The sequence below is a fragment of the Streptomyces sp. NPDC006602 genome (assembly GCF_042870385.1).
In the GTDB taxonomy this organism is placed as follows: Bacteria; Actinomycetota; Actinomycetes; order Streptomycetales; family Streptomycetaceae; genus Streptomyces.
Map to the genome: position 1 here is coordinate 226757 of NZ_JBIAHG010000006.1, position 56837 is coordinate 283593.

The following is a 56837-nucleotide window of genomic DNA, read 5'->3' on the forward strand; positions in this document are numbered from 1 at the left end:
TGGTCGCCGACCCGACCGTCCTGCGCGGCAAACGCTTCGGCAACGCGGTCCTCGTCGCCTCCGACCACCCGCTTGCGATCGCCGAACTCACCCGCCGCGCGGCCTCCGACCCGCACCCGGGCCGCGTCGAACACGGCAGGCAGCTCACCGACTTCACGGGCGGCGCCGGACCGGTGAGCGACGCGGCCGCGGTGGCCTCTCCGGCGCCGCCGGCATCCGTGTTCCGGTGACGCGGTAGATCGCTAGTAGTTCCCGATCTCCACCCGCGGCGGCCCGTCGTGCCAGGTGCAGAACACCGACACCCGGTCCGCGCCCGAGGAGAACTCCACCCGGATCCACGACTCCGTCTTCCACACCTGCATCGACCAGCCGGTGCCGGGCGTCGCCGAGACCAGTGTCGCGGAGGTCCTGCCGAGGTCGAAGACCGCACGGCCGCCGTCGGTGTCGTAGCTCTTGACCTGGCCGGACGCGGTGGGGGAGGGACCGGCGCCCGTCGTCGCCGGGCTCGACGGGGTCCGCGTGGGGGTCGGGGACGGTTTGCGCGACGGGCTCTTGGACCGGGACGGCGTCGGCCGGTTCGTCGAGGACGCCAGTGGTTTCGACTCCTGCGTGGTCGCGTCGGCCGCCGTGACGGGCAGGGCGCGCGGCGGGTCGTACGCCGTGCCCGCCATCACCGTGTGGACGCCCCACCACGACAGCGTGGCCGCCGCGCCCGTGGCGAGCGTCCAAGCCAGGAGGTGTACGAGTCCTCTGCGCATCGCGGGCCAATACTGCCTCACAGGTCCCACCGGTGTCGCCCGCTCCCCGCCCTGTTTTCCACAGCCGGGAAGTTGTCCACAGGCGCCGGATGGGCCTGTGCGGCATGGCGTACGGTGCGGCGCATGGCAAGTGTGCTCGTGGTCGAGGACGACCAGTTCGTACGCTCGGCGCTCATCCGGCATCTGACCGACGCCGCCCACACGGTGCGCAGCGTCGGTACGGCTCTGGAGGCGCTGCGCGAGGTCGCCCATTTCCGTTTCGACGTGGTGATCCTGGACCTCGGTCTGCCCGATCTGGACGGCTCGGAGGCCCTGAAGATGCTGCGCGGCATCACCGACGTCCCCGTGATCATCGCCACCGCCCGGGACGACGAGACGGAGGTCGTCCGGCTGCTGAACGCGGGGGCGGACGACTACCTGACCAAGCCCTTCTCGGTCGAGCACCTGTCGGCACGGATGGCGGCCGTCCTACGGCGGTCCCGCACCGCCGCCGGGGATGCGCCGCCGGAGAGCGTGCTGCGCGTCGGCGGCCTGACCGTCGACCCGCTGCGCCGACAGGCCGAGCTGGACGGCGTACGACTGGACCTCACCCGGCGCGAGTTCGACCTGCTCGCCTTCCTGGCCGGCCGGCCCGGTGTCGTCGTACCCCGCAAGGAGCTGCTCGCCGAGGTCTGGCAGCAGTCGTACGGCGACGACCAGACCATCGACGTCCATCTGTCGTGGCTGCGGCGCAAGCTGGGCGAGACGGCGGCGAGCCCGCGCTATCTGCACACCCTGCGGGGCGTCGGCGTGAAGCTGGAGCCACCGGGATCGGGGCCGGCGCGATGAGATGGGCACTGGTCAAGGTCTCGCTGGCGGTCACCACCATGGTCGTGGTCGCCTTCGCGATCCCGCTCGGACTCGTCATCAAGGAGATGGCCCGGGACCGCGCCTTCTCCAACGCCGAACGGCAGGCAGCGGCCGTCGCCCCCGCCCTGTCCATCACCACCGACCGCGACCAGCTGGAGCGGGTCGTCGCCTCGGCCGGGTCGGACGCGGGCCTGGCCGTGCACATACCGGCGTCCGACGGCGCACCGGCCGTCGACCTCGGGCGGCGGCGCGCCGCCGACGGGGACATCGCGGCCGTGCGGAAGCTGGGCCGCGCCTCCACCAGCGATGTGTCCGGCGGCTCCACGCTGCTCCAGCCGGTCGCGCTGAGCTCCGGCGAGATCGCGGTCGTCGAGGTGTACGTCCCGGAGTCCGAGGTCAGCAACGGCGTCGCCACCGCCTGGGCGGTGCTCGCCGGGGTCGGTGCCGCGCTCGTCGTCGGCTCGGTCGCGGTCGCCGACCGGCTGGGTGTGCGGATGGTGCGGCCCGCGCAGCGCCTGGTCGAGGGCGCGCACGAACTGGGGGAGGGAAAGCTGGGGTCGAGGGTGCCGGAGGAGGGGCCGACCGAACTGCGACTGGCGGCGGTCGCGTTCAACTCCATGGCCGACCAGGTCGTACAGCTCCTCGCAAATGAGCGGGAGTTGGCGGCCGATCTGTCCCACCGGCTGCGCACGCCGCTGACCGTGCTGCGGTTGAACGCGGCCTCGCTCGGGGACGGGCCGGCCGCGGAGCAGACGCGGGCCGCGGTCGCCCAACTGGAGCGCGAGGTCGACACCATCATCCGTACCGCCCGGGACGCGAAACCGCAGACCGCGTCGGCCGGACCCGGCGCCGGGTGCGACGCGGCGGAGGTGGTGCGGGAGCGGATGGCGTTCTGGTCGGCGCTCGCGGAGGACGAGGGCCGCAAGTGGCGGGTGGCCGGGGCCGACCGGCCGGTGCGGATACCCGTGGCCCGCACGGACCTGGCCGCCGCCCTGGACGCCCTGCTCGGCAACGTCTTCCGGCACACCGCGGAGGGCACCGCCTTCGCGGTCGACCTGCACAACGGTGAGGACGCGGTGATCGTGCTGGTGTCCGACGCGGGGCCAGGCATACCCGACCCCGAGGCGGCGATGGCACGCGGCCGGGGTTCGGGAAGCGCCGGGTCGACCGGGCTCGGACTCGACATCGTGCGACGCCTCGCGGAGGAGACGGGCGGGGACGTGCGGATCGGGTCGTCGGTGCTCGGCGGGACCGAGGTGCGGATCTGGATCCAGCTGGACGGGCGCGAGCGGGCGCCGCTGAGGCGGGGGCACCGAGGCTCCGTACGACGCCGTCGGCCCGGCCGGCTGGTCTCTGCCCTCAACCGGTCCCGATCCCTTCCCTGAGTGCGCCCCCAAGATCACCGAAGAACGAAGGCAGACACGTGATGAGCAAGCACCGGCGCGAGGTGAGCGGTAGGAACAAGGCGGTCGGCGGGGCTGTCGCCGCGGTGGTCGGCTGCTCCACTCCGAAGGCGGGAGGGATCGTGTCGATTACGTTTCGACAAATGGGGCCGAAAGCTATTGACGTATGACCTGACATACGGCTGTCATTGCGCCATCGTGTTCGGTCAAGTTGATTTCTGGTTGATTCCGACTGGATCTCAAGCCAAGCGTGGCCGAACCCCGCCCGTGTGGCCGAACCCCGCCCGTCAGGAGCCGTTCATGCCCGACCTCTCTCCCTCCGGTCTCTCCTTCCCTTCCCCGAGTCGCCGCACCATGCTGCGCGGCCTGGGCGGCGCGGCCCTGCTCGGCGCCGGGATTCCCTTGCTCAGCGCCTGCGGCAGCAGCGGCTCGTCCGCCGACCCGAAGACGGTCACGCTCGGGTCCAACTCGTCGGACGCAGTGCCGAAGAAGGCGTTCGCGGAGATCTACGCGGCCTTCACGAAGCAGTCCGGGATCAAGGTCGACGTCAACACCAAGGACCACAACACGTTCCAGGAGCAGATCAACTCGTATCTGCAGGGCACGCCGGACGACGTGTTCACCTGGTTCGCGGGCTACCGGATGCAGTTCTTCGCGTCGAAGAAGCTGGCCACGCCGATCGACGACGTGTGGGCGAAGATAGCGGGCAACTTCCCCGAGGCGATGCAGAAGCTCAGCAAGGGCGAGGACGGCAAGTACTACTTCGTGCCGCTGTACACGTACCCGTGGGCGCTCTTCTACCGCAAGAGTGTCTTCAAGCAGCACGGCTACGAGGTTCCGACCACCTGGGACCAGCTGGTCGCCCTGTGCAAGCAGATGAAGAAGGACGGCCTGGTCCCGATAGCCTTCGGCGACAAGGACGCCTGGCCCGCGATGGGCACCTTCGACCAGATCAACTTCCGCACCAACGGCTACGACTTCCACGTCGATCTGATGGGCGGCAAGGCCTCCTGGACCGACGCCAAGGTGAAGGCCGTCTTCGACCACTGGTCCGAGATCCTGCCTTACCACCAGGAGGGCGCGGTCGGCCGCACCTGGCAGGACGCCGCGCAGACCCTGGTGTCGAAGAAGGCCGGCATGTATCTGCTGGGCACGTTCGTCGGCCAGCAGTTCACCAACCCGGCCGACCTGGAGGACCTCGACTTCTTCGCCTTCCCGGAGATCGACCCGGCCTACGGCCAGGACACCGTGGAGGCGCCGACCGACGGCTTCATGCTCTCCAAGTCCCCCAAGAACGAATCGGGCGCGGCCAAGCTGCTGGAGTACCTGGGCAGCCCTGAGGCCGAGGAGATCTACCTCAAGGCCGACTCCAGCGTGGTGGCCGCCTCCAGCAAGGCCGACACCTCGTCGTACACGCCGCTGCAGAAGAAGGCGTACGAGATGATCTCCGGCGCGAAGAGCCTGACGCAGTTCATGGACCGCGACAGCCGCCCGGACTTCACCTCCACGGTGATGCAGCCCGCGCTGCAGAACTTCGTCCGCAACCCCAAGAACGTCGACAGCATCCTGTCGTCGATCGAACGCCAGAAGAAGACGATCTTCGCGTCCGCGTGAGCGGGGCGAGTGAGAGCGACATGACGACGACGCCCACCAAGGACCAGGAGGCGGCCCCGCCGCCTCCCGGCCCCGCTTCCGTCAAGAGCCCCAAGAGGGCACCCGCGGGGCACAACCGCCTGCTCACCCGCCGTGACCGCGTCACGCTCGGCCTGATGGCGGGTGTGCCGACGATCCTGCACGTCGCCCTGGTGTGGGTGACCGCGCTCGCTTCGATCGCGCTCGCCTTCACCACCTGGGACGGCATCGGGTTCGACTCGATCAAGTGGGTCGGGCTGGACAACTTCAAGCAGTTGTTCACCGACAACCCGCAGTTCTGGCCCGCCGTCCAGCACAACGTGATCTGGTTCGTCGTGCTCATCCTGATCCCGACCCCGCTCGGGCTCTTCCTGGCGGTCCAGCTGGACAAGAAGATCCGCTTCAGCCGGGTCTACCAGACCGCGTTCTTCCTGCCGGTCGTGATGTCCCTGGCCGTCATCGGCTTCGTCTGGCAGCTGATCTACAACCCGGACACGGGCCTGATCAACAGCGTCATCGGGGCCAACAAGCCCGGCCACTACATCGACTGGATCGGCGACCCGAACCTCAACCTGTGGGCCATCCTGGTCGCCGCCTCCTGGCGGCACGCCGGCTACATGATGATCCTCTACCTGGCCGGCCTCAAGGGCGTGGACCCGTCCCTGCGGGAGGCCTCCGCGCTGGACGGCGCGAACGAGTGGCAGACGTTCAAGAACGTCATCTTCCCCACCCTGCGTCCCACGAACACCGTGGTCCTGGTCGTGACGATCATCGAGGCGCTGCGTGCCTTCGACCTGGTCTTCGTCTTCAACAAGGGCGCCCAGGGCACCGAGTTGCTGTCGATCCTGGTCACCAACAACATCATCGGCGAGTCCAGCCGTATCGGGTACGGGTCGGCGATCGCCGTCGTCCTGCTGGTGATCTCCCTCGCGGTGATCATCCCGTATCTGATCGCGACCTTCCGGAAGGAGCGGCGCGCATGAGCACCGTCACCGGCGCTCTCAAGCAGCGCACCCCCCTGCGCCCCGCCCGGATCCTGCTGCACACCTTCCTCGTGGTCACGTCACTGGCGTGGCTGGCCCCGCTGCTGTGGGCGCTGTACGCGGCCCTGCGCCCCTACGGCGAGACCAGCGACAAGGGCTATGTCTCCTGGCCGGACAAGCTGAGCTTCGCCAACTTCACCAACGCGTTTCAGCAGTCGGACATGCTGCACTACTTCGGCAACACGCTGATCATCGCGGTTCCGGCCGTGCTGGTGACGCTGCTGCTGTCGTCGATGGTCGCCTTCTACGTCAGCCGCTTCGACTTCCGCGTCAACCTGTTCCTGCTGCTGGTCTTCACCGCCGGCAACCTGCTCCCGCAGCAGGTCATCATCACCCCGCTGTACCGCATGTACCTGCTCATCGACCTGCCCGGCATCACGATGAGCGGCAAGCTGTACGACTCCGCGCTCGGCCTGGTCCTGATCCACGTGGCGTTCCAGTCCGGCTTCTGCACCTTCGTGCTGAGCAACTACATGCGCTCGCTGCCGCACGAGCTGACCGAGGCCGCGCTGGTGGACGGCGCCTCGGTGTGGCGCCTGTACTGGCAGATCGTGCTGCCGCTGTGCAAGCCCGCGATGGCCGCCCTGGCCACGCTGCTGTCCATCTGGATCTACAACGACTTCTTCTGGGCGCTCGTGCTCATCTCCACCGGCGAGAACATGCCGATCACCTCGGCGCTGAACAACCTCTCCGGCCAGTACTTCACCGACCCCAACCTGGTCGCCGCCGGCGCCCTCCTCACCGCGATCCCCACCCTGATCGTCTACTTCGCACTCCAACGCCAGTTCGTCAGCGGCCTCACCCTCGGCGCCAACAAGGGCTGACAGCCCGCCTCCGAAAGAGAACCCCTGTGCACAACCCCTTCACCCCGGTCGGCTCCGTCCTCGTGGACCCGCGCACCGCCCGCGTCCACGAGGAGGGCTGGCAGTCCTGGAGCCCCAGCGGCGCCTACGCCCTCGACGCGACGCCGTACCGCCCGACGAACGACAACTGGGCGACGGTCTGCTACCGACCGGGCGTCACCGTCCCCGAGGGCACCTTCCAGGGCGAGGGCCTGCTGGCGCTCGACCCGGGCGACGGATCGCCGGTCCGGCTGTGGGCGGCGGCGGATCCGCTGAACGAGGTCCCGTCGATCCGCCTGCGCGTCGAGGGCGACACGGCGGAGATCAGCGCCGACGGCCCGGTGAAGGAGTTCACGGGTACGGACATCCAGTCGACGCTGGCGGACTGGGCCGCCGGTCTCGGGGGCGCGGCCCCGCGCCCGGCCCCCACGGTGTGGTGCTCCTGGTACGAGTACTTCACCGCCGTCACCGAGGACGACATCCACGAGAACCTGCGTGCGATGGACACCCTCGACCTGCCCGTCGACGTCGTCCAGATCGACGACGGCTACCAGAAGGCCCTCGGCGACTGGCTCACGCTCTCCGGCCGCTTCCGCTCCCGCGCGGGGATCGCCGACGCGATCCGCGCCCGGGGCCGCCGGGCCGGCATCTGGACGGCACCCTTCCTCGTCGACCCGGCAAGCGACCTGGCCGCCGAGCACCCCGACTGGCTGGTCCGGGACGCGGACGGCGGTTTCGCGCACGCGGGCCGCAACTGGGGCCACGACCTGAGCGTCCTCGACACCACCCACCCGGCCGCGGCGGAGTACCTGACCTCGGTCTTCACGACGCTGCGCGCCGAGGGCCACGACTACTTCAAGGTCGACTTCCTGTACGCGGGCGCCCTGGACGGCGTACGGCACGGATCGCAGGACGCCCTCCAGGCGTACCGCGAGGGCATCCGGCTCATCCGCGACGCGATCGGCGAGGACGCCTACCTGCTGGGCTGCGGCGCCCCCATCCTGCCCTCCATCGGCCTGTTCGACGCGATGCGGGTCAGCCCCGACACGGCCCCGCACCGCCGCCCCGAGGCCGACGACTACTCCCAGCCCGGCCAGGACCCCGCCGAGTTCACCGGCGCCGGCCGCCAGTGGCAGCACGGCCGCCTGTGGATCAACGACCCCGACTGCCTGATGGCCCGCCCCGCGGTGGAGACCCGAGAGCGGTGGGCGGCGCACGTCGAGGCGACGGGCGGCCTGATGGCCTCCAGCGACCGGCTGCTGTCGCTGGACCAGTGGGGCGTGGAGACAACCCGTCGGCTCCTCAAGAGAGTTGTCCTGTGAGCACCTTGAACGTCCCGGGTATCGCCTACGGCGGCGACTACAACCCCGAGCAGTGGCCCGAGGAGGTCTGGGCCGAGGACGTACGCCTCATGCGCGAGGCCGGCGTCACCATGGTCAGCGTCAACATCTTCTCCTGGGCGCTCCTCGAGCCGGCCGAGGGCGTGTACGACTTCTCGCGCCTCGACAAGATCCTCGCCCTGCTCCACGAGAACGGCATCGCCGCCGACCTGGCGACACCGACGGCGGCCCCGCCGGCGTGGTTCTTCCGCGCGCACCCCGAGGCGCTGCCGGTGGACCGGGACGGCCGCGGACTGTCGTACGGCAGCCGTCAGACGTTCTGCCCGAGCAGCCCCGCCTACCGCGAGGCCGCCCTGCGGATCGCGGGTGAACTGGCCGCGCGGTACGCCGATCACCCGGCCGTGGTGATGTGGCACATCCACAACGAGTACGGCTGCCACAACGCGGAGTGCTACTGCGAGGCGAGCGCGGAGGCGTTCCGGGGCTGGCTGCGGGCCAAGTACGAGAACCTTGCGGCACTGAACGACGCCTGGGGCACCACCTTCTGGAGCCAGTGGTACTACGACTGGGACGAGATCATCCCGCCCCGCGCCACCGGCGCCGTACCCAACCCGGCCCACCAGCTGGACTGGCGGCGCTTCTGCAGCGACGAGCTGCTGTCGCTGTACAAGGCGGAGCGGGAGGTGCTGCGCGAAGCGGCCCCGGAGGTGCCCGCCACCACCAACTTCATGGTGATGTTCGCCTTCGACGCGCTGGACTACTGGCGTTGGGCCCCCGAGCTGGACATCGTCTCGAACGACCACTACCTCCAGTCCGCCGACCCGGAGTCGGAGATCGACATCGCGTTGAGCGGCGACCTGGTGCGCTCACTGGCGGGCGGGCGCCCCTGGCTGCTGATGGAGCACTCGACGGGCGCGGTCAACTGGCAGCCGGTCAACCGGGCCAAAACGGCGGGGGAGTTGCGCCGCAACGCCCTCGCCCACGTGGCGCACGGCGCCGACGGCATCGCCTACTTCCAGTGGCGGGCCGCCAAGGCGGGTGCCGAGCAGTGGCACTCGGCGATGCTGCCGCACGCCGGCACGGACAGTCAGATCTGGCGGGACGTCGTCGCACTCGGCGCCGACCTGAAGGCACTGGCGGAGGTGCGCGGCAGCGCGGGCACGGCATCCGTGGCCGTCGTCTGGGACTGGAACGCCCGCTGGGCCCTGGAACTCCCCTCCCAGCCGAGCGAGAAGGTCCGCTATCCGGACCTGGTCCGCGCCTGGTACGAGCCGCTGTGGCGGGCGGGCGTCGCCGTGGACTTCGTACGTCCGGACGCCGACCTGTCGGCGTACCGCCTGGTCCTGGCCCCGAGCCTCTACCTCGTCGACGACGAGGCCGCGGCCAACCTGACGCGCTTCGCCCAGAGCGGGGGCACCCTGGCGGTCGGCTTCCACAGCGGGGCGGTGGACGAGAACTGCCATGTGCGGCTGGGGGGTTACCCGGGCGCCTTCCGCGAGGCGCTGGGAGTGCGGACGGACGAACTCTTCCCGTTGCTGCCGGGCGAGTCGGTGGGCCTCAGCGGGGGCGGCGAAGGCGTGCTCTGGTCGGAGCGGGTGCGCCTGGAGGGCGCGGAGGCGGTCACGTCGTACACGTCGGGTCCGCTGACCGGTGTCCCGGCGGTGACCCGACGCACGTACGGCACGGGCACGACCTGGTACGTGGCGACCCTGCCGGATGCGTCGACGCTGGCGGCCCTGCTGGACCGTATCCGCGCGGAGGCGGGAGTGGCGCCGGTCCGGGTGACGCCCGAGGGGGTGGAGGCGGTGCTGCGGCGCGGCTCGGAGGCCGACTACCTCTTCCTGATCAACCACGGTGACCAGGGCGCCGAGGTCGAAGTGGCCGCACAGGCAACGGAGTTGCTGGCGGGCAAGCGCCTCGACGGCGGCCGGGTGACGGTGGCGCCGGGCGACGTGGCGGTCGTACGGGAACCGCGCCCCGCCACCCCGTAGTCACGTGGGAACAGCCCGGTTGGCTTCTTGCTGGCCAACCGGGCGGCTCCTACCCTGATCGTCGGGCGTCGACCAGGGGGAGCGGCTGTGGCCAGAGGACCGTCCGACGAAGAGATACTCGAGGCGGTCGAGGCGTACGCCGCCCGGCGCGGCATCACCACACGTCTGAGCTCGCCCGGTACCGCGGACCTCAGCCGGCAGTCCCTGCTCGACTTCCGCGTCGTCCGCTGCATCGAGACGCGCGACGAGCACCCCATGCGGGAGCCGGGCAGCCGCGGCGAGATCGCCGACCGGCCGACGTACACCGACATCCGCACGTACCCCGTCGACCCGCCGACCGACCCGGAGCGGGCCCAACGGTGGGTGCTGGTGCGCCGGGGCTCGCTCGACGAGGTCCTGTGCGCCGACTGCCACGGCGGCACGAACAAGTGCGCGGCGTGCGGCGGGCGCGGTCGGCACGACTGCCCTCGCTTCGTCGACTGCGCCGAATGCCAGGGCGGCCCCGACGCCTGCTGGGAGTGCGAGGGCACCGGCCGCTCGCGCACCCGCCGGGCCACGGCGTCCCGGCACCCCTACGCCACCGCCCAGGACCGGGCCGCGCGGGCCACCTGCGCGCGCTGCCGGATCCCGGACGTGGCCTGCCCGGAGTGCCGCGGCCGGCGCCAACTGGACTGCCCCGCCTGCAAGAAGACGGGCTACGTGCAGTGCGAGGTCTGCGAGGGCACGAAACGGGTCACCCACCAGGAGTGCCAGGGCACCGGCCGCTTCACGGTCTGGACGGAGGGGATCGTGGACCGCACCCCTCACCACGACAAGGAGAGACAGCTCGGCAGACTGGACCTGAGGCGCTCGACCGGCAACCTGGGCGAGTGGCGCAAGGTCGTCCTGACGAAGGCCACCGACAAACTCCCGGACGACCTCGATGACGCCCACCGGGTGCTGATCACCCCCCATCTGGCCGTGCACAAAGGGGAGTGGCGCGCCGCGCGACACTCCGCGACCTTCCCCTGGTCCGCGTCAAGGTGCACGCCGACCCGAACCGCGACTACTACGCCTTCCCCACCCACACCGGCATCGAGGTCACCACCCGGCCCACCAGGGAACGCGTCCGCCACTTCGCCGCGATCACCGTGGCCACGGCGGTCGTCGTGACCCTCGTCGTGCTGCTCGTGGTGGCGGTACTGGACTGAACGCGTGGTACTGGACTGAACGAGCGGTACCGGACTGAGACACAGCGGGGCGCGACACCCCCCTCGAGTGCCGCGCCCCGTCCCCCGGATCCCCCCGCAGGTGTTAGTCCGTCGCCGCCAGTGGCGGCAGGTCCTCCGATGTCACCGGCGGGAGCGTCCCCGTCCGCGCCGCCTTGCCGTACCACAGCGCGCTCGACTTCGGCGTCCGCTCCAGCGTCGCGTAGTCGACGTAGACCGCGCCGAAGCGCTTGCCGTAGCCGTACGCCCACTCGAAGTTGTCCATCAGGGACCACAGGTAGTAGCCCCGCACGTCCGCGCCGTCCGCGATGGCGCGGCGGACCGCGCGCAGGTGGCCGTGGAGATACGCGACCCGCTCGGGGTCGTGGACACGGCCGTCGGGGTCGGGCTTGTCGTCGTAGGCCGCGCCGTTCTCGGTGATGTAGATCGGCAGACCCGGCGCCTCACGCGTGTAGCGCATGATCAGGTCCTGCAGGCCCGTCGGGTCGATCGTCCAGCCCATCTCCGTGCGCTCGCCCGGCGTCTGGTGGAAGGCGACGTCGTCCGCCCCCGGCCAGGGGGAGAAGGAGCTGGCGCCGTGTCCGTCGGCGCGCGGGGCTTCCGCGTGCGGGTCCGTCGCCGCGACCAGCGCCGGCGTGTAGTAGTTGAGGCCCAGCGCGTCCAGCGGCTGGTTGATGGCCGCCAGGTCGCCGTCCTGGACGTACGACCAGTCCGTGATCAGCTCCGTCGCGGCGTACAGCGACTCCGGGTACGCGCCGTGCAGCATCGGGCCGTGGAAGACGCCGTTGGCCAGGTCGTCGATCTTCTGCGCGGCCGCCAGGTCCGCGGGGTCCTGCGAGAGCGGCCTGACCACCGCGGAGTTGAGGCTCACCGCCACCGAGTTGCGGGCCGGCATCGCGGCGCGCAGCGCGGAAGCCCCCAGACCGTGCGCCAGGTTCAGGTGGTGCGCGGCCTTCAACGAAGCCGCCGCGTCCGTGCGGCCGGGGGCGTGCACGCCGGAGGCGTAGCCCAAAAAGGCGCTGCACCACGGCTCGTTGAGCGTGATCCACTGCTCCACCCGGTCGCCGAGCGCCTCGCCGACGATCTGCGCGTAGTCGGCGAAGCGGTACGCCGTGTCCCGCTCGGGCCAGCCGCCCGCGTCCTCCAACTCCTGCGGCAGGTCCCAGTGGTAGAGCGTCACGGCGGGCTTGATCCCGACGGAGAGCAGCTCGTCCACCAGCCGGCGGTAGAAGTCCAGGCCCACCTGGACCGCCGGGCCCCGGCCCGTCGGCTGCACCCGCGACCAGGAGACCGAGAAGCGGTACGCCGTCAGGCCGAGCTCCGCCATCATCGCCACGTCGTCGCGGTAGCGGTGGTAGTGGTCGACAGCGATGTCACCGGTCTCACCGCCGGCCGTCTTGCCCGGCGTATGGCTGAAGGTGTCCCAGATGGAGGGCGTACGGCCGTCCTCCCGCACCGCCCCCTCGATCTGGTAGGCGGAGGTCGCGGCGCCCCAGAGGAAGGCGGGGGGAAAGGTCACCGGGTTCGCCGGCGTTTCGGACTCAGGCATGGAAGCGCTCCCATAGGAGGTCGGATGAACCGACAGTCAGGGGGATTGGGGGGAGGGAGGGGAGAGGGGCAGCGGAGAGAGGGGGGCCGAGGCGTCGATGACCCGGCCCCCGTGCGACTGGGCTCAGCCCTTGACCGCGCCCTGCATGATGCCGCCCACGATCTGCTTGCCGAAGATGGCGAAGACCAGCAGCAGCGGCAGCGTGCCCAGCAGCGCGCCCGCCATGATCAGGGACTGGTCGGGCGTGAAGCCGCGGCCGAGTCCCGCGACCGCGACCTGGACGGTCGGGCTGCCGGTCTGGGTCAGGACCAGGAACGGCCACAGGAAGTCGTTCCACGTCTGGACGAACATCAGCATGCCCAGGACGGCCATCGCGGGCCGCGCGGCCGGGAACACCACGTGCCACACCACGCGCCAGCTGCTCGCGCCGTCCACCCGGGCCGCCTCGATGATCTCGTCGGGCAGCGCCTGGATCAGGTACTGCCGCATGAAGAACACACCGAAGGCGCTCACCAGCGACGGGAAGATGACCGCCTTCAGCTGGTCGGTCCAGCCGAGCTCGGCGACCATCATGTACAGCGGGATCACACTGAGCTGCGGCGGCACCATCATGGTGCCGATCACGATCAGCATCATCGCGCCGCGGCCCTTGAAGCGCAGCTTGGCGAAGGCGAACCCGGCGATCGTCGACAGGAAGACGATGGTCAGCGCCGACACCCCCGCCACGAACGTGGTGTTGATGAACGCCTCGCCCAGATTGGCGTCCTGCCAGGCGATCTCGAGGTTGTCGAAGAGGTTCGAGCCGAACCAGAACGGCGGCGGCGTCTGCGCCAGGCGCTGGGTGTCGCGCGAGGCGGCGATCGCCGTCCACACCAGTGGGAACAGCGAGCCGATGGTGAACAGGGCGAGGATGATGTACGCGATCGGGCCGGCGTGCATCTGCCCGCCCGCGCGCGCCGACTTGGGCCGTCGTATGCGCTTGGGCTTCTGGTCGGTCGTATCCACCGGAGTCAGTGTCGTCGTCACGGCCGGTTCTCCTAACTACTGGCGCGCAGCCGGCGCGAGATGACGTAGTTGATGATCCCGACCACGATGAGGATGAGGAACATCGTCCAGGCGATCGCCGAGGCGCGGCCCAGGTGCTGGTTGACCCAGCCCTGCTCGTACAGGTACAGGCCGAGCGTCTGGAACTGGTGCTGGGAGCCGCCGGAGGTGCCCTTGTTGGCGTCGAACAGCAGCGGCTCACCGAAGAGCTGGGAGGCGCCGATGGTCGACACGACACAGGTGAACAGGATCGTCGGGCGCAGCGACGGCAGGGTGACGTGCAGGAACTGCTGCCAGCGGTTGGCCCCGTCCAGGGCCGCAGACTCGTACAGGTCCTGCGGTATCGCCTGCATCGCGGCCAGGTAGATCAGTGCGTTGTAGCCGGTCCAGCGCCAGATCACGATCGACGAGACGGCGATCTGGGAGGCCCACTTGTCGTTCTGCCAGTCGATGTTGTCGATGCCGACGGCGTTCAGTGCCCAGTTGATCATGCCGTAGTCACGGCCGAAGAGCAGCACGAACACCAGGGACGCGGCCGCGATCGACGTCGCGTACGGCGCGAGCATCATGACCCGGTAGAAGGTCGAGCCGCGCAGCTTGTAGTTGAGGATGTGGGCGATGCCCATGGCCATCAGCAGCTGCGGAACCGTGGAGATGATGCCGATGGTCAGGGTGTTCTTCGCCGCGTTCCAGAAGAAGTCGTCCTCGAAGATCCGCGTGTAGTTGCGCAGGCCCGCCCATTCCATGTCGGTGGGCGCGGTCATCTCCACCGTGTGCAGCGAGGCCCAGCCGGTGTAGATCAGCGGGAACAGGCCGAACGCGAGGAACAGCAGGAAGAACGGCGAGACGAACGCGTACGGGCTCCAGCGCATGTCCCGCTGCCAGCGGCGGGACAGCCGGGCCCGGCGGCGCTTGTCCGCCTCGGGCACGGCGTCGGCGGGCGGGCGGCCCGGGGCCGCGCCCCCCTCCTTGAGGGGGAGCGCGGCGGTGTCGTGCCGGGTGGCCATACCGGTCACTTCTCCAGGTTGTTGTCGATGGTCTTGGTGGCCGTCTCCCAGGCATCCTTGGGCGACTTGCCCTGGGTGACCAGGATGACGCCGTTGTCGGTCAGACCCTGCTGGATGATCTGGTCCTTCGGGCCGATCACCTGGGCCGGGATCTGCTTGGCGGCCTCGGCGAAGATCGTGCCGATCGGGGCGTCACCGGTCATGGTGTTCTTCGCGCCGGTGACCTGCTCCATGGTGTAGGCGGCCGGGGCGCTCGGGAAGCTGCCCTGCTTGGCGAACAGCTTGGCCTGCTGCTCGGGCGCGGTCAGCCACGCGGCGAGCTTCGCGGCCTCATCGGCGTGCTTGCCGGACTTCGGCACGGCGAGGAAGGTGCCGCCCCAGTTGCCGGGCTTCGGCGACGTGGCCACGTCCCACTTGCCGGCGGCCTCGGGCTTCGACTTGCCCTTGATGTAGCCGAGCATCCACGGCGGGCAGGACATCGCGGCGAACTTGCTGTTGGCGATCGTCGTGTCCCAGGCGGGCTGGAACTGCGTCTGGTTGCCGATCAGCCCGTCCTCGGCGGCCTGCGCGGTCAGGTCGAAGGCCTTCTTGATGGCCGGGTTCGTCTTGTAGATGACCTCGCCGGAGGCGTCGTAGAACTTCTCGCTCTCACCGCTGACGATCGCGTTCAGCAGACCGCCGGGGGAGTCCAGGAAGGTGGTGCCCTTGGGCGCCTTCGCCTGGTACTTCTTGCCGACCTCGACGAACTTCTCCCAGCTGCCCGCCCACGACGTGGCGACTTCCTCGCGGTCGGAGGGCAGACCGGCCTGCTCGAACAGGTCCTTGCGGTAGCAGATGGCCATCGGGCCGACGTCGGTGCCGACACCGATGGTCTGGCCGTCCTTGGTGGTGGCCTGCTTCCACTTCCAGTCGAGCCAGTTGCTCGACTTGACGCCCTCCACCTTGGACAGGTCCATCAGCTTCGCGGCCTGGGTGTTCACGACCTCGGCTATGTTGCCGACCTCGACGGCCTGGATGTCCTGCAGGCCGCTGTTGGTGGTCAGGTGGTTGACGAGAGCGGGGTAGTAGTTCTCGTTCCGCTCGACGACGTTCTCGGCGATCTTGATGTTCGGGTTCAGTTTCTCGTACTCGGCGTAGAGGCCGGCTTCCTTGAAGCCCTGGGTGCCGAAGAGTCCCAGAGTGATCGTGGTCTTGCCGCCGCCGCCTTCGCCCGAAGACGAGCCGTCGCCGCCGTCGTCTCCGTCGTCGGCACAGCCGGCCAGCAGCCCGGAGCCCAGCGCGGCGACGGCCGCGAGGACCATCGTCTTGCGGGCGATTCGGGTACGTGCTCGCATTGCGTCCTCCTGTTGCCCTGACGTGCCGACCCCCCGGCCAACTGCGTTGTTGGGCCCGTTATTTCAAGCTGCGGCTCGGGCGGGGAACGTGCGGGATGTGTATGTGTCAGGTACCGTGGGAGCGCTCCCACCGGTGATGTGTTGAAGCGTCGTCGGTCCGAGCGGGGGTGTCAAGGGACTGGGGGCGGAGAGATGCGTTCAGTTATCGGGCTGTTAACTGGAACCCGGGGATCACCTTTCGGCCACCCCGGGGGACTTCCTGCGGAAACCCGGGAGCCGACCAGTGGCGGGCTCCCCTCCGACGATGACTGTTAGATTCCAGGCCAACGCAAGGGTCGACGGGAGGGCGAAGCCCATGGCAAGCCACGGAGCGCGGAGCCGGAGCGGTGGCCGGCCCACCCTCGAAGAGGTGGCAGCCCGTGCCGGCGTCGGCCGCGGCACGGTCTCCCGGGTGATCAACGGCTCGCCCCGGGTCAGCGACGCCACCCGCGCCGCGGTGGAGGCGGCGGTGGCCGAGCTCGGCTACGTCCCCAACACGGCCGCGCGCGCCCTCGCCGCCAACCGCACCGACGCGATCGCCCTCGTCGTCCCCGAGCCGGAGACCCGCTTCTTCGCCGAGCCGTACTTCTCCGACATGCTCAAGGGCGTCGGGGCCGAGCTGTCCGACACGCAGATGCAGCTGCTGCTGATCTTCGCGGGCAACGACCGGGAGCGGGCCCGCCTCGCCCAGTACCTCGCCGCGCACCGTGTCGACGGCGTCCTGCTGGTGTCCGTACACGCAGACGACCCGCTGCCCGACCTCCTCTCCCAGCTGGAGATCCCGGCCGTGATCAGCGGCCCGAGATCCGCCGCGGAGACCCTCCCCTCGGTCGACTCCGACAACTACGGCGGCGCCCGCTCCGCCGTCGAACACCTGCTGGCCCGCGGCTGCCGGGCGGTCGCCCACATCACCGGCCGCCTCGACGTGTACGGCGCCCAGCGGCGCGTCGACGGCTACCGCGACGCTCTGCTGGATGCCGGCCACGAGCTGGACGAGCAGCTGATCCAGCCCGGCGACTTCACCGAGGAGGGCGGCCGACGCGCGATGACCGAACTGCTGGCGCGCCGCCCCGACCTGGACGCGGTCTTCGCGGGCTCGGACGTGATGGCGGCCGGCGCCCGCCAGGTCCTGCGCGAGGAGGGCCGCCGTATTCCCGACGACGTGGCGCTGGTCGGCTACGACGACTCGGCCATCGCCCGCCACATGGACCCGCCCCTGACCAGCGTCCGCCAGCCCATAGAGGAGATGGGACGCAGGATGATCGACCTGCTCCTGACCGAGATCGCGGACCGCCGCCCCGCGGTCACCCGGGAACTGGAGCGCAGACAGGTGGTCCTGGCGACGGAGTTGGTGGCACGACGGTCGTCCTGACCGCGATCACCGTCGGTGCCGTCCGCGCGGCTCCTCGGTGCGGTGCGTGACGAACCAGGCGACGCCCAGCAGTACGACGCCCGCCAGCCAGAACAAGATCACCAGCCAGGCACTGGTGGAGGTCCCCAGGTCGAGCGCGTCCCGGCACAGTTCCCCGCCGCACCTCTCGCCGCCCTCACCCGCCGCGTCCAGAGCGACCACGAGCCACAGCAGCATCCCCAGGTTGAACGCGAGGATCACCCACGTCAGCAGCCGCCACCGGGGAATCCGCCGCGACCGCATGACGAGTCTCCCAACCTCACGAACGGCTCATAAGGCGACAATACGCCCAACGATCGCGGCCGGACCGCCGCAGCGTCGGCGATGGCCTACGCCCTGGGCCCCACCGCCCGCCTCCTCCTGACCGCCGACTACACCGACTGCCCCGCTGATACGAGGGACAGGAGGGACAGAAGGGACAGGACCGGACACGAGGGAGCCGAGGGGGCCGACGTCGGCATGGCAGGCGGCGGGCTCAGTCGCTCAGCAGCAGCTGCCACCGCCGCTCGCCGTCCTGTTCCTCCTCGGTCGGTGCCAGTCCGGCCGCCGCGGCGACCGCCGCCGACGCGAGGTGCTCGGGGTGGATGTGGGCGACGACCGTCCGTACGGAACTCCGCCCGAGCCACTCCACGAGCGCCCGCGCCGCCTCCGAGGCGAACCCGCGTCCCTGCCAGGGCGTCCCGACCACCCAGGCGATCTCCGCGGTGTGCCGTCCGGTGACCGTGGCCTGGACGGTGCCGACGAGGTGGGAGTCCGCGCGCGGCCGCAGCACCCAGTTGCACCAGGAGACAGTCGGATCGGGCGCCCCGGCGACCAGCCGCTCGTAGCGGGCCCGCAGGGCGCCGGGGGAGTCGGGTGTGCCACCGGTGAAGGCGTGCAGGGCCGGGTCGGACAGTACGGCGGCCATCTCCTCGGCGTGCTCGACGCGCAGGGGGAGGAGGCTGAGGCGCGGAGTGGAGAGGGGCTCGGCGGATACCAGGGGTTCGGCCATCGGCCCAGCCTAGAGCTGCACCTCCTCCGGTCCGGGAGGAGCCGTTGGCGCCGGAAACGACATCAGCCGGTGACCTTGTTTCCAAGGTCACCGGCTGATGTGTCAGGGTGAGTGACGGGACTTGAACCCGCGGCATCCTGGACCACAACCAGGTGCTCTACCAGCTGAGCTACACCCACCATGTCGGCTGTTCGGATTTCTCCGACCGGCCGAGAAAAAGTGTACAGGGTCCGAAGGGGTGCTCGCGCCCGGCTTTCAAGGCGCCCTACTCCGCAGGCAGGACGTACTTCGCGGCGATCGTCTTCGCGGTGTCCGAGTCGGGCCCCGGCTGCGGTACGAAGACGACCTCGCGGTAGTAGCGCAGTTCCGCGATGGACTCCTGGATGTCGGCGAGGGCGCGGTGGTTGCCGTTCTTCTTCGGGCTGTTGAAGTAGGCGCGCGGGTACCAGCGGCGGGCCAGCTCCTTGATGCTGGACACGTCGACGATCCGGTAGTGGAGGTAGTCCTCGAGGGTCGGCATGTCCCTCAGCAGGAAACCGCGGTCCGTGCCGACCGAGTTGCCGCACAGCGGGGCCTTGCCCGGTTCCTTCACGTGCTCGCGTACGTACGCCAGGACCTGCGCCTCGGCGTCCGCGAGCGTCGTGCCGCCGGACAGCTCCGTGAGGAGTCCGGACGCGGTGTGCATCTGACGCACCACCTCCGGCATCGTCTCCAGCGCCCGGTCCGGCGGACGGATGACGATGTCGACACCGTCGCCGAGGATGTTCAGCTCGGAGTCGGTGACGAGGGCGGCCACCTCGATGAGCGCGTCGTCTGACAGCGAGAGGCCGGTCATCTCGCAGTCGATCCACACCATGCGATCGTTCATGCGACCACCCTAAGGCTGACGTCCACTTTTGTGGTCCCCGGTACAGGTGTGAGCGTTCCTGGGGCTCCGCCCCCTGGCGGGGTCGAAGGGGCAGCGCCCCTGGGGACGGGGGGGGGGGGGGGGGGGGGGGGGGGGGGGGGGGGGGGGGCGCGGCGCCCCCCCCCCCCCCCCCCCCCCCCCCCCCCACCCGTCCGAATCTCACATCCCGCTGCGCTGCCCCGGCAGACTCGCCCGGTGCCCCGCGTACGCCTCACGCCCATTGTCCGAGGACGAAGAGGAGGACGAGGACGAAGCCACGGACGCGGACGTCCCGACCGGACTCGGCGGCGCCGTTCGGCGGGTCTGGAGCGGCACCGGCCCCCCACCGCTCTCGGGATGCAGCGGAGACGGCGAGCTCGGCGCCCCCGCCGCAGTCTCGGGATCCGGCTGCCGCTCGGCCTGCGGCCGCCGCGCACGGTAGGCCGCACGGTACGCGGCCGGCGACGACCCCAGCTGACGTCGGAAGTGCCCGCGCAGCGCCACCGGCGAGCGGAAGCCGCAGCGCCCCGCGACCTCGTCCACCGAGTAGTCCGACGTCTCCAGGAGACGCTGTGCCTGAAGCACCCGCTGGGTGATCAGCCACTGCAGCGGCGCGCTCCCGGTGAGGGAGCGGAACCGGCGGTCGAACGTACGCCGACTCATGTACGCGCGAGCGGCGAGCGTCTCCACGTCGAACTGCTCGTGCAGGTGCTCCAGCGCCCAGGCGACGACCTCGGCGAGCGGGTCGGCGCCGATCTCCTCAGGTAAAGACCGATCGAGGTAGCGCTCCTGGCCGCCACTTCGGCGCGGGGGGACCACCAGGCGTCGGGCCAGCGCACCGGCCGCCTCGTTGCCGTGGTCGGTCCGCACGATGTGCAGACAGAGGTCGATTCCGGCCGCCGTACCCGCGGACGTCAGCACATCGCCGTCGTCCACGAACAGCTCGCGCGGGTCGACATGCACCGACGGATAGCGCTTGGCCAGCGTCGGTGCGTACATCCAGTGGGTGGTGGCCGGGCGACCGTCCAGCAGCCCCGCCGCCGCCAGCACGAAGGCGCCGGTGCACAGGCCCACGATGCGGGCGCCCTCCTCATGCGCCCGGCGCAGCGCGTCGAGCGCGTCCTCCGGTGGCGGGGAGGTGATCGAACGCCAGGCCGGCACGACGACGGTGCCCGCCCGTGAGATCGCCTCCAGGCCATGTGGTGCGGTGAGTTCCAGGCCCCCTGTGGTCCGCAGCGGTCCTTCCTCGCCACCGCACACAAGGAGGCGGTAGCGCGGCACGCCGGCGTCCTGGCGGTCGATCCCGAACACCGACAGTGGTATGGAACTCTCGAAGATGGGGCCGCCGCTGAACAGCAGCACCGCGACGATCTCCTTGCGGCGTCGCCCGGAAAGTTTCCGGGCCGCGGCTTCCGGCGCGGCAGTGGAGTCGTGGCTCATACTGCTAAGCCCCCCTCGGTGGTCGCGGCTCCTCGGTTGTGTCGCTCCTGCACGTTTCCCCTCGGTCCTGCACGAGTCCCCCGCCGTAAGACAGTCAAGATCGAATCTACTGCGTCCCGTGGTGCCGGGGGGACCAGTTGGTCATCCGGCACATTGTCGACTTGGCAACTTGGCGTGAAGCATTCGATCACGAAGCGTTGCACTCGTGGGGCGTGCAGGGAAGTGCGCCTTGTCGCAGTGGCCAATCCACGTAGGGTGCGCAGGGTGCCCCGAGCCCTTTCCGTGCAGGTCGAACGGGGGTTGGGGGGTGGTCGGGGCAAGGGATGCGCGGTGGCCGGAAGTTGGCTGAAAAGAGTCGTGCGCGTGCGCGGAAACCGGTCAGCCGACCGGTGTATTTCCCCCACTGTGATGTCCGCCTCCGCGCGCCCCCGATTCGGGCCTGTGATGACGGCCGCGATGCGGGGCGCTCTCCTCGTCGAGCAGGCGGGCCGCGCCGAGTTCCGACTGGCGCAGGAGGATACGGCAGGCCGCGGTGACGGCGGCCAGGCTGAGCGCGGTGCCTGCCGCGCCGGCGAGGGAGGAGCCGTACCAGAGGAGGACCACGGGGACCAGGACGCAGCTGAAGGCCGCCCAGCGGACGACGGTGGCGGAGTCCTGGGTGGGGGGCTGCGGTCCGGGCATGGCGTACTCCCTGTGGCGTGGCTCAGGAAGATCAACGCGTGTTCGATCCGTCGGTCACTGTGCGGCCGGTTTTGTGCCGGAGTGGTCCGGCCGGTACGTGAATGCTGTGCAAACCGCCTGTACAGCGCAGCAACCATTGCGTGACGGGCGCACCCTCGTGCATGCTCCCTGGAACTCCCACGCACAGTGGGCGCGATCTGGGCTGAAGGAGGCGTGCCGCCGTACCCTTGGGGGTATGGGGTTGGGAAGATGATTCCCGGACACAGACTCCGCCGCGCACTGTCGTGCCACCCATAAAAGGATCACAACGCCGAGACAGCCATGGCCGGTCACGAATTCTTCGAACCTGCGGACCGCAAGCGGCCCGTCGCCGATCCCACGGCGGCCGAGCCCCTGGCGGCGGAAGAGCCACGCCAAACCTGCGACCCCGCCTTCAAGCATGGCGTCGTGGTGGGCTTCGACGGCTCCACGTCCAGTGAGCGCGCCCTCGCGTACGCCATCGGTATGGCACATCGCTCCGGGTCGGGCCTGATCATCGTCCATGTCGCCAACCGGCTGCCCACCACCGTGTGGGCCGGCTGCGAGCCACCGGTCTTCGTCGACGTGCCGGACCACCGCACCGAGGTGCTCGGTCTGGAGCTCGCCTGCGCGGAGTACCTCGCGGAGGTGCCCTGGATCCTCGTCGAGCGCGGCGGCGACATCTGCCACGAGCTCGAGGAGGTCGGGCAGGAGTACGCGGCGGACGCGATCGTCGTCGGCTCCACCCACGGCATCGTCGGACGCATCTTCGGCTCCGTCGCCGGGCGGCTCGCCAAGCGCGCCAAGCGGCCGGTCGTTGTCATTCCGTAACTCGTCGTTCTCCCAGGTGAGATGCGCCGTGGGAACGGCCGAACTCCCTTGTGCAGCGCGCAAATCTACTGGCGCGTAGAGGTGTTTGTGCCCTTGTGAAGGGCATATATCGCTCACCGCACACCCTGCACATGCATGAAGGGAGCCCGCCGTGGACAACGACGTCTCTGCGGGAAGCACCACCACGATCGTCGGCCGACTCGCGCTCGGCATCACCTTGTTGGCCGTGGGCCTCGGATACACCGACGTGATCGACGGCGTGACGGCGGCCGACGCCGTGTCAATTGCCCAGTACGTGGGCGGAGTCGCCCTTTTCGTCGCCGGACTCATGGCGTTCCGCGACGGTGACTCCGTCGGTGGTACGGCGTTCTCGGCGCTCGGCGCGCTCTGGTTCACGTGGGCGGTTTCCGCCGACAACCAGGTGTCCGCCAACGCGGCCGGACTGTTCCTGCTGTTGTTCGCCCTCGTGGCGCTGTCCCTCACGGTCGCTGTGGGCGACCAACTCGCCAAGGGTACGTACGGGTTGTTCGTCGTGTCGTTGGTGCTGCTCGCTGTCGCGAACTTCGCCGAGAACGACAGTCTCGCCAAGGTCGGTGGCTGGTTCGCCGTGGCGGCGGGGGCGGTGGCCTGGTATGCGGCGACGGCAGCCCTGGCCCACTGGCCGACGGCTGTTCCGCGACGTGCCGCTCGCCGGGGCGTGACGGCCACCGGTTAGCTGCGCCGGCTGGGGGTTGGGCGGCCCCCGGCGATGAGACGGACCCCCCGTGGTTGGTGGCAACACGTGGGGGTCCGTCCTCTTGCTTGGCCTCCGCGGGTGTGTGGGGGCTGGTGCGCAGTTCCCCGCGCCCCTTCAGGGGCGTTTACTCCACCGTCACTGACTTCGCCAGGTTCCTCGGCTTGTCGATGTCCCTGCCCAGGGCCAATGCCGTGTGGTAGGCGAGGAGTTGGAGGGGGATGCCCATGAGGATGGGGTCCAACTCGTCCTCGTTCTTGGGGACGATGATCGTCTGGTCGGCCTTCTCCTGCTCCTGGTGGGCGACCGCGAGGATCTTGCCGCTGCGGGCCTTGATCTCCTCCAGGGCGGCGCGGTTCTTCTCGAGGAGGTCGTCGTCGGGGACGATCGCGACCGTCGGGAGGGCCGGCTCGATCAGAGCCAGCGGGCCGTGCTTGAGCTCGGAGGCCGGGTAGGCCTCGGCGTGGATGTAGGAGACCTCCTTGAGCTTCAGGGAGGCCTCACGGGCCACCGGGTAGCCCCGGACGCGGCCGATGAAGAGCATCGAGCGGGCCTCGGCGTACTCCGCGGCCAGCTTCTTGATCTCGTCCTCCTGCTCCAGCATCTCGGAGATCTGCGCGGGCAGCTTCCGCAGCCCCTCGATGATCCGCTTGCCGTCCCGGACGGAGAGGTCGCGGGTGCGGCCCAGGTGCAGGGCGAGCAGCGCGAAGGCGACCGTGGTGTTCGTGAAGCACTTCGTCGAGACCACGCAGACCTCGGGGCCCGCGTGGACGTAGACGCCGCCGTCGGCCTCGCGGGCGATCGCCGAGCCGACCACGTTCACCACGCCGAGGACCCGCGCGCCCTTGCGCTTCAGCTCCTGGACGGCGGCCAGCACGTCGTAGGTCTCACCGGACTGGGAGACGGCGATGTACAGGGTGTCGGGGTCGACGACCGCGTTGCGGTAGCGGAACTCCGAGGCGGGCTCGGCGTCGGCGGGGATGCGGGCCAGCTCCTCGATCATCTGGGCGCCGATCATGCCCGCGTGGTACGAGGTGCCGCAGCCGAGGATCTTCACGCGGCGGATCTGGCGCGCCTCACGGGCGTCCAGGTTCAGGCCGCCGAGGTGCACGGTGGAGAAGCGGTCGTCGATGCGGCCCCGCAGCACGCGGTCCACGGCGTCGGCCTGCTCGTGGATCTCCTTGTGCATGTAGGTGTCGTGGCCGCCCATGTCGTAGGAGGCCGCCTCCCACTCCACGGTGGTCGGCTCGGCCGTCGTGCGGGTGCCCTCGGTGGTGTAGGTGCGGAAGTCGTCGGCCTTGAGGGTGGCCATCTCGCCGTCGTCGAGGGTGACGATCTGCCGGGTGTGGGCGACCAGGGCGGCGATGTCCGAGGCGACGAACATCTCCTTCTCGCCGATCCCGAGGACGACCGGGGAGCCGTTGCGGGCGACCACGATCCGGTCGGGGAAGTCGGCGTGCAGGACGGCGATGCCGTACGTGCCCTCGATGACCCGCAGCGTGTCGCGGACCTTGTCCTCCAGCTTCTCGGCCTGCGAGCGGGCGATCAGGTGGACGAGGACCTCGGTGTCGGTGTCGGAGAGGAACTCGACGCCGTCCGCCTCCAGCTTGCGACGCAGGTCGGAGGCGTTGTCGATGATGCCGTTGTGGACGACAGCGACCCTGCCCTCGGCGTCCAGGTGCGGGTGGGCGTTCACGTCGGAGGGGGCGCCGTGGGTGGCCCAGCGGGTGTGGGCGATGCCGGTCGTGCCCTTGAAGCGGGCGGGGACCTTGGCCTCCAGGTCGCGGACCCGGCCCTTGGCCTTGACCATCTTCAGGCCGGCCGCCTTCGGGGAGGTGACGACGATGCCCGCCGAGTCGTAGCCGCGGTACTCCAGGCGCTGCAGGCCCTCCAGGAGCAGGGGCGCGACGTCACGCTTCCCGATGTATCCGACGATTCCGCACATACAGATGTGTCCCTTAGCCGTAGACCATGCGGCGCAGCTGTCGGAGCGAGAGCTCCGGTGGTGCGACCGCCCGGTATTTCAGGTCCGCCTCGATCCGTCCGAAGATCTCCGCGTTCACCAGGCCCTGTGCCTGGAGCTCGCGGTGGCGGCGACGGACGTACTCCTCGGTCGTCTCGTCGAAGTAGGCGAGCACGTCCTGGACCACCCGCAGTGCCTCGCCCCGGCTGAGGGGCGTGGATCGCGTCAGATGATCAACAAGTTCGTCGTGCACCCGGTAGATCCTGGGGTACCGGCGGCGCTTTCGCAAGGAATCTGCCCGATTTCGGGCAAGTGGCTGTTGGAACTCTTTGGGAGAACGTTGAATCTGTCACGATTCACCAGCGTGCAGGCAGGCGGTCCTCGACTCCCGGAGACCCCCGGACGGCTACATCCGTTTGAGGATCGCCTGCTTGGCCATCGTGAACTCGTCGTCCGTCAGGACGCCCGTGCGGTGCAGCTCGCCGAGCTCGCGCAGCCGTCGTAGCAGGGCGTCGTGGCCGTCCTCGGCGGCCGCGGGCGCGGCGAGTGCCTTGAGCTCCGGCTGTCGTACGTCCTTGGAGGCGGCCGCCGGATGCGGCAGCCGGGCCTGGACGGCGGCCGCGACCAGGGCCATCAGCGGGTCCTTCTTGAAGCCCCACAGCTCCACGGAGTTGGGGTCGTACTTGGGCGGGGCCTTGGTGGGGGCGTTCTTCACGGTGAAGCGGAGGTAGCCGTTCTCCAGGCCGGCCGCCGGATACCACTCCACGGCGGCGAGGTCGGTGACCGCGAGGGTGCGGGGGCCGGCGGCGGCCTTGGCGTCCTCGGTCTTCCAGTTCCACTCCAGGCGGATCTGCTCGCCGTCGAAGCTCGCGGTGCCGTCCCCGGCGGAGACGGACAGCGGCACGGCCGGGCCCGGCAGCAGGTAGGAGTCGACCGGATCGGCCGGGACCTGGTCCAGCAGCAGGGAGTTGCGGACCTCCTCCACGAAGTACTCGGCGACGCCGTAGCGGTCGGACTCGACGACCAGCTGGTACGGGTCGTGCGGCTCGGCGAGCCGGCCGCCGGTCGCGTGCAGCAGCGGATCGGAGCCGTCGCGCAGGCGCAGCCTCAGCCGTCCGGTCTTCTTCCCCTGCTCGAACGAGACGCCCGCCAACGCGCCCAGCGGGACGACGAGTTCACCCAGCGACCTGCGGAGCAGGCTGACGTTCTTGTCTCTTCCCGGGGTCAGCCGCAGGGCGTCGCCGTCGAAGACCCACGTGCCGTCCTTCTGGAGGATTTCCGCCATGAGGGGATTGTTCCACTGCCGCCGGGCCGGACACGGCCGGGCAAAAGAGACGGGCACCCCCGAAGGGCCGTACTCCGGGGCTGCCCGCCCGTCTGTGTGGGCCTCCTACAGCCCCGCGATCGGGTTCTCCAGGTTGCCGATCAGCTGCAGTGCCCCGGCCGGGTCCGCGAGGTCCACCATCTGCTTGTTGTTGCGCAGTTGGAGCCGGTTGAGGCAGGACAGCGCGAACTCGGGGGCGAACATGTCGTACCGCTTGAACTTGTCGGCGAGTTCGGGCACCGAGTGCTGGTAGTCGCGGGTCACCTCGGCGACCGTGCGCCAGAAGGCGTCCTCCTCCAGGATCCCCTCGGCGGCGAGGTTCGCGGCGAGGAAGCGGAAGAAGCAGTCGAAGACGTCCGTGAAGATCGACAGGAGCTTCTTGTCCTCGGGGACGTCGACGCGCAGCCGCTCGACCGTCGGCGGCAGCACCGCCTCCGGGTCCATGACGGCGATCTCCTCGGCGATGTCCTTGTAGATCGCGCGCTGGACCACGCCGTCCTTCAAGGCCAGGATGACGTTCTCGCCGTGCGGCATGAACACCAGGTCGTAGGCGTAGAAGCTGTGCAGCAACGGGGTGAAGTACGCCTGCAGGTAGCGGCGCAGCCACTCCGTCGGCGTCAGCCCGGACCGCTCGATCAGGGCGCCCGCGAAGGACGCGCCCTCGTGGTCCAGGTGGACGAGGGAGGCCATGGTCGCGAGGGACTCGCCGTCCTGGAGGGAGGACACCGGGCTCTCGCGCCACAGCGCGGCGAGCATCTTGCGGTACGGCGAGTAGCGGTCCGTCGCCTGTTCGTACTCCAGGTGCCGGTAGCCCACGGCCGCCCGCTCCCGGATGATCGTGAGGCCCGTCGACTTCAGCACCGGGTCGCCCTCGATGAGCTGGGCGAGCCAGTCGTTGATCGCCGGGGTCGCCTCCATGTAGGCGGCCGAAAGCCCGCGCATGAAGCCCATGTTGAGGACGGACAGGGCCGTCTTCACGTAGTGCTTCTCGGGGTGCGTGCTGTTGAAGAAGGTCCGGATGGACTGCTGGGCCAGGTACTCGTCGTCGCCCTCGCCCAGGCACACGAGGTGCCCGCGGGCGACCTCGGCGGCAAAGGTGACGGCGAGCTTGTTCCACCACTGCCAGGGGTGGACGGGGATGAGGAGGTAGTCCTCCGGTTCCAGCCCCTGGTCCTTGAGCGTCCGGGAGAAGCGCTCTACCGTGGCCTCGCCCAGCTCCTCCCGCACGAACGACTCGTACTCGATCCCGACCCCCGCCGTGAACGCCGCCCGCGAGCGGTGCGCGGCCAGCCACACCAGCCGGACCGGGCTCGCGGTCTCGGGGGCGTACGACAGGTACTCGTGGATGCCGAAGCCGAGCCGTCCGTTGTTGGCGACGAAGCAGGGGTGGCCCTCGGTCATGCCGGTCTCGATGTCCTGGAAGCCGGATCGCGCCAGCTCCGCCACCGGGATCTGCGGCTTGGTGAGCTTGTAGCAGGTGCCGGAGAGGGTGGAGGAGATCTCCTCCAGGTAGACCGGCAGGATCTCGTCGCTCAGACCGAGGGTGTTCTTCAGCTCGATGAAGAAGTCCAGGGCCGCGAGGGGGAGTTCCTCGCCGCCCCGGGTGCGGGTGATCGAGTCGGCGTCCACCTGCCAGTGGTCGAGGGCGCGGCGGGTGGCGGAGAAGCGGTAGTGGGTCAGGCCGTCGTCACTCCGTACGACGTACTCGTCCCCGTCCTTCTCCGGCGATATCAGCCGCTCGTGCGCGAACTCGGCCAGGGCCTTGCGGATCAACTGGCGGTTGGCCGTCTCCCAGCGCTCGGGGGAGAGGTGGGCCACGGCGTCGGCGAGGCTCATGCGGACACCGCCGTCGCCGCGTAGCTGTGCCTGTTCAAGAAGCGCTCCCGGGTGCAGAAGCTCAACAACGCCTTCTTCTCCGGCTTCTGTATCTCGCGGTCGGGCACGAACCCGACGGCTTCGTTCAGGGCGTGGACGGCCTTGTTGGACACGTCCGGCTCGACGACCACACGTTCCACCGCCGGGTCCTCGAAGAGGTGCGCCATCACGGCCGTGATGACCGCGCGGGTGAACCCGTGCACGGGCCGGTCGGTGGGGGCGACCAGGAAGTGCATGCCCACGTCGCCGGGCTCGGGCTCGTACAGCCCGACCAGCTCGTGGTGGGCGGGGTCGTACTTCTCCATCAGGAACGCGGGCACGCCGTCGTGCAGGCCGAGGAGGGCGTGCCAGTGCTCGTCGGCGGCGATCTCCATGTACGCGCGCTCGACGTCCTCCAGTCTGGCGTCCTGCATCATCCAGAAGGCCGCCTTGGGGTGGGTGACCCAGGAATGCACCAGCTCGGCGTCCTTGAGGGGGTCGAGGGGGCGGAGGGTGAGGGGGCCGATGTCGGTGTGGGTGCCGGTGGTGGGGGTCATACGGAGAACTCCTGGAACGCGATGGTCTTCTCGACCGGGTAGTACTCGCTGCCGAGCAGCTCTCGGATGATGTAGCTGTTGCGGTACGCGCCCATGCCCAGGTCGGGGCTGGTGATGCTGTGCGTGTGGACGCCGGCGTTCTGCAGGAACACGCCCCGGCCGGTCACGTCGATCGCGTAGTTGCGGGCGACGTCGTAGTTGCCCTGGGAGTCGTAGCGCAGTCGGTCGCGGACGGGCTTGAGGAACTCCGGCTCGGCGTACTTGTAGCCGGTGGCCAGGACCAGGCCCTGGGTGTCGATCTCGTAGTCCTTCTCCTGCTCCTCCTGGCGCAGTCCCAGCGTGTAGGTGCCGTTCTCGTACCTGGCGCTGTTCAGCGAGGAGTTGGTGAGCAGCCGGGTGGGGACCGGGCCGCTGAGGTTCTTCTGGTAGAGCAGGTCGAAGATCTCGTTGATCAGGTCGCCGTCGATGCCCTTGAACAGGCCCTTCTGCTCGTTCGTGAGGCGGTATCGGGTCTTCTCCGGCAGCGCGTGGTAGTAGTCGATGTACTCCGGGGAGGTCATCTCCAGCGTGAGTTTCGTGTACTCCAGCGGGAAGAAGCGCGGCGAGCGGGTGACCCAGTTCAGCCGGTATCCGTGGACGTCGATCTCGCTGAGCAGGTCGTAGTAGATCTCGGCGGCGGACTGGCCGGAGCCGACGAGGGTGATCGACTCCTTCTTCTGCAACTGCTCCTTGTGCTGCACGTACCGGGAGTTGTGCAGGAAGTCGCCGCCCAGGCCCTGGCAGGCCTCGGGGATGTAGGGCGGGGTGCCGGTGCCGAGGACCAGACGGCGGGCGCGGAACTCCTCACCGGCCGTGGTCTTCACGACGTACAGCTCGGACCGTTCGTCATACGTCACTTCCGCGACCGTCGTGCTGAAACGGACGCAGCTCAGTTTGTTCGCGGCCCAGCGGCAGTAGTCGTCGTACTCGACCCTCAGCGGGTAGAAGTTCTCGCGGATGTAGAACGAGTAGAGCCGGCCCTTCTCCTTCAGGTAGTTGAGGAAGGAGTACGGCGAGGTCGGGTCGGCGAGGGTGACCAGGTCCGACATGAACGGCGTCTGGAGGTGGGCGCCCTCCAGGAACATGCCCGCGTGCCACTCGAAGTCGGGCTTCGAGTCCAGGAAGAGGCCGTCGAGTTGGTCGATGGGCTCGGTGAGACAGGCCAGGCCGAGGTTGAACGGGCCGAGCCCGATCCCCACGAAGTCGTAACTGTGGGCTGATTCAGGAAGCGCGGTCAAGGGACTCTCCCAGGTACTGCTCGGCATGGCCGGCGATCAGATCGAGTACGGCGGCCATGTCGTCGGTCGTCGTCTCGGGGTTGAGCAGGGTGAACTTCAGGTAGTGGCGGGTGCCCACCTTGGTGCCCGCGACCACCGCGTCGCCGGAGGCGAACAGGGCCTTGCGGGCGTACAGGTTGGCGCGGTCGATCTCGGCCGGGTCGGTGACGGCGGCCGGGATGTAGCGGAAGACGAGGGTGGAGAGGGTCGGCTCGACCACGACGTCGAAGCGTGGGTCGGCGGCAAGGAGCTGCCAGCCCTCCACCGCCAGGTCGCAGACCTCGTCGAAGAGCTGCCCGATGCCGTCGGCGCCCATCACGCGCAGCGTCATCCACAGCTTGAGCGCGTCGAAGCGGCGGGTGGTCTGCAGGGACTTGTCGACCTGGTTGGGGATACGTTCCTGCACCATGCGGCGCGGGTTGAGGTACTCCGCGTGGTACGTGGCGTGGCGCAGCGTGGTCGCGTCCCGGACCAGCACGGCGGACGAACTCACCGGCTGGAAGAAGGACTTGTGGTAGTCCACGGTGACCGAGTCGGCGCGCTCGATGCCGTCGATACGGTCCCGGTACCTGACCGAGGCGAGCAGTCCGCAGCCGTATGCGGCGTCCACGTGCATCCACACGCCGTACTGTTCGCACAGCTCGGCGATCTCGGGCAGCGGGTCGATGGAGCCGAAGTCGGTGGTGCCGGCGGTGGCGACGACGGCCATGGGGACGAGGCCGTCCTGCTTGCAGCGCTCCAGCTCACGGGCGAGGGCGACGGTCTGCATGCGCTTGTCGGCGCCGACGGGGATCGACACGACGGAGTCCTGGCCGAGGCCGAGCAGTTTCGCGGACTTCTTCACGCTGAAGTGGCTGACCTCGGAGGCGAAGATGCGCAGCTTGGCCAGGCTGTCGCTCTTGGCCTCCTCACGGGCCAGCAGCAGGGCCTGCAGGTTGGACTGGGTGCCGCCGGAGGTGAACACGCCGTCTGCGTTCTCGCCGAGGCCGATGCGGGCGGTCGTCCAGTCGATGAGCTTGCGCTCGATGAGGGTGCCGCCGGCCGACTGGTCCCAGGTGTCCAGGGAGGAGTTGACCGCGGAGAGGACCGCCTCGCCGACCACGGCCGGGATGACGACCGGGCAGTTGAGGTGGGCGAGGTAGCGGGGGTGGTGGAAGTAGACCGCGTCCCGGAGGTAGACGTCCTCCAGCTCGTCGAGCACCGCCACGGTGTCGTGCAGGGGCTTGTCGAGATCGATCTCGTCGATGCGCGGGGAGAGGGCGTCGACCGTGACGCCGGTGAACGGACGGGAGGTGGTGGCGAGTTTGGCCGCCACCCGCTCTATTCCTTCGGTCACGGAGCGGCGGTAGTGCTCCGCGGTCGTGTCGTTGAGCAGGTGCGAGCGCATGTGCAAGTCCTCCGGTGGGGACAGTCCGTGGGGCTGGGGAGCGGGGCGGAGCCTCGGCTCAACTTAGGTTAGCCTAACCTAAGTGGCGCTGCCGAAACCCGGCCCCTGCCGTGACTGCCGTCACTCTGAACACGGCCCTGTCGTACGCGAGTTGGACGTACAGGTCGCGAGTCGGGCGTAGAGGGTGGCGAGTTCGACGTATCGGGTCATTCCTGCTCGCGCAGCTGCTCCTCGGTCAGGCCCTGCCGCCAGTAGCCGACGAAGGTGACTCTGCGGCGGTCGAACTCGCGCTCGCGCACGAAGTGCCGGCGAAGCTCCTTCACACACCCGGACTCGCCCGCGATCCAGACGTACGGGTGCTCGGAGGGCGGGAGTTGAGCGTCGCGCAGGGCGCTGAGGGCCAGCGGGGAGCTCTGGGTGCCCTTCTCCTCCTGGACCAGCCAGGTGATCTCGGCGTCCGCCTCCGTCACCACGTCCTGGATGTCACCGGCGTGCGGGACCTCCAGCCAGACCCGGGCGCCAAGGCCCGCCGGCAACGACTCGACGATGGAACAGGCGGCCGGTACGGCGGTCTCGTCCCCCCAGATCACCACCAGGTCGGTGTCCTCGGGCGGGCGGAAGCGGATCGCCCGGTTGTCCGCGACCGCCGGGCCCAGCAGGGCGACCTTGTCACCGGCGGCGGCACCCGCGGCCCAGCGGGAGGCGGGGCCGGCTTCGATGGCCGCGCCCGGCTCCACGCCGTGCAGGACGAAGTCGATGTCGATCTCCGCCGTGTGGCCGTCGGCGTCCCGCCGCAGCGAGCGGAGCGTGTACGAACGCATCACCGCCCGTTCTTCGTCCGGGAGTTCGCGCCAGCTCTGCCACCAGCCCTCACCCAGCTCGATCGGCACGCGGGGCTCGCTCTGGCCGGGGTGCGGCAGGAAGAGGGACAGCGACTGGTCCTGTCCGTCGGAGTGGAAGTCGCGCAGGTCGGGGCCGTCGAAGGTGACCCGGACCAGAGACGGGCCGAGCCGCCTCGTCCGTACGACCTGGAGGGAGAAGAAACGGAACGGGGCGGCCGCGGCCGTGGTCATGCGGTGACTCCTGAATCGACGTCAGGTACAGGTACCTGGGGGCTCGGGGCTGGGCCGATATGCGGCTTCGCCGCGGTGCGCGACCAGCCACAACCGGCCCGCCGTCACCCGGCAAAGCTCAGCCACCCCTGATCAGCTGACCTTCTTCGCCTTCTCCAGCGCCTCGGCGAGGCTGGTGAGCAGCGGCACGCACTTGTCGTAGGACAGGATCGGCTCGGGGGAGCGCGCGATGACCTGGCCCGCCTTGACCGCGGGCAGCTGCTTCCAGGTGGCCTCGGTGATGTCGGCCGGCTGGATGGTCGAGGAACGGTCGTCCATCATGATGATGTCGGCCTTGTACTTGTCGACGTTCTCCCAGCTCAGCGACTCGAACCAGCCGCCGCCCACCTTCTTGGCGCTCTCCGGCGGCTCGACGAAGTTCACGCCGAGGGCCTTGAAGTACTCCAGGTCGATGGAGAGGTTGGTGCCGGAGACGTAGAACAGCTCCGCGCTGGCGGAACCGGCCATCACCTTGATGTCGGGCTTGGCCTTGGCGGCCGCGCGCAGGCGGGTGGCGGCCGCCTCGAAGTTCTTCTTGGAGTCGGTGACGGCGGCGGCCGTCATGTCGGCGCCCAGCGACTCGGCGAGCTCCCACATGCGCTGCAGCGGCGCGGTGAGCTGGCGGTCGTAGACGGAGATGCCGACGCTCGGGGCGAGTTGGGCGATCTTGTCCTTCGACGCCTCGGGGACGTACCAGAGGGTGCCGGCGTCGTCGAACATCGTGCTGATCAGCACGTCGGGTGCGAGGGCCGCGTACTTCTCGACGTTGAACTGGTCCCACGCGTTGCCGAGGACGGTGACCTTGCTGATGTCCATGTCGCCGGCCTGGACGTCGGCCTTGCCGTCCGCGGTCTTGGTCGGGCCGAACACGCCCTTGACCGATATGCCGTAGTCGTGGAGGGCGGCGGCGACACCGGTGAAGGCGACGATGTTCGCGGGGGCCTTGTCCAGCTTCACGGTCGTGCCGCGGTCGTCCTTGAAGGTCCACGGGCCTGACTTGGCGGCCGTGGTCTCCTCGCTCGAACCACCGCTCTTCTCGTCGTCGTCACCGCAGGCTGCGAGCACGGCACCGAGGCCGAGGGCGCCGCCCGCGGCGAGGATGCCGCGGCGGGTGAAGTGGGTGGCACGGGCGTTGGACATGGTGAGGCTGCTTTCGAACGGGGCGGAGCGCCCGCCGGACAATTCGAATGTAGGTTAGCCTAACCTCATCAACTGTCCAGGGGCGGGTGCTCCTCGTTCGAACCTGTGCGCACTCCGTGAGGTGGGGGGACCCCGGTCCGCGAGTCCTGCCTTCCTTGCGAAAGAGGCCGCCCTCAGCGCCCCTGCGCACACGGCGCGGAGACACTGAGGGCGGCCGAGAGGTGCTATCCGCGTTCACCCACGGTGGTGGTCACGGTGGTGGTCGTGCCGGTGCTCGAGGGCGTCGAGACCGCCCACGGGCGTGTTCGGAAGCGCGGTGAATCCGGCACCGCACGCCGCCGCGATGTTCGTCGAGGTGAACGGCGTGGCCGTGATGGCGCAGGTGGCCTCGTAGGCGACTCCGAACCTGGACAGCAGGGTGATAACGACCGTCGGGGCCGCCACCCCCCCCTCCACAGTCGACACGGCGGTGTCCACCACGCAGGACGGGGTGCCGTCGACCCAGTCGAGGTTCACCCAGACACTCGGGGTCCGGCTGTCGTTCAGGTAGGCGTTGCCCTTGCGGTCGTTCGCCACGCTGAACACGGTGCCCCTGAGACCAGGCGCGCCGAAGTCCAGGGCTTCGGCACTCACCCCGCGAGGCGGGTTGCATCGGTCGCCCCTGTGGGGGGCACCGCTCTGAGCAACCGCGGCCGGGGCGATGAGAGCCCCGGCGATGAGAGCCCCGGTCACTGCGGCGATACTTCTCCCAGCCCAGGTGAGGCGACTCCGGCCCCCGCGCTTGTGCTGCATGCGCATTCATTCCTCTCGTTTCCGAGCGAGGCCGCGGAGTGCCGAGAGGTGTCTGCTCGCCCTTGCACAGAACGGGCGGAAACGGGACTCCCTCGACGCGTTCGACGGCCGTGGTCGGGTCGAGGATTCCCCGCCACGTCGCTACCGCGCGGTCCCGCGCCGGAATGCCACCCGGGAAGAGCATCACTGCACCCCGAACAGCCCCGTGGGCGGTTGCGGGAAGACCGGGCGTCAGCCCGCGAGGCCCAGCTCCCGCGCGATCAGCATCCGCTGGACCTCGCTCGTGCCCTCCCCGATCTCCAGGATCTTGGAGTCGCGCCACATACGGGCGACCGGATACTCGTTCATGAAGCCGTAGCCGCCGTGGATCTGGGTGGCGTCCCGCGCGTTGTCGACGGCGATGGTGGAGGAGTGGAGCTTGGCCAGGGCCGCCTCCTTCTTGAAGGGTTCGCCGGAGACCAGGCGGGAGGCCGCGTCACGCCAGGCGAGGCGGGCCGTGTAAGCCCTCATCTCCATGTCGGCGATCTTGAACTGGATGGCCTGGTTCGCGCCGATCGGACGGCCGAAGGCCTGCCGTTCCTTCGCGTACTTCACCGACTCGTCCACACAGCCCTGGGCCAGACCGGTGGCCAGCGCCGCGATGGCGATACGGCCCTCGTCGAGGATGCGCAGGAACTGGGCGTAGCCGCGACCCTCTTCGCCCAGCAGGTTCGCCGCCGGGACGCGGACGTCCGAGAAGGACAGCTCACGGGTGTCCGAGGCGTTCCAGCCGACCTTCGAGTAGGGGGCGGCGACCGTGAAGCCGGAGGTGCCGGACGGGACGATGATCGCGGAGATCCGCGGTCTGCCGTCCGGCTTGCGGCCCGTCACCGCCGTGACCGTGACCAGGCCCGTGATGTGCGTGCCCGAGTTGGTGATGAAGCACTTGGTGCCGTTGATCACCCACTCGTCGGTCTCCGGGTCGAGCCGGGCCGTCGTCCGGGTCGCGCCCGCGTCCGAGCCGCCGTCCGGCTCCGTGAGACCGAACGCGCCGAGCATCTCGCCGGAACACAGCCGCGGCAGCCACTGCCGCTTCTGCTCCTCCGTGCCGAACAGGTGGATCGGCATGGCGCCCAGTGAGACGCCGGCCTCCAGCGTGATCGCCACCGACGAGTCCACGCGGGCCAGTTCCTCCAGCGCGATGCCGAGGGCGAGATAGTCGCCGCCCATACCGCCGTACTCCTCGGGGAACGGCAGCCCGAACAGGCCCATGCGGCCCATCTCACGGACGATCTCGTACGGGAACTCGTGCCGCTCGTAGAAGTCGCCGATCTTGGGGGCGACGACGTCGTGGGCGAACTCCTCCACCGTGCGGCGGAGTTCCTCCAGCTCTGGGGAGAGACGGTGGTCCATGACAGGTCACTGCTCCTTGTGGGACAGGGCTCGGACGGTGCGAGAAGGGCTGGGTCGGCCCAGTTGTCCGGCCATCCAGGCGCTCGTGGCGACGAGGCGGCCGAGGTCGACGCCGGTGTCGATGCCGAGCCCCTGCAGCATCCACACGAGGTCTTCGGTGGCGAGATTGCCGGTCGCGGACTTCGCGTACGGGCAGCCGCCGAGGCCGCCCGCCGAGGCGTCGACCGTGGTGACGCCGTACTGGAGCGCGGCCAGGGTGTTGGCGAGGGCCTGGCCGTAGGTGTCGTGGAAGTGCACGCCCAACGAGCCGGTGGCAACCCGCTGTTCGGTGAGCGCGGTGAGCAGCGCGAGGACGTGGCCCGGCGTCGCCACCCCGATCGTGTCGCCCAGGCTCAGTTCGTCGCAGCCCATGTCGATGAGGGCCCGGCAGACCTGGACGACCTGGGCGACCGGTACCGCGCCCTCCCACGGGTCGCCGAAGCACATCGACAGGTAGCCGCGGACATGGACGTCCTGCGCCTTCGCCCTCGCGACCACCGGCTCGAACATCGCCAGTGCCTCGTCGACCGTGCGGTTGAGGTTGGCCTTGGCGAAGGACTCGGTGGCGCTGGCGAAGACGGCGACGCGGCGGGCGCCGAGCGCGAGGGCCCGGTCCAGGCCGCGTTCGTTCGGCGCGAGGACCGGGAGGGCCACCTCCAGATCGCTCACGAGCGGGAACAGCTGCTCCGCGTCGGCCAGTTGAGGCACCCACTTCGGGTGTACGAAGCTGGTGGCCTCGATCGTCGTCAGGCCGGCGTCGGCGAGTCGGCGGATGAACTCCGCCTTGACCTCGGTGGGCACGGTCGCGTTCTCGTTCTGCAGGCCGTCGCGCGCGCCGACCTCGTGGATGCGGACGCGGGCCGGCAGGCCCGGGGCCGGTACGGCCATGGGCAGGCCCAGTTCCGGAGTACTCATGAGGTCTCCTCCTCCACCGCAGCGATGACGGCAAGCACCTGGTCCATGGCGACCGTCGAGCCCGGCGCCACGTCCAGCTCGGCGACCGTGCCGGCGTGCGGGGCGGAGATGACGTGCTCCATCTTCATCGCCTCGACGACCAGCAGGCTCTGCCCGGCGGTGACCTCGTCGCCGACGGCGACCTTCACGACGGTGACCGTGCCGGGCATGGGCGCGGTCAGCGAGTCGGCGCCCGCGTGCCCGGCCCGGGTGAGCGAGGCGGCGACCGGGTCGTGGTCGCGCACGTGCCAGGCGTCGCCGTCGCGGCCCAGCCAGGTGCCTGACGGCAGCGCGGCGAAGGTGTGGGCGATGCCGTCGAGGTGGACGGTGAAGCGGGCCTCACCGCCAGGACCGGGGGGCGGACCCCCGCGCGCCCGGAGGGGGGCCGCCACGCCGTCGAGGAGCACCTCAGCCGCACCGTCCGGCATGTGGCGCACGCGGACGGTGCGCGGGTCGTGCCCCGCCACCCGCAGGTGGTGTGCCGTCCAGGCCCGTTCACCGCCCAGGCGCCAGCCGTCCGCGACGGAGAACGGGTCCACCCAGCCTGGCCCCGCCGCGCCGGGCCCCGCCATGCCGAGGGCGGCCTGACGCAGCAGCGCCGCCGCCGCGTAGACCTCCCGCGGCACCTCGGCCGGTACGAGGCTCTCGACCTCCCGCTCGACCAGTCCCGTGTCCAGCTCGCCCGCCACCACCGCCGGATGCGCGAGCAGCCGCCGCAGGAACCCGGCGTTGGTCGGCACGCCCAGCGTGACCGTCTCCGCCAGGGCCGCCCGGAGCTTCCTCAGTGCGGTCGCCCGGTCCGGCCCGTACGCGATCACCTTGGACAGCATCGGGTCGTACAGGCTGCCGACCTCGGTGCCCTCGCTGAGCCCGGAGTCGGTGCGGACGCCGTCGCCCTGCGGCTCGTGGAGCCTGAGCACCGTGCCGCCGGAGGGCAGGAATCCGCGCAGGGGGTCTTCCGCGCAGATGCGGGCCTCGACGGCGTGCCCGGTGAGCTCGACGTCCTCCTGCCCGAAGGCCAGCGGCTCGCCCGCCGCGACCCGCAACTGCCACTCGACCAGGTCGAGGCCGGTGATCAGCTCGGTGACCGGGTGTTCCACCTGCAGGCGGGTGTTCATCTCCATGAAGTAGTACGACGACGGGTCGTTCCCGGGGACGATGAACTCGACCGTGCCCGCGCCCGCGTACCCGCACGAACGCGCCGCCTGTACCGCCGCCTCGCCCATCGCCGCGCGGGTCTTGTCGTCGAGGAGCACGCTGGGCGCCTCCTCGATGATCTTCTGGTGGCGGCGCTGGAGGGAGCACTCGCGTTCGCCGAGGTGGACCACGTGCCCGTGGCCGTCGGCCAGGACCTGGATCTCGATGTGCCGGGGCCGGTCGATCCACCGCTCGACGAGCAGCGTTTCGTCGCCGAAGGAGGCGCGGGCCTCGCGGCGGGCGGCGGCGATCTCGTCGTGCAGCACCGCGGGGTCCCGCACGAGCCGCATGCCCTTGCCGCCCCCGCCCGCGCTCGGCTTCAGCAGCACCGGCACGCCGATCCCGTGGGCGGCGTCGGCCAGTTCGGCGTCGGTGAGTCCGCTCCCGCTGGAGCCGGGCACGACCGGCACCCCGGCCGCCTGCACCGTCTCCTTGGCGCGGATCTTGTCGCCCATGAGCGCGATCGCGTCGGCGGGCGGCCCGATGAAGACGAGCCCGGCGTCAGCGCACGCGCGCGCGAAGTCGGCGTTCTCGGCGAGGAAGCCGTAGCCCGGGTGGACGGCCTGGGCGCCGCTGCGGGCGGCGGCCTCCAGCAGCCGCTCGCCGGACAGATAGCTCTCGGCGGCCGGCGCCGGACCGATCCGTACGGCCGTGTCGGCCTCCCGGACGTGCCGCGCGTCCGCGTCCGCGTCGGAGAAGACGGCCACCGAGCGGACGCCCAGCGAGCGCAGCGTGCGGATGACGCGGACGGCGATCTCGCCCCGGTTGGCCACAAGGACTGTGTCGAACATCGTGCTGGTGCCCCTCATCGTCTTTGAGCCCCTCACATCCGGAAGACGCCGAACTGGGGCTCGCCCAAGGGCGCGTTGGCGCACGCGGTCAGGGCCAGGCCCAGCACCTGGCGGGTGTCGAGCGGGTCGATGACCCCGTCGTCCCACAGCCGGGCGGTGGCGTAGTAGGCGTTGCCCTGGCGCTCGTACTGGGAGCGGATCGGGTCCTTGAAGCCCTCTTCGTCCTCCGGGGACCAAGCCTCCCCGCGCGCCTCCAGCTGGTCCCGCTTCACCGTGGCCAGGACCGACGCGGCCTGTTCGCCGCCCATGACCGAGATCTTCGCGTTGGGCCACATCCACAGGAAGCGGGGCGAGTACGCCCGCCCGCACATGGAGTAGTTCCCGGCGCCGTACGACCCGCCGACCACGACCGTCAGCTTCGGCACGCGCGTGCACGCCACCGCGGTCACCATCTTGGCGCCGTGCTTGGCGATGCCGCCGGCCTCGTAGTCCTTGCCGACCATGAAGCCGGAGATGTTCTGCAGAAAGACCAGCGGGATCCCGCGCTGGTCGCACAGCTCGATGAAGTGGGCGCCCTTCTGGGCGGACTCGGAGAACAGGATGCCGTTGTTGGCGACGATCCCCACCGGGTGGCCCTGGATGCGGGCGAAGCCGGTGACGAGGGTCTGCCCGAACTCGGACTTGAACTCGGCGAACCGGGAACCGTCGACCACGCGCGCGATGATCTCGCGTACGTCGTAGGGGGTGCGGGAGTCGGCCGGCACGGCGCCGTACAGCCCGTACGGGTCGACCTTGGGCTCTGCGGCGGGCGTGACCTCCCAGGGGAGGGCTCCGCGCGCGGGGAGCGTGGCGGCGATGGTCCGCACGATCCGCAGGGCGTGCGCGTCGTCCTCCGCGAGGTGGTCGGTGACGCCGGACACACGCGCGTGCACCTCGCCGCCGCCGAGCTCCTCCGCGGTGACGACCTCGCCGGTGGCGGCCTTCACGAGCGGGGGACCGCCGAGGAAGATGGTCCCCTGGTTGCGCACGATCACGGCCTCGTCGCTCATGGCGGGAACGTACGCCCCACCGGCCGTGCACGACCCGAGGACCGCGGCGATCTGCGGGATCCGCGCCGCCGACATCCGGGCCTGGTTGTAGAAGATCCGCCCGAAGTGCTCACGGTCCGGGAAGACCTCGTCCTGCATGGGCAGGAAGGCGCCGCCGGAGTCGACGAGGTAGAGGCAGGGCAGGCGGTTCTCGAGAGCCACTTCCTGTGCGCGCAGGTGCTTCTTCACCGTCATCGGGTAGTACGTCCCACCCTTGACGGTGGCGTCATTGGCGACGATCACGCACTCACGCCCGCTGACCCGGCCGATCCCGGCGATGACACCGGCGGCCGGGGCCTGTCCGTCGTACATCCCGTCGGCCGCCAGGGGGGCCAACTCCAGGAAGGGCGAACCGGGATCGAGGAGGGTGTCGACCCGGTCCCGGGGCAGCAGCTTCCCGCGCGCGGTGTGCCGCGCCCGCGCCTTCTCACCACCGCCCAGCCGGGCCGCGGCGAGCTTGCCGCGCAGTTCCTCGACGAGTGCGAGGTGGGCCTTCTCGTTGGCCCGCCAGGCCTGAGACGCGGGGTCCGCCGCGCTCGTCAGCTCTGCTGCCTCCTGCATCCTGCGGTCCCCTCACCCAGCGATCCGAATGTTAATGAGCGTTAACCATTTCCATCAGGTTAACGACCGCTAACCTCGTTGTCTAGAATTACTTTCATGGCCACCAGAACCGACGCCCCCACCCGGCGCGACCAGATCCTCAAAGAGGCCGCGCGACTGTTCGCCGAACGCGGCTTCCACGGCGTCGGCGTCGACGAGATAGGGGCCGCGGTCGGCATCAGCGGCCCCGGTCTGTACCGGCACTTCCCGGGCAAGGACGCGATGCTCGCGGAGCTGCTGGTGGGGATCAGCGGGCAGCTTCTGACCGGCGCGAAGCGGCGCCTGCAGGAGGCCGGGGATGGGCTCGCCCCCGACACGGTCCTCGATTCCCTCATCGAGGGCCACATCGACTTCGCCCTGGACGACCGTCCCCTCATCACCCTGCACGACCGTGAGCTGGACCGCCTCCGGGACAGCGACCGCAAGCTGGTGAGGCAGCTTCAGCGCCAGTACGTGGAGCTGTGGGTGGCGGTGGTGCGGGAGGTGTACCCGGGCCTGACGGAACCGACGGCCCGCTCGGCGGTGCACTCGGTCTTCGGGTTGCTGAACTCGACGCCGCATCTTGGGCGGGCGGGGGTGTTGCCTGGGCGGGGGGTCACTGCGGGGTTGCTGCATCGGATGGCGCGGGGGGCGTTTTCGGCTGCGGGTGGGTGAGGGGCGGGGGACGACCCGGCCTCCGGCCGGGTCTTGTCGTTCCCACCCGCACCACCCGTACAACTTTCGTCGTCGGGTGCGGGTGGCCCTGGTGGGAGCGGAGCGCCGTCGGCGGGTGCACGTGTGGGGCGAGTTGGGGGCGGAGCCCCCGACGGGGTCCGGGGGCGGAGCCCCGCGAGGGCGCCTTCTCGTCCCACCGGGTCGGGTGGTGAGTGGGAAAAGGCCGGAGTTCGGGGCGGAGCCCCGGGATTTACGTGACGAGCGTTACCTGGACGCGGCTTCGTACTCGCCGGTACGGTAAGTGAGCAAGCGCTTAGACATGCCCGAGAGTACGTGGAGGTGGCGGCGGTGCGCCGTACGGTGTTCAACGAGGATCACGAGGCGTTCCGGGAGACCCTGCGCGCCTTCATCGAGGCCGAGGTCGTCCCGGTCTACGACGAGTGGTTCGCGGCCGGCCAGGCGCCGCGCGACTTCTACTACAAGCTCGCCGAGCTCGGCGTCTTCGGCATCCGCGTCGACGAGGAGTACGGCGGCGCCGGCATCGACTCGTACAAGTTCGAAGCCGTGATGTACGAGGAGACCTCCCGCGCGGGCGTCCAGTTCGGCGGCTCCGGTGTGCACGTGCTGCTCGGCCTGCCGTACATCAAGATGCTCGCCACCGACGAGCAGAAGAAGCGGTTCCTGCCGAAGTTCGTCTCCGCCGAGGAGATGTGGGCCCTCGCGATGACCGAGCCGGGCACCGGCTCCGACCTCGCGGGCATGAAGACCACCGCCAAGCTCAGCGAGGACGGCACGCACTACGTCCTCAACGGCTCCAAGACCTTCATCACCGGCGGCGTCCACGCCGACCGTGTGATCGTCTGCGCCCGCACCTCCGCGCCCACCGCCGAGGACCGCCGCTTCGGCATCTCCCTGTTCGCCGTGGACACCAAGTCCGAGGGCTACTCCATCGGCCGCAAGCTCGACAAGCTCGGCCTGAAGACCTCCGACACCGCCGAGCTCGCGTTCGTCGACGTGAAGGTCCCCGTCGAGGACCTCCTCGGCGAGGAGAACAAGGGCTTCTACTACCTCGGCCACAACCTCGCCTCCGAGCGCTGGGGCATCGCCTTCGGTGCCTACGCCCAGGCCAAGGCCGCGGTCCGGTTCGCCAAGGAGTACGTCCAGGAGCGCACGGTCTTCGGCAAGTCCGTCGCCTCCTTCCAGAACACCAAGTTCGAACTGGCCGCCTGCCAGGCCGAGGTGGACGCGGCCGAGGCCGTCGCCGACCGCGCGCTCGAGGCCCTCGACGCGGGCGAGCTGACCCCCGCCGAGGCCGCCAGCGCCAAGCTGTTCTGCACCGAGGTCGCGCACCGCGTGATCGACCGCTGCCTCCAGCTGCACGGCGGCTACGGCTTCATGAACGAGTACCCGATCGCCCGCCTGTACGCGGACAACCGCGTCAACCGCATCTACGGCGGCACCAGCGAGATCATGAAGACGATCATCGCGAAGGACATGGGTCTGTAAGACCGCCGAAAACACTGACCAGTAGAAATGACTGCATGAGTCAGGCACTACAGAGTCTCCTCGATCTGCTCGACATCGAGCAGATCGAGGAGAACATCTTCCGCGGCCGGTCCCGGTCCGCCGTCGTCCCCCGCGTCTTCGGCGGGCAGGTCGCGGCCCAGGCGCTCGTCGCCGCCGGGCGGACGGTCCCCGAGGACCGCCCCGCCCACTCGCTGCACGCGTACTTCCTGCGCCCGGGCGACCCGGGCGCGCCGATCGTCTACACGGTCGACCGTATGAACGACGGCCGTTCCTTCACCGCGCGCCGCGTCGTCGCCGTCCAGCACGGACAGCCGATCTTCGCGCTGTCCGCCTCCTTCCAGCGGTACGAGGAGGGCTTCGAGCACCAGGCCCCCATGCCGCTCTCCGTCGACCCCGTCACGCTGCCCACCTCGGCGGAGCGGCTGCGCGGGTACGAGCACCTCGCCCCGGCGGTCGTGGAGAAGTTCCTGGAGGCACGCGAGGCGATCGACCTGCGCTACGTCGACGAGCCGCCGTACGGCGCCTTCGGCGAGCCGCGCGAGCCGCACTCCCAGGTCTGGTTCCGCACCAACGGCAAACTCGCGGACGACCCGCTGCTGCACGTCGTTCTCGCCACCTACGTCTCCGACATGACGCTCCTCGACTCGGTCCTGCTCGCGCACGGCCGCGGCGGCTGGGCGGTCGGCGACGTCGTAGGGGCCTCCTTGGACCACGCGATGTGGTTCCACCGCCCGTTCCGTGCCGACGAATGGCTCCTCTACGACCAGGAGTCTCCGTCGGCCCACGGCGGCCGCGGCCTCGGTCAGGCCCGCATCTACACGCAGGACGGGCAGCTCGCCATCTCGGTCATCCAGGAAGGCGTGGTCCGCGCCCCCAGGGTGTCGGCTCCCTAGGCCAGCCCCGCCTCCGACAGCAGGTATGCCGTCATCGGGTCGTAGTGGCGCGGGCTGACGACGTGGTCGTCGAGCGGGACCGACACCTGCACCGTGCCCTCCGCCTCCGCGAGGAACAGCGCCGGGTCGTTGCAGTCGGCGTATCCCATGGAGTCGATGCCGTGCTGCCCGGCGTAGCCCGCCCAGCCGTGGTCGGCGACGACCAGGTCGGGCAGTGGGCGGCCGGCGCGCTCCAGGGCGGTGAGGATGGCCTTCATCGGCTCGCCGGAGTGCGTGTGCCACAGCGTGGCGCCGTGCTCCAGGACCGCCACGTCCGCGAACTGCATGACGTACCCCTCGTCCGTCTGCAGTCCGTCCGGGATGACCACGATCTCGCAGCCCGCCGTGCGCAGCGCGGCGGCCGTGGCCCGGTGCACGTCGAGCAGGCCGCCCGGGTGGCCGGTCGCGAACAGCACCCGCTGCTGCCCGTCGGCCGCCTTGCGCAACCGGCCCGCCATGCGCTCCAGGCCGGCCACCGTCAGCTGGGGGTCGATGGTGTCCTGGCCGTAGCGGTACTCCGGGTCGTCGTTGACACCCACCCGCTCCGCCATCACCGCGAGCACGTCCTGCTCGTCGGTCCAGCGGTCGCCGAGCTCCAGGCCGAGCCAGAAGTTGCGGACGCCGTTGGCGAGCTGGCGGTAGTGGGAGAGGTTGTTCTCACGCGGGGTGGCGACGTCGCCCGCGATACGGGTTCTCACAAGGTGTTCGACGAGCTCGTCGCGGCTGGGTGTCCCGGATATCGGCATGCCCCCATTGTGAGGCAGAGCCCTGGGCGACCACCCGTCGTCCTGCACGCTGGGACATGGGTCACGTGGTCGTCCCCGCGGCGGTCCCCGGCGGTCCCGGTGGTCCTCGCGGTGGTCACAGCCGCCGCAGGGCGAACCACAGCTCCATCCGTACGTCCGGCTCGTCCAGGTCGGTCTCCAGCAGCGCCGCGCACCGGGCGACGCGCTGGCGCACGGTGTTGCGGTGCACGTCCAGCGCCACCGCCGTACGGTCCCAGCTGCCGTGCAGCGACAGCCAGGCGCGCAGTGTCTCGGCGAGCACGGTCGTGAGGGGCGCCAGCAGCGCCCGGGCGTGCGCCTCGGCCTCCTCCTCGGGGACCAGGTCGGCGAGGGCCGGGCGGGCGCCGTGCCGGACCAGAGGTGTGCGGGTGGCCCGGGCACGGGCGAGGGCACGGGCGGCCTGTCCGTCGGCGGACGCCCACGCGTCCGGCCCGACGGCGGCGCTGACGCCCAGCGTCCAGCCGGACTGCGGCGCCGGTTCGCGATCGGCCGGCATCAGCACGCGTACGACGTCCCGCGCCAGGTCGACCAGCGGGGAGCCGAGCGACGCGCCCAGCGCGGAGGCGGCCACGGCGTCGGGAGCGTGACCGTCCGGCCGCGCGTGCACGACGACCCACCGCTCCCCGCCCAGCAGCGACGCGACCGCCTCCGGCGCGGCCCCCAGCAGCAGCCGTACGAGGGCCGAGGACCTGGCCGCCCCCGTACCGCTCTGGTGCTCGCCGGTGAGCAGGGCGAGCAGCACGGCGGCGACCGAGGCGATGGTGTGGTCCCCGGATTCGCGCCGCGGTGCCGCGACGCCGAGCACGAACCCCTGGCCGGAGCCGAGGGAGTAGGCGGAGAGATGGGTGCCGGCGACGGTGTCGGTGGCGGTGGTGGCGGAGGAGGCGCGCCCCGCGAGGACCCCCGCCAGCCCTGCCAGCGACTCCCGCACCGCCTCGCCCCCCGGCTCCGCCCGTCCCGCCGCCGCGATCTCCGTGCCCTCCGGCCCGTACAGCACCGCCCGGCCGCCCAAGTGTTGGGCGAGCCGTCGTAGGACGGAGGGGACCGGGTCGGGGCGGGAGGCCGCGGCGGCGAGGCTCTGCTGGGCGTCGGTGACGCGGCGGAGTTCGGCCAGGCGGGCCTGGGCCATCAGCTGCCAGACGGCGCGGGCCACGCCCGAGAAGGTGGTCTGCGGCGGGACCTCCAGCAGGGGCAGTTCGTACGCCTCGCAGGCCGCGACCAGCGCCCGCGGCACCGTGTCGTGCACCGGCGCCACCCCGAAGCCGAGGGCCGCGCCGCCCGCCGCGACGATCCGGGAGACGTAGTCGTCGAAGTACGTCCCCGAGCCGGCCGCCTCCGGGATGTGCACCCCGGCGGTGAGCAGCAGCTCGCCGCCCAGCAGATACGGGTAGGGGTCCGCCATCTCCGAGGTGTGCGCCCAGTGGATGACGATGTCCGGGTCGGACGGCCCGGCGATCTGGCGCAGGGCGAGATCCTCGCGGGCGAGAAGGGCCGCCAGTGGGACCGGTGGGGTGGGAGGAACGGCGGGGTCCGACACGGTGGACGTTCCCTCCACTCGGAGCGGCTCGAATGGATGAAACGTACACTTCGCAGTCGCTTTCCGGCCACCTAGTGTCGGTGCTCGTCACCCGCAGGCGACACCGAGTGAAGGAGGGCCCCGTGGCCGTCGACTACGCAGTGATCGTCGTCTATCTGGCAGGCATGCTGGTCATGGGCTGGTGGGGCATGCGCCGCGCCAGGTCGAAGAGCGAATTCCTGGTCGCCGGACGGCGGCTCGGACCCGCCATGTACTCCGGCACCATGGCCGCCATCGTCCTCGGCGGCGCGTCCACCATCGGCGGCGTGGGCCTGGGCTACCAGTACGGCCTCTCCGGCGCCTGGATGGTCTTCACCATCGGCCTCGGGCTCCTCGCCCTGTCCGTCTTCTTCTCCGCCCGCATCGCCCGCCTCAAGGTCTACACGGTCTCCGAGATGCTGGACCTCCGGTACGGCGGCCGGGCCGGGGTCATCTCGGGCGTGGTCATGTGGGCGTACACCCTCATGCTCGCTGTCACCTCGACCATCGCGTACGCCACGATCTTCGACGTCCTGTTCGACATGAACCGCACGGTCGCGATCGTCCTCGGCGGCTCGATCGTCGTCGCGTACTCGACGCTCGGCGGCATGTGGTCGATCACGCTGACGGACATGGTGCAGTTCGTGGTGAAGACGATCGGCGTGCTGCTCCTGCTGCTCCCCATCGCCGTCGTGAAGGCGGGCGGCTTCGGCGAGATGAAGGCGCAGCTCCCCACCGGGTACTTCGACCCGCTGGGCATCGGCGGCGAGACGATCTTCACCTATGTCCTCATCTATACGTTCGGCATGCTCATCGGGCAGGACATCTGGCAGCGTGTGTTCACCGCGCGCAGCGACACGACGGCGAAGTGGGGCGGCACGGTCGCGGGTACGTACTGTCTCGCGTACGCCCTCGCCGGCGCCGTCATCGGTACGGCGGCCAAGGTCCTCTACCCGAACCTGGCCAACGCGGACGACGCCTTCGCGACGATCGTGAAGGACGAACTCCCGGTGGGTGTGAGGGGCTTGGTGCTGGCCGCCGCGCTCGCGGCCGTGATGTCGACGTCCTCCGGTGCGCTCATCGCCTGCGCGACCGTCGCCAACAACGACATCTGGGCCCGGCTGCGAGGAGCTGTGCGGGGGCCGGAGGACGAGCACGACGAGGTCAGGGGCAACCGCGCCTTCATCCTCGTCATGGGCGTGGCCGTGATCTGTACCGCCATCGCGCTGAACAACGTCGTCGAGGCGCTGACCGTCGCCTACAACCTCCTCGTCGGCGGCCTCCTCGTCCCGATCCTCGGTGGGCTGCTGTGGAAGCGCGGCACCGTGCAGGGCGCCCTCGCCGCCGTCGTCGTGGGCGGCCTCGCGGTCATCGGCCTGATGGCCGCCTACGGCATCCTCGCCAACGAGCCCGTCTACTACGGCCTGTTGTCGTCGCTGGCCGCCTACCTCGTTGTCTCCCTGGCGACGAAGCCCACCGACGCGGCCGTCCTCGCCGCCTGGCGCGAGCGCCTCGCCGGGCGGGAGCCCGAACTCCCGTCCGTCCCCGTCCCGGCTCCCCAGTAGAGTCGTACGAGAAGTAGTACATACCGCGAATGCGACGTATATCGCTCCATATGTACCGCGTATACCGCTCCACCGCTCCATGCGCGATGAAGCGCAGGAAAGAAGGCAGTACCTCATGAGCAGCAACGAGACACCCCGCGGCCCTGTCGACTCGTCCCGCGTCCCGCGGTACGCCGGTCCCGCGACCTTCGCCCGGCTGCCCCGCCTCGACGAGGTCGGCCGCGCGGACGTCGCCGTGGTCGGGGTGCCGTTCGACTCGGGCGTCTCGTACCGGCCGGGAGCCCGCTTCGGCGGTAACGCGATCCGCGAGGCGTCCCGGCTGCTGCGGCCCTACAACCCGGCGCAGGACGCGTCCCCCTTCGCCCTCGCCCAGGTGGCCGACGGCGGTGACATCGCCGTGAACCCGTTCAACATCCACGAGGCCGTGGAGACGGTCGAGGCGGCGGCCGACGAGCTGCTCGGGACGGGCGCGCGTCTCATGACCCTGGGCGGCGACCACACGATCGCGCTGCCGCTGCTGAGGTCGGTCGCGAAGAAGCACGGTCCGGTGGCGCTGCTGCACTTCGACGCGCATCTCGACACCTGGGACACCTACTTCGGCGCGGAGTACACGCACGGCACGCCGTTCCGGCGGGCGGTGGAGGAGGGCATCCTCGACACCTCCGCCCTCTCCCACGTCGGCATCCGCGGCCCGCTGTACGGCAAGCAGGACCTGGACGACGACGCCAAGCTCGGCTTCGGCATCGTCACCTCGGCGGACGTGATGAGGCGCGGTGTCGACGAGGTCGCGGACCAGCTCCGTCAGCGCATCGGTGACCGGCCCCTCTACATCTCCATCGACATCGACTGCCTCGACCCGGCGCACGCCCCCGGCACCGGCACCCCGGAGGCCGGCGGCATGACCTCGCGCGAGCTGCTTGAGATCCTGCGGGGGCTGGCGCCCTGCAACCTGGTCTCGGCGGACGTCGTCGAGGTGGCCCCCGCGTACGATCACGCGGAGATCACGTCGGTGGCCGCATCCCACACGGCGTACGAACTGACCACGATCATGTCCCGCCAGATCGCAGAGGCCCGCGCGAAGTGACTCACGACCACGACCTGGTGCTCCGCCCGACGGAGGCGCAGATTTCCGCTGCTCTGAGCCCTCCTCCCGGCCGCAACGGCGGAGACCTGGTCGTGGAAACCCTGGCCGCGCTCGGTACGACGACCGTCTTCGGCCTGCCCGGCCAGCACGCGTTGGGGATGTTCGACGCCCTGCGCCGCTCCGACCTGCGGTACATCGGACTGCGGGTGGAGAACAACGCGGGCTTCGCGGCGGACGCGTACGGCCGCATCACGGGCGAGGCGGCACCGCTGCTGCTGTCGACGGGCCCGGGGGCGCTGACGTCGCTCGCTGCCCTGCAGGAAGCGGCTGCCGCCTCCGCCCCCGTGCTGGCGATCAGCAGTCAGATCCCGACGGCGGGACTGGGCGGCGGCCGCCACGGCTATCTGCACGAACTCCCCGACCAGTCGGCCTCGTTCCGGGGCGTGGTGAAGTCGGTTCACACGGTCCGCGCCCAGTCCCAGATCCCGTCCGCGATCGAGGCGGCCTGGAAGTCGGCGCTCTCCGCCCCGCACGGGCCGGTGTGGGTGGAGATCCCGCAGGACGTCCTGCTGGCGAAGACGCAGATCCCGGTGGTGACCGGCGGCGACGCCTTCCCCGAGGAACTGCCCCCGCGCCCCGAACTGACGGCGGTGGCGGCCGACCTGCTGTCCCGCGCCGCCCGCCCGGCGATCATCGCGGGCGGGGGAGTCGTACGGGCGGACGCCGCGGGCAAGCTGAAGCAGCTGGCGGAGAAGCTCAAGGCGCCGGTGGTGACGACGTTCGGCGGCAAGGGCGCGTTCCCCTGGACGCACCCGTTGTCGTTGCAGTCCTGGCTGGAGGACCGCCACACCACGGACTTCCTGGAGGACGCGGACGTACTCCTCGTCGTCGGCTCGGGCCTGGGCGAACTCTCCTCCAACTACCACACGTTCAAGCCCCGTGGCCAGGTCGTCCAGATCGAGGCGGACCTCGGCAAACTGGAGTCCAACCACCCCGCGCTCGGCATCCACGCGGACGCGCGACTGGCGTTGCAGGCGCTGCTGGAGACGGTGTCCGAGCGCTCGGACACCTCCGCGCCCGAGCGTGTCCGCGTGCTCCTCACGAAGGTCGCCGAGCGCATCGCGTCCCAGGAACTCACCCTGGAACAGGACCTGTTGGCCTCCGTCCGCAAGGCACTGCCCGCCGCCTCCCCGTCCTTCTGGGACATGACGATCCTGTCGTACTGGGCCTGGTCGGCCTTCGATGCGAAGTCGCCGAACACGATGCACTCGGCCCAGGGCGCCGGCGGCCTCGGCTACGCCTTCCCCGCGGCCCTGGGCGCGGCGGCCGCCGACCCCACCCGCCCGGTGCTGGCGGTATCGGGCGACGGCGGCGCCCTCTACTCGATCGCCGAGCTGGCCACGGCCCGCCAGTACGACCTGAACGTCACCTGGCTCATCGTCGACGACGGCGGCTACGGCATCCTCCGCGAGTACATGACCGACGCCTTCGGCGAGGCGACGGCGACCGAGCTGACCCGCCCCGACTACGTGGCCCTGGCGGAGTCGTTCGGCGTCCCCGGAGTGCGTACGTCCCCGGAGACCCTGTCGGACGACCTGTCGAAGGCGCTGGCGTCACCCGGCCCCGCGGTGGTCGTACTCCCGGCGGTACTGCGGATGTTCGCGCCGACGCATCTGGGCTGAGGTGCAATCCTTGAGGGCCCAGCCACATACCCGGAGGGCACCTGCATGCAGAGCGCAGCCGACTTCATCGCGGACACCTACGCGCTCGGCACCGGACCATGGACGATGACGCCCGTCACCCGTGGCGCACTGGGGCAGATCTGGAAGTTGTCGGGGAAGCTGTCGGGAAATGGGACCGGCTCCTCGTGGGCGGTCAAGGAGTTGCTCTTCGGGTGTGACGAGGGCCAGGTCGGCCGGGAAGCGGCACTGCGGAACGACGCGGAGCAGCTGGGGATCTCCTCGCCGCGCCTCATGCCGACCCGCGACGGCGCCCACGTTTCGCGGCTCACGCCTTCGCTGGGCGGGTCGTACGTGAAGCTGTACGACTGGGTCGACGGAACGGCGGCGGACCCTTCCGAGCCGGAGCTGCTGAGGTGGTGCGGCCGGACCCTGGCCATGCTCCACCGGGCCGGAGCGGACGCCGACGCCGGGGCGCCGAGTGCCTGGTACGAGCAGTGCCCTCAGGAGGCCGACTGGGAGAAGCTGCACAAGGAGACACAGCGGGCCGGCATGCCGTGGGCGGACGCGCTGGGCCGGTTCATCGCCACCTCGGCGCGGGAGTTGGCGCGGTACGTCACCCCGTCCGCCCCCGATGACCTGGTGACGTCACATCTCGACATGCAGCCGCAGAACGTGCTGGTCGGTCCGGGCGGGCCGGTTCTCCTCGACTGGGACAACGCCGGGGTCATATCGGCGGAACGCGAACTCGCACGTGCCGTGTACGTATGGGCGGGCGGGAACGACTTCCACGCCGATTCCGCACGGCGGTTGGTGCGGGCGTATCGGGATGCCGGAGGCCCCGGGGTCCTCAAGAGCCTGGACTCGTTCTCGATGCTGTTCGCGACGGCGCTGAACTTCGTCCACGTCCAGGCCGAGTGCGCGGTCGATCCGGCCGTCACCGCCGAGCAGCGCGAGTTCGCGAGCGGCCGGGTCGTCGCCTCGCTGCGGACCCTGCCGGATTTGGCCGCCGTTTCCCGACTGGTGGACGCTCTTGGGGCCGAGCGCCGTTCTTAGGCACTCGACGGGCCAGGGAACTCGACGGGCCCGGCCGGATGTCTCCGGCCCGGGCCCCCTTCCGTCCTGCTCCTACCAGATCGCCTCGACCCACTCCGGGTGGTCGATGAACGGGTTGCGGTTGTGCTGGTAGGTGTCGTAGATGACCTGGTTGCGCCGCTCCTCGAAGGCGTTCGGCGGGTCCGCCTCGTTCCATGCCTTGAGGACGGCGAGCTTGCCCATGTAGGGGTTGGAGCCGTTGCCGACCTTCTCGTTGGGTTCCAGGTCGGCGAAGCCGTCGTCGCCCTCGTAGCGCACGGCCATGTAGAGGATCATGCGGGCCACGTCGCCCCGGTCCGCGGTGCGCGGCGCGAAGGAGTCGGAGTCGACGGTGCTGCCGCCGCCGTTGGTGACGGCGCTGCCGCCGTTGTCGAAGTCCAGGTTGCCGCGGGTGCTGTTGACCTGGACGTCGCAGGCGCGCAGGTGGTGCAGGTCCGTGCCGGGACCGGTCACCTCGCCGAAGTCGCCGTGGGACTTGGCCCACGTGTGCTCGCGGTTCCAGTCGCCGACGTCACCGCCGTTGAGGGACTTGCTGCGCGAGACACCGCTGTACAGCAGGATCACGTTGCTGCTGTTGTTCGGGTCCTGGTCGGTGGCCATGAGGGCGTTCCAGACCGCGGAGTACGAGATCTTCGACTGGCTGCTGATGATCGTGTGCAGGGAGGACTTGAGGCTCGTCCCCGTCTTGCCGACCGCGTTCTTGTAGTACGTCGTGTCGTACGCGGTCGTCGTGGCCGCGGCCGGGGTCGCGGTCAGCGCGGGGGAGGCGAGGGCGACCAGGACGGCGGAGACGGCGAACGCCACGGGCTTCCAGCGGCGCGTGCGTATGGGGCTGACGGGCATCGGGGGTGTCCGTTCTACGCGGGTTGAATGAGCGGGCAATCGGGAGCGTGACATGGACATGCGGCCGTGTCCATGAACTGAACATGTCGATCAGGTGACTGAAACCGGCAATTTGCCCCTTGTCTACGCGAGTTGACATACCAAAACGCCCCCTGGTCGGAAGGCCAGGGGGCGTTGGGGCTGTGCCGGTCGGATCAGCTGACGTCCGACGCGTCCAGACGGTAGATCGTCGACGTGCTGCTCTGCGAGGAGGTCGAGGAGGAGGCCGAGCTGTACTCGCTCTCCTTCACCGCCGTCCCGTTCTTCTGCACCCATTCCGTGAGCTCGGAGTTGGCGCTGGAGCCACCCGCGCCACCGCCTCCCATGCCGCCGCCACCGAGCTGGATGTAGTGCAGCTCGCCCTTCTTCACCAGCTCCTTGAGCTTGGCCAGGGTCATCGCCTTGTCGCTGCCGGACCAGCCCCACATGGAGATGACGGGCTCGCCGCTGCTCACGATGAGCTGCGCGGCACTCTGCGAACTCGACACGGCCAGCAGCCACTTGGCGCCGTCCTGGTGCTTCTCCAGATACGAGACGAGCTCGCTGCTCGCGCCGCCCATGCCGCCGCGGCCGGTGGCAACGCCGGTGCCGCCGGGTGGCGTACCGCCCGTCTCACCGGTACCGCCCGGAGCCTGGCCGCCGCTCTGGCCGCCGGGCAGCTCGCCGTTGCCGCCGCCGGGCATCATCTGACCGCCGCCGTCCTGGCCAGGCTGCTGCCCGTCGGCCTGTCCGCCCTGCTGCGTACCGCCCCCCGGCAGCTCACCGCCGCCGAGGCCACCCCGGCCGCCGCCACCGCCCCCACCGGGCCCACCGCCGAAGCCGCTGCCCGTGGACGGCCCGGCCGTCGGGTTCGTACCGCCGCCCATACCGCCCCCGCCGCCCGAACCGGACGGCACCGACCAGGCGTACGCGGCGGGGCCCGCCACCGCGGCGACGATCGCCGCGACCACCGAGGCCGCCAGCAGCCGTACCCGGTTGCCGGAGCGGAAGACGAGCAGACCCGTGATCGCCAGCGCCATGACCACCGCGACCGTCGGCCACAGCCAGGTGTTCCAGCCGGAGGCCCGCCGCAGCAGGACAACGGACCAGATCGCCGTGACGGCCAGCGCCGCCGGCAGCACCCACGCCCAGCGCCGGTCGCCGCGGAAGGCGCGCAGCAGCAGGACGCCGCCGCCCCCGCACAGCGCCGCGATGCCCGGGGCGAGCGCGGTCGTGTAGTACGGGTGCATGGTGCCCTCGGCCATGGCGAACGTCAGGTAGTGCAGCGCGGTCCAGCCGCCCCACAGCACCAGCGCGGCTCGTGTCATATCCGTACGCGGCGCTCGGCCACACAGCACCAGACCACCGACGCAGGCGATCGCCGCGAAGGGGATCAGCCAGGAGATCTGGCCGCCGAGGATGTCGTTGAAGAGGCGTCCGAGGCCCGCCGTACCGGAGAAGCCGCCGCCCCCGCCGCCTCCGCCACCGCCGTTGCCCTCGCCGCCGAAGATCCGGCCCAGGCCGTTGTAGCCCATGATCAGGTTCCAGGCGGTGCCGTCCGTCGAGCCGCCGATGTACGGCCGCGAGGACGTGGGCACCAGGGACACGGCCGCCGCCCACCAGAAACTGGAGACCGCGAGCGCCACCGCCGCCAGGACCAGGTTGACGACCTTCTTCCTCCAGCCGAGCCGCGACGCGTACACGTACACGGCGAAGACGGCCGGCAGGGCGATGTAGCCCTGCAGCATCTTGGTGTTGAACGCGAGCCCGAAGCACACCGCCGAGCCGATCAGCGGCAGCAACCTGTCGTTGCGGACCGCCCGCAGCGCCAGCGCCGCACCGCCCACCATCAGCAGGACCAGCAGCGTGTCGGGGTTGTTGTCGCGGTTGATGGCGACCGTGATCGGCGTCAGGGCGAGGACCAGCGCGGCGACGGCCGCCGCCGCGTGCCCGAACACCCGCTTCACGGAGGCGTGCAGGATCCAGATCGTGCCGAGCGCGGCCGCGACCATCGGCGCCATCATCTGCCAGGTGCCGTACCCGAAGACCCGGCACGACAGGCCCATCACCATCAGCGCGAAGGGTGGCTTGTCGACGGTGATGAAGTTGCCGGCGTCCAACGAGCCGAAGAACCAGGCCTTCCAGCTCTGCGTACCACTCAGCACGGCCGCGCTGTAGAAGCTGTTCAGGCCGGAGCCGGACAGGTTCCAGGCGTAGAGCACCGCCGCCAGGAGCAGGATCGCGATCAGCGCGGGGAGCGACCAGCGAGGGGCCGGCGCAGGGGGCGGCTCCGGCGGGTCGGGGGCCACGGCGGAGTCGGGGCGGGAATCAGTCGCAGACGTCACCCGCGCAGCGTGCACAGTCGGGTTGAGTGAGCGCTGTGCCGAGGCTGGTGCTCAGCTGTGAAAAGACCAAGGAGATGCTGACGAAAAGTACAACCTTTGCCCTGTGCATGTGAGTCAAGTGGGGCATGACTCATGTGACTTCCCGCCGTACGAGACTCCTGGCGGCCGGCGTGGCCGTCGGCGCGCTCATACCCGTCGTGGCCGCCGCAGCGCCCGCCGCCGCGGCCACACCGACCGTCAGCTGTACGTCCGCGAAGGCGGGCCTCGCCGACAAGTTGAAGAGGGACATCACCGCCGCCCTCGCCACCCGCAAGGGCACGGTCGCGGTCGGCGTCTACGACCGCCCGACGAAGACCACCTGCACCCTGCGCGCCTCCACCGCCTTCGACTCCGCCAGCGTCGTCAAGGTCACCGTCCTCGGCACGCTGCTGTGGGACGCGAAGAAGCACAACCGCTACCTCACGGACCGCGAGGTCACCCTCACGAGGGCCATGATCACCAAGTCGGACAACAGCGCGACCAGCACGCTCTGGAAGCAGCTGGGCCTGACGAAGATCAGGGGCTTCCTCACCGCGGCCGGCATGACCCAGACCAAGCCGGGCGCGAACGGCTACTGGGGCCTGACCCAGATCACCGTCACTGACGAGCAGAAGCTGCTCAAGCTCGTCACCGCGAAGAACACGGTCCTGAGCGACAACTCCCGTGCCTACATCCTCAAGTTGATGGGCCAGGTCATCTCCTCGCAGCGCTGGGGAACGCCGTACGGAGTGCCCTCCGGAGTCTCCGTCGCCGTCAAGAACGGCTGGCTGCAGCGGGCCACCAACGGCTGGCGGGTGCACAGCGTCGGCGCCTTCAAGGGCAACGGCCACGACTACATGATCACGGTGCTCACGCACGGCAACAGCACCATGAACTACGGCATCGCGACCATCCAGGGCGTCGCCAAGGTCGTCCACCGTGACCTGGCAGCGAGCTGACGCTTCATGACGCCGTCTCCCGTCCGTCACCAGCCCGTCCTACGGTGACCTCCATGCGCCTGAGAACCGTACTCGCCACCACCATCGCGGCCCTGGCGGCGGCCACCTGCCTGACCGCCGCCTCACCCGCCGACGCCGGGGAGAGCCACGCCTGTTCGCCGTCCGTCTCCATCGACCGCTTCTCCGACGCGCTCGACAAGACGACGTACGACGGCACCTTCGTCGGCAACTTCTCCGCGCTCGCGCTGGACAAGGACGGCTCGCTGGCCGCCCTCTCCGACCGGTCGTCGCTCTTCGACCTGGACGCGAAGACCCTCCAGCCCCGGGCGGTCGTCCCGCTCGCCGACGAGAACGGCGCCGCCCTCGACTCCGAGGGCCTGGTGATCGACCGTGACGGCACCCGGCTGATCACCTCCGAGACCGAGCCGTCCATACGCCGCTACTCGCCCGCCGGCCAGATCCTCGACCGTCTTCCCGTCCCGCCCTCCCTCCAGGTCGCCCCGGCCGGCCGCGCCGTCTCCAACGGCACCTTCGAGGGGCTGACGATGCTTCCCGGGGGCCGCACCTTGCTGGCGTCGATGGAGTACGCCCTGTCCGGCGACAGCTCGGGCATCGTCCGCTTCCAGACCTGGGAGCGGCACGGTAAGACCTTCGAGCTCGGCGCCCAGTACGCCTACCCGGTCGACGCCGGCCTCGGCGTCCCGGAGGTCCAGGCCACCCCCGACGGCCGCCTCCTCGTCCTGGAACGCGGCTTCACGCCCGGTGTCGGCAACACCGTCCGCCTCTATCTGGCCGACCCGCGCCGCGCGACGGACACCAGCGGCATCGAGAACCTGACGGGCCAGGCGGGCGTCCGCCCGATCAAGAAGACCCTGCTCACGGACATCGCCGCCTGCCCGACCCTGGGCGCCACAGCGAAGCAGCCCCAGCCGAACCCGCTCCTCGACAACATCGAGGGCATGGTGATCACAGGCCGAAGCAGGGACGCCCTCAAGGTGCTGCTGGTAAGCGACGACAACCAAAACACAGTACAAACGACCCGCTTCTATTACCTCCGGGTAAGGACAACCCCCTAAGGGGCGCGGGGCTGTATCGATGTGCGGCTCCGACGCGTGGGCGCGACCAGCCCCACGGCGCCGCACCCGAATCACGCCCTCGCCAGCGCAGCGTTTTGTTGCGGAGGGATGAAATCCGCTTCGTTTCGCGTTGGTGCCTTCCGGAATATCAGGACAACCGGAAGGC

At 70.1% G+C, this 56837-nt stretch carries 49 protein-coding genes and 1 tRNA gene (1 of these 50 cut by a window edge); 21 read left to right on the forward strand and 29 right to left on the reverse strand.

Going from position 1 to position 56837, the window contains the following annotated elements:
• Positions 1–230, forward strand: partial view of a spermidine synthase gene (locus ACFYO2_RS18955; protein ID WP_388349992.1) — the 3' end only. Its footprint begins 640 nt before the window's first position; the window shows 230 of its 870 coding nt (coding positions 641–870); its start codon lies off the left edge, out of view; its stop codon occupies positions 228–230.
• Between the two features lie 12 nt (positions 231–242).
• On the opposite strand, the gene ACFYO2_RS18960 is transcribed toward ACFYO2_RS18955, so the two are convergent.
• A complete protein-coding gene (locus tag ACFYO2_RS18960) occupies positions 243–758 on the reverse strand; it encodes a hypothetical protein (RefSeq protein ID WP_388349994.1) in 516 nt (171 codons plus the stop codon).
• A gap of 123 nt (positions 759–881) precedes the next feature.
• Here ACFYO2_RS18960 and ACFYO2_RS18965 point away from each other — a divergent pair, with 123 nt between their 5' ends.
• The 8 genes from ACFYO2_RS18965 (at position 882) to ACFYO2_RS19000 (ending at position 11010) form a co-directional block, all read left to right on the forward strand.
• Positions 882–1586, forward strand: coding sequence for a response regulator transcription factor (locus ACFYO2_RS18965; RefSeq protein WP_388349996.1), 705 nt, complete (start codon positions 882–884; stop codon positions 1584–1586).
• Positions 1583–2992 (forward strand): sensor histidine kinase, encoded by a 1410-nt coding sequence (locus ACFYO2_RS18970; protein WP_388349998.1) that lies wholly within the window; start codon positions 1583–1585, stop codon positions 2990–2992. Before ACFYO2_RS18965 ends, ACFYO2_RS18970 begins: the two co-directional genes overlap by 4 nt.
• Before the next feature lie 318 nt (positions 2993–3310).
• Positions 3311–4624, forward strand: coding sequence for an ABC transporter substrate-binding protein (locus ACFYO2_RS18975; RefSeq protein ID WP_388350000.1), 1314 nt, complete (start codon positions 3311–3313; stop codon positions 4622–4624).
• 20 nt (positions 4625–4644) lie between these two features.
• On the forward strand, positions 4645–5625 hold the full coding sequence (locus ACFYO2_RS18980) for a carbohydrate ABC transporter permease (protein WP_388350002.1): 981 nt from the start codon (positions 4645–4647) through the stop codon (positions 5623–5625).
• Complete coding sequence (locus ACFYO2_RS18985) at positions 5622–6509, forward strand: carbohydrate ABC transporter permease (protein ID WP_388350004.1); 888 nt, start codon at positions 5622–5624, stop codon at positions 6507–6509. Before ACFYO2_RS18980 ends, ACFYO2_RS18985 begins: the two co-directional genes overlap by 4 nt.
• A 26-nt stretch (positions 6510–6535) precedes the next feature.
• Positions 6536–7849 (forward strand): glycoside hydrolase family 36 protein, encoded by a 1314-nt coding sequence (locus ACFYO2_RS18990; RefSeq protein ID WP_388350006.1) that lies wholly within the window; start codon positions 6536–6538, stop codon positions 7847–7849.
• Positions 7846–9858, forward strand: a complete 2013-nt coding sequence (locus tag ACFYO2_RS18995; protein WP_388350008.1) for a beta-galactosidase — start codon at positions 7846–7848, stop codon at positions 9856–9858. Before ACFYO2_RS18990 ends, ACFYO2_RS18995 begins: the two co-directional genes overlap by 4 nt.
• Before the next feature lie 87 nt (positions 9859–9945).
• Positions 9946–11010, forward strand: coding sequence for a hypothetical protein (locus ACFYO2_RS19000; protein ID WP_388350010.1), 1065 nt, complete (start codon positions 9946–9948; stop codon positions 11008–11010).
• A 141-nt stretch (positions 11011–11151) separates the two neighbouring features.
• On the opposite strand, the gene ACFYO2_RS19005 is transcribed toward ACFYO2_RS19000, so the two are convergent.
• The 4 genes from ACFYO2_RS19005 to ACFYO2_RS19020 form a co-directional block, all read right to left on the reverse strand.
• On the reverse strand, positions 11152–12615 hold the full coding sequence (locus ACFYO2_RS19005) for a GH1 family beta-glucosidase (RefSeq protein ID WP_388350011.1): 1464 nt from the start codon (positions 12613–12615) through the stop codon (positions 11152–11154).
• Between the two features lie 123 nt (positions 12616–12738).
• Entirely contained in the window at positions 12739–13641 is a 903-nt protein-coding gene (locus tag ACFYO2_RS19010; protein ID WP_388350013.1) for a carbohydrate ABC transporter permease, read from the reverse strand.
• Positions 13642–13652: 11 nt separating this feature from the next.
• The gene (locus tag ACFYO2_RS19015; RefSeq protein ID WP_388350015.1) at positions 13653–14666 is read right to left on the reverse strand and encodes a carbohydrate ABC transporter permease; all 1014 of its coding nucleotides are present in this window, start codon (positions 14664–14666) and stop codon (positions 13653–13655) included.
• 5 nt (positions 14667–14671) lie between these two features.
• On the reverse strand, positions 14672–16000 hold the full coding sequence (locus tag ACFYO2_RS19020; RefSeq protein ID WP_388350017.1) for an ABC transporter substrate-binding protein: 1329 nt from the start codon (positions 15998–16000) through the stop codon (positions 14672–14674).
• 355 nt (positions 16001–16355) lie between these two features.
• On the opposite strand from ACFYO2_RS19020, the gene ACFYO2_RS19025 reads away from it, so the two are divergent.
• Positions 16356–17411 carry a LacI family DNA-binding transcriptional regulator gene (locus ACFYO2_RS19025; RefSeq protein WP_388350018.1) on the forward strand — a complete coding sequence of 352 codons (1056 nt, stop codon included), beginning with the start codon at positions 16356–16358 and terminating at the stop codon, positions 17409–17411.
• Positions 17412–17417: 6 nt separating this feature from the next.
• Here the strand turns inward: ACFYO2_RS19025 and ACFYO2_RS19030 are convergent, their stop codons facing one another.
• The 6 genes from ACFYO2_RS19030 to ACFYO2_RS19055 all read right to left on the reverse strand — a co-directional run bounded on the left by ACFYO2_RS19030 (position 17418) and on the right by ACFYO2_RS19055 (position 21448).
• A complete protein-coding gene (locus ACFYO2_RS19030) occupies positions 17418–17693 on the reverse strand; it encodes a hypothetical protein (RefSeq protein ID WP_388350020.1) in 276 nt (91 codons plus the stop codon).
• A 232-nt stretch (positions 17694–17925) separates the two neighbouring features.
• Positions 17926–18441, reverse strand: a complete 516-nt coding sequence (locus tag ACFYO2_RS19035) for a GNAT family N-acetyltransferase (RefSeq protein WP_388350022.1) — start codon at positions 18439–18441, stop codon at positions 17926–17928.
• 106 nt (positions 18442–18547) lie between these two features.
• Positions 18548–18620 (reverse strand) — tRNA-His (locus ACFYO2_RS19040).
• An 86-nt stretch (positions 18621–18706) separates the two neighbouring features.
• On the reverse strand, positions 18707–19309 hold the full coding sequence (orn, locus tag ACFYO2_RS19045) for an oligoribonuclease (protein WP_388350024.1): 603 nt from the start codon (positions 19307–19309) through the stop codon (positions 18707–18709).
• 198 nt (positions 19310–19507) lie between these two features.
• Positions 19508–20767 (reverse strand): GlxA family transcriptional regulator, encoded by a 1260-nt coding sequence (locus ACFYO2_RS19050; RefSeq protein ID WP_388350026.1) that lies wholly within the window; start codon positions 20765–20767, stop codon positions 19508–19510.
• A 378-nt stretch (positions 20768–21145) separates the two neighbouring features.
• Positions 21146–21448 carry a hypothetical protein gene (locus ACFYO2_RS19055; protein ID WP_388350028.1) on the reverse strand — a complete coding sequence of 101 codons (303 nt, stop codon included), beginning with the start codon at positions 21446–21448 and terminating at the stop codon, positions 21146–21148.
• A 321-nt stretch (positions 21449–21769) separates the two neighbouring features.
• Between ACFYO2_RS19055 and ACFYO2_RS19060 the strand changes: the two genes are divergently transcribed.
• Complete coding sequence (locus ACFYO2_RS19060; protein ID WP_388350030.1) at positions 21770–22297, forward strand: universal stress protein; 528 nt, start codon at positions 21770–21772, stop codon at positions 22295–22297.
• 151 nt (positions 22298–22448) lie between these two features.
• Positions 22449–23012 carry a GPR1/FUN34/YaaH family transporter gene (locus tag ACFYO2_RS19065; RefSeq protein WP_388350032.1) on the forward strand — a complete coding sequence of 188 codons (564 nt, stop codon included), beginning with the start codon at positions 22449–22451 and terminating at the stop codon, positions 23010–23012.
• Positions 23013–23157: 145 nt separating this feature from the next.
• Here ACFYO2_RS19065 and glmS read toward each other — a convergent pair whose 3' ends face one another.
• The 14 genes from glmS to ACFYO2_RS19135 form a co-directional block, all read right to left on the reverse strand.
• Complete coding sequence (gene glmS / locus ACFYO2_RS19070) at positions 23158–24975, reverse strand: glutamine--fructose-6-phosphate transaminase (isomerizing) (RefSeq protein ID WP_388350034.1); 1818 nt, start codon at positions 24973–24975, stop codon at positions 23158–23160.
• A gap of 13 nt (positions 24976–24988) precedes the next feature.
• Entirely contained in the window at positions 24989–25246 is a 258-nt protein-coding gene (locus tag ACFYO2_RS19075; RefSeq protein WP_266439235.1) for a hypothetical protein, read from the reverse strand.
• 153 nt (positions 25247–25399) lie between these two features.
• Complete coding sequence (locus tag ACFYO2_RS19080; protein WP_388350036.1) at positions 25400–26278, reverse strand: DUF4429 domain-containing protein; 879 nt, start codon at positions 26276–26278, stop codon at positions 25400–25402.
• Between the two features lie 105 nt (positions 26279–26383).
• Positions 26384–28153 (reverse strand): IucA/IucC family protein, encoded by a 1770-nt coding sequence (locus ACFYO2_RS19085; RefSeq protein WP_388350038.1) that lies wholly within the window; start codon positions 28151–28153, stop codon positions 26384–26386.
• A complete protein-coding gene (locus tag ACFYO2_RS19090; RefSeq protein ID WP_388350040.1) occupies positions 28150–28728 on the reverse strand; it encodes a GNAT family N-acetyltransferase in 579 nt (192 codons plus the stop codon). The genes ACFYO2_RS19085 and ACFYO2_RS19090 overlap by 4 nt, the downstream gene beginning before the upstream one ends.
• Positions 28725–30005 (reverse strand): lysine N(6)-hydroxylase/L-ornithine N(5)-oxygenase family protein, encoded by a 1281-nt coding sequence (locus tag ACFYO2_RS19095; protein ID WP_388350042.1) that lies wholly within the window; start codon positions 30003–30005, stop codon positions 28725–28727. The genes ACFYO2_RS19090 and ACFYO2_RS19095 overlap by 4 nt, the downstream gene beginning before the upstream one ends.
• Entirely contained in the window at positions 29989–31431 is a 1443-nt protein-coding gene (desA, locus tag ACFYO2_RS19100; RefSeq protein ID WP_388350044.1) for a lysine decarboxylase DesA, read from the reverse strand. Before desA ends, ACFYO2_RS19095 begins: the two co-directional genes overlap by 17 nt.
• A 206-nt stretch (positions 31432–31637) precedes the next feature.
• Positions 31638–32504 (reverse strand): siderophore-interacting protein, encoded by an 867-nt coding sequence (locus tag ACFYO2_RS19105; RefSeq protein ID WP_388350046.1) that lies wholly within the window; start codon positions 32502–32504, stop codon positions 31638–31640.
• Between the two features lie 132 nt (positions 32505–32636).
• Positions 32637–33683, reverse strand: coding sequence for an ABC transporter substrate-binding protein (locus ACFYO2_RS19110; protein WP_388350048.1), 1047 nt, complete (start codon positions 33681–33683; stop codon positions 32637–32639).
• A gap of 234 nt (positions 33684–33917) precedes the next feature.
• Positions 33918–34316 (reverse strand): hypothetical protein, encoded by a 399-nt coding sequence (locus tag ACFYO2_RS19115; protein ID WP_388350050.1) that lies wholly within the window; start codon positions 34314–34316, stop codon positions 33918–33920.
• Positions 34317–34706: 390 nt separating this feature from the next.
• Positions 34707–35867, reverse strand: a complete 1161-nt coding sequence (locus tag ACFYO2_RS19120) for an acyl-CoA dehydrogenase family protein (RefSeq protein WP_388350052.1) — start codon at positions 35865–35867, stop codon at positions 34707–34709.
• 6 nt (positions 35868–35873) lie between these two features.
• A complete protein-coding gene (locus ACFYO2_RS19125; protein ID WP_388350054.1) occupies positions 35874–36821 on the reverse strand; it encodes a hydroxymethylglutaryl-CoA lyase in 948 nt (315 codons plus the stop codon).
• Positions 36818–38848, reverse strand: a complete 2031-nt coding sequence (locus tag ACFYO2_RS19130; RefSeq protein WP_388350056.1) for an acetyl/propionyl/methylcrotonyl-CoA carboxylase subunit alpha — start codon at positions 38846–38848, stop codon at positions 36818–36820. Before ACFYO2_RS19130 ends, ACFYO2_RS19125 begins: the two co-directional genes overlap by 4 nt.
• A gap of 32 nt (positions 38849–38880) precedes the next feature.
• Positions 38881–40497 carry a carboxyl transferase domain-containing protein gene (locus ACFYO2_RS19135; RefSeq protein ID WP_388350058.1) on the reverse strand — a complete coding sequence of 539 codons (1617 nt, stop codon included), beginning with the start codon at positions 40495–40497 and terminating at the stop codon, positions 38881–38883.
• A gap of 96 nt (positions 40498–40593) precedes the next feature.
• Between ACFYO2_RS19135 and ACFYO2_RS19140 the strand changes: the two genes are divergently transcribed.
• The 3 genes from ACFYO2_RS19140 to ACFYO2_RS19150 all read left to right on the forward strand — a co-directional run bounded on the left by ACFYO2_RS19140 (position 40594) and on the right by ACFYO2_RS19150 (position 43610).
• Positions 40594–41190: a TetR/AcrR family transcriptional regulator gene (locus ACFYO2_RS19140; protein WP_388350060.1), complete on the forward strand. Its 597-nt coding sequence runs from the start codon at positions 40594–40596 to the stop codon at positions 41188–41190.
• Positions 41191–41538: 348 nt separating this feature from the next.
• Entirely contained in the window at positions 41539–42696 is a 1158-nt protein-coding gene (locus ACFYO2_RS19145; RefSeq protein ID WP_388350062.1) for an acyl-CoA dehydrogenase family protein, read from the forward strand.
• Between the two features lie 35 nt (positions 42697–42731).
• Positions 42732–43610: an acyl-CoA thioesterase gene (locus ACFYO2_RS19150; protein WP_388350064.1), complete on the forward strand. Its 879-nt coding sequence runs from the start codon at positions 42732–42734 to the stop codon at positions 43608–43610.
• On the opposite strand, the gene ACFYO2_RS19155 is transcribed toward ACFYO2_RS19150, so the two are convergent.
• Together ACFYO2_RS19155 and ACFYO2_RS19160 are read right to left on the reverse strand one after the other, a co-directional pair.
• On the reverse strand, positions 43607–44395 hold the full coding sequence (locus ACFYO2_RS19155) for a phosphatase (RefSeq protein ID WP_388350066.1): 789 nt from the start codon (positions 44393–44395) through the stop codon (positions 43607–43609). The genes ACFYO2_RS19150 and ACFYO2_RS19155 overlap by 4 nt on opposite strands.
• 115 nt (positions 44396–44510) lie before the next feature.
• Positions 44511–45971: a PucR family transcriptional regulator ligand-binding domain-containing protein gene (locus ACFYO2_RS19160; RefSeq protein ID WP_388350068.1), complete on the reverse strand. Its 1461-nt coding sequence runs from the start codon at positions 45969–45971 to the stop codon at positions 44511–44513.
• Between the two features lie 122 nt (positions 45972–46093).
• On the opposite strand from ACFYO2_RS19160, the gene ACFYO2_RS19165 reads away from it, so the two are divergent.
• The 4 genes from ACFYO2_RS19165 (at position 46094) to ACFYO2_RS19180 (ending at position 51373) form a co-directional block, all read left to right on the forward strand.
• Positions 46094–47554 (forward strand): sodium:solute symporter, encoded by a 1461-nt coding sequence (locus ACFYO2_RS19165; RefSeq protein ID WP_388350070.1) that lies wholly within the window; start codon positions 46094–46096, stop codon positions 47552–47554.
• Positions 47555–47669: 115 nt separating this feature from the next.
• Entirely contained in the window at positions 47670–48638 is a 969-nt protein-coding gene (gene speB, locus ACFYO2_RS19170; protein WP_388350072.1) for an agmatinase, read from the forward strand.
• Positions 48635–50320 carry a thiamine pyrophosphate-binding protein gene (locus ACFYO2_RS19175; RefSeq protein WP_388350074.1) on the forward strand — a complete coding sequence of 562 codons (1686 nt, stop codon included), beginning with the start codon at positions 48635–48637 and terminating at the stop codon, positions 50318–50320. Before speB ends, ACFYO2_RS19175 begins: the two co-directional genes overlap by 4 nt.
• Before the next feature lie 45 nt (positions 50321–50365).
• Positions 50366–51373, forward strand: coding sequence for a phosphotransferase enzyme family protein (locus ACFYO2_RS19180; RefSeq protein ID WP_388350076.1), 1008 nt, complete (start codon positions 50366–50368; stop codon positions 51371–51373).
• Positions 51374–51445: 72 nt separating this feature from the next.
• Here the strand turns inward: ACFYO2_RS19180 and ACFYO2_RS19185 are convergent, their stop codons facing one another.
• Both ACFYO2_RS19185 and ACFYO2_RS19190 read right to left on the reverse strand, forming a co-directional pair.
• Positions 51446–52255 carry an endonuclease I family protein gene (locus ACFYO2_RS19185; RefSeq protein WP_388350078.1) on the reverse strand — a complete coding sequence of 270 codons (810 nt, stop codon included), beginning with the start codon at positions 52253–52255 and terminating at the stop codon, positions 51446–51448.
• Positions 52256–52449: 194 nt separating this feature from the next.
• Complete coding sequence (locus ACFYO2_RS19190) at positions 52450–54618, reverse strand: ArnT family glycosyltransferase (protein ID WP_388350080.1); 2169 nt, start codon at positions 54616–54618, stop codon at positions 52450–52452.
• Positions 54619–54743: 125 nt separating this feature from the next.
• On the opposite strand from ACFYO2_RS19190, the gene ACFYO2_RS19195 reads away from it, so the two are divergent.
• Together ACFYO2_RS19195 and ACFYO2_RS19200 are read left to right on the forward strand one after the other, a co-directional pair.
• On the forward strand, positions 54744–55595 hold the full coding sequence (locus ACFYO2_RS19195; protein ID WP_388350082.1) for a serine hydrolase: 852 nt from the start codon (positions 54744–54746) through the stop codon (positions 55593–55595).
• Positions 55596–55648: 53 nt separating this feature from the next.
• Entirely contained in the window at positions 55649–56671 is a 1023-nt protein-coding gene (locus tag ACFYO2_RS19200; RefSeq protein WP_388350084.1) for an esterase-like activity of phytase family protein, read from the forward strand.
• Positions 56672–56837: the final 166 nt, after the last annotated feature.

Bases quoted from the DNA above. Each gene is read 5' to 3' on its own strand.
- ACFYO2_RS19005 (WP_388350011.1), bottom strand. From the start codon at position 12,615: ATGCCTGAGTCCGAAACGCCGGCGAACCCGGTGACCTTTCCCCCCGCC.
- ACFYO2_RS19180 (WP_388350076.1), top strand. From the start codon at position 50,366: ATGCAGAGCGCAGCCGACTTCATCGCGGACACCTACGCGCTCGGCACC.
- ACFYO2_RS19030 (WP_388350020.1), bottom strand. From the start codon at position 17,693: ATGCGGTCGCGGCGGATTCCCCGGTGGCGGCTGCTGACGTGGGTGATC.
- ACFYO2_RS19020 (WP_388350017.1), bottom strand. From the start codon at position 16,000: ATGCGAGCACGTACCCGAATCGCCCGCAAGACGATGGTCCTCGCGGCC.
- ACFYO2_RS18980 (WP_388350002.1), top strand. From the start codon at position 4,645: ATGACGACGACGCCCACCAAGGACCAGGAGGCGGCCCCGCCGCCTCCC.
- orn (WP_388350024.1), bottom strand. From the start codon at position 19,309: ATGAACGATCGCATGGTGTGGATCGACTGCGAGATGACCGGCCTCTCG.
- ACFYO2_RS19155 (WP_388350066.1), bottom strand. From the start codon at position 44,395: ATGCCGATATCCGGGACACCCAGCCGCGACGAGCTCGTCGAACACCTT.
- speB (WP_388350072.1), top strand. From the start codon at position 47,670: ATGAGCAGCAACGAGACACCCCGCGGCCCTGTCGACTCGTCCCGCGTC.
- glmS (WP_388350034.1), bottom strand. From the start codon at position 24,975: ATGTGCGGAATCGTCGGATACATCGGGAAGCGTGACGTCGCGCCCCTG.
- ACFYO2_RS18975 (WP_388350000.1), top strand. From the start codon at position 3,311: ATGCCCGACCTCTCTCCCTCCGGTCTCTCCTTCCCTTCCCCGAGTCGC.
- ACFYO2_RS18960 (WP_388349994.1), bottom strand. From the start codon at position 758: ATGCGCAGAGGACTCGTACACCTCCTGGCTTGGACGCTCGCCACGGGC.
- ACFYO2_RS19015 (WP_388350015.1), bottom strand. From the start codon at position 14,666: ATGGCCACCCGGCACGACACCGCCGCGCTCCCCCTCAAGGAGGGGGGC.
- ACFYO2_RS19135 (WP_388350058.1), bottom strand. From the start codon at position 40,497: ATGCAGGAGGCAGCAGAGCTGACGAGCGCGGCGGACCCCGCGTCTCAG.
- ACFYO2_RS18985 (WP_388350004.1), top strand. From the start codon at position 5,622: ATGAGCACCGTCACCGGCGCTCTCAAGCAGCGCACCCCCCTGCGCCCC.
- ACFYO2_RS19055 (WP_388350028.1), bottom strand. From the start codon at position 21,448: ATGCCCGGACCGCAGCCCCCCACCCAGGACTCCGCCACCGTCGTCCGC.
- ACFYO2_RS18965 (WP_388349996.1), top strand. From the start codon at position 882: ATGGCAAGTGTGCTCGTGGTCGAGGACGACCAGTTCGTACGCTCGGCG.
- ACFYO2_RS19140 (WP_388350060.1), top strand. From the start codon at position 40,594: ATGGCCACCAGAACCGACGCCCCCACCCGGCGCGACCAGATCCTCAAA.
- ACFYO2_RS19120 (WP_388350052.1), bottom strand. From the start codon at position 35,867: ATGGACCACCGTCTCTCCCCAGAGCTGGAGGAACTCCGCCGCACGGTG.
- ACFYO2_RS19090 (WP_388350040.1), bottom strand. From the start codon at position 28,728: ATGACCCCCACCACCGGCACCCACACCGACATCGGCCCCCTCACCCTC.
- ACFYO2_RS19105 (WP_388350046.1), bottom strand. From the start codon at position 32,504: ATGACCACGGCCGCGGCCGCCCCGTTCCGTTTCTTCTCCCTCCAGGTC.
- desA (WP_388350044.1), bottom strand. From the start codon at position 31,431: ATGCGCTCGCACCTGCTCAACGACACGACCGCGGAGCACTACCGCCGC.
- ACFYO2_RS19185 (WP_388350078.1), bottom strand. From the start codon at position 52,255: ATGCCCGTCAGCCCCATACGCACGCGCCGCTGGAAGCCCGTGGCGTTC.
- ACFYO2_RS19060 (WP_388350030.1), top strand. From the start codon at position 21,770: ATGGCCGGTCACGAATTCTTCGAACCTGCGGACCGCAAGCGGCCCGTC.
- ACFYO2_RS19150 (WP_388350064.1), top strand. From the start codon at position 42,732: ATGAGTCAGGCACTACAGAGTCTCCTCGATCTGCTCGACATCGAGCAG.
- ACFYO2_RS19085 (WP_388350038.1), bottom strand. From the start codon at position 28,153: ATGAGCCTCGCCGACGCCGTGGCCCACCTCTCCCCCGAGCGCTGGGAG.
- ACFYO2_RS18970 (WP_388349998.1), top strand. From the start codon at position 1,583: ATGAGATGGGCACTGGTCAAGGTCTCGCTGGCGGTCACCACCATGGTC.
- ACFYO2_RS19080 (WP_388350036.1), bottom strand. From the start codon at position 26,278: ATGGCGGAAATCCTCCAGAAGGACGGCACGTGGGTCTTCGACGGCGAC.
- ACFYO2_RS19200 (WP_388350084.1), top strand. From the start codon at position 55,649: ATGCGCCTGAGAACCGTACTCGCCACCACCATCGCGGCCCTGGCGGCG.
- ACFYO2_RS19035 (WP_388350022.1), bottom strand. From the start codon at position 18,441: ATGGCCGAACCCCTGGTATCCGCCGAGCCCCTCTCCACTCCGCGCCTC.
- ACFYO2_RS19110 (WP_388350048.1), bottom strand. From the start codon at position 33,683: ATGTCCAACGCCCGTGCCACCCACTTCACCCGCCGCGGCATCCTCGCC.
- ACFYO2_RS19050 (WP_388350026.1), bottom strand. From the start codon at position 20,767: ATGAGCCACGACTCCACTGCCGCGCCGGAAGCCGCGGCCCGGAAACTT.
- ACFYO2_RS19130 (WP_388350056.1), bottom strand. From the start codon at position 38,848: ATGTTCGACACAGTCCTTGTGGCCAACCGGGGCGAGATCGCCGTCCGC.
- ACFYO2_RS19195 (WP_388350082.1), top strand. From the start codon at position 54,744: ATGACTCATGTGACTTCCCGCCGTACGAGACTCCTGGCGGCCGGCGTG.
- ACFYO2_RS19025 (WP_388350018.1), top strand. From the start codon at position 16,356: ATGGCAAGCCACGGAGCGCGGAGCCGGAGCGGTGGCCGGCCCACCCTC.
- ACFYO2_RS19125 (WP_388350054.1), bottom strand. From the start codon at position 36,821: ATGAGTACTCCGGAACTGGGCCTGCCCATGGCCGTACCGGCCCCGGGC.